At 40.3% G+C, this 57,671-nt stretch carries 37 protein-coding genes and 3 pseudogenes (1 of these 40 only partly in view); 11 read left to right on the top strand and 29 right to left on the bottom strand.

Features of this window, described 5'->3' with window-relative positions:
* Window positions 1-271: 271 nt before the first annotated feature.
* A complete protein-coding gene (locus tag L2735_RS02980; RefSeq protein WP_153912327.1) occupies window positions 272-451 on the top strand; it encodes a PA3496 family putative envelope integrity protein in 180 nt (59 codons plus the stop codon).
* A gap of 334 nt (window positions 452-785) precedes the next feature.
* Here L2735_RS02980 and L2735_RS02985 read toward each other — a convergent pair whose 3' ends face one another.
* Window positions 786-2,660: an alpha-amylase family glycosyl hydrolase gene (locus L2735_RS02985; protein ID WP_248983287.1), complete on the bottom strand. Its 1,875-nt coding sequence runs from the start codon at window positions 2,658-2,660 to the stop codon at window positions 786-788.
* 110 nt (window positions 2,661-2,770) lie between these two features.
* On the bottom strand, window positions 2,771-3,820 hold the full coding sequence (locus L2735_RS02990) for an aldo/keto reductase (RefSeq protein WP_248983288.1): 1,050 nt from the start codon (window positions 3,818-3,820) through the stop codon (window positions 2,771-2,773).
* 217 nt (window positions 3,821-4,037) lie between these two features.
* Between L2735_RS02990 and L2735_RS02995 the strand changes: the two genes are divergently transcribed.
* Entirely contained in the window at window positions 4,038-4,937 is a 900-nt protein-coding gene (locus tag L2735_RS02995) for a LysR family transcriptional regulator (RefSeq protein WP_248983289.1), read from the top strand.
* Window positions 4,938-5,163: 226 nt separating this feature from the next.
* On the top strand, window positions 5,164-7,245 hold the full coding sequence (locus L2735_RS03000; protein ID WP_248983290.1) for a M13 family metallopeptidase: 2,082 nt from the start codon (window positions 5,164-5,166) through the stop codon (window positions 7,243-7,245).
* 181 nt (window positions 7,246-7,426) lie between these two features.
* On the opposite strand, the gene acuI is transcribed toward L2735_RS03000, so the two are convergent.
* Both acuI and acuR read right to left on the bottom strand, forming a co-directional pair.
* Window positions 7,427-8,410, bottom strand: a complete 984-nt coding sequence (gene acuI, locus L2735_RS03005; protein WP_248983291.1) for an acrylyl-CoA reductase (NADPH) — start codon at window positions 8,408-8,410, stop codon at window positions 7,427-7,429.
* A 48-nt stretch (window positions 8,411-8,458) separates the two neighbouring features.
* Complete coding sequence (acuR, locus tag L2735_RS03010) at window positions 8,459-9,103, bottom strand: acrylate utilization transcriptional regulator AcuR (protein WP_248983432.1); 645 nt, start codon at window positions 9,101-9,103, stop codon at window positions 8,459-8,461.
* Between the two features lie 912 nt (window positions 9,104-10,015).
* Here acuR and L2735_RS03020 point away from each other — a divergent pair.
* A complete protein-coding gene (locus tag L2735_RS03020; protein ID WP_248983292.1) occupies window positions 10,016-11,341 on the top strand; it encodes a metal-dependent hydrolase family protein in 1,326 nt (441 codons plus the stop codon).
* A gap of 194 nt (window positions 11,342-11,535) precedes the next feature.
* Here the strand turns inward: L2735_RS03020 and L2735_RS03025 are convergent.
* The 3 genes and pseudogenes from L2735_RS03025 to L2735_RS03035 form a co-directional block, all read right to left on the bottom strand.
* Window positions 11,536-11,798: pseudogene (locus L2735_RS03025) on the bottom strand (IS3 family transposase); the annotation flags it as partial.
* 97 nt (window positions 11,799-11,895) lie between these two features.
* Window positions 11,896-12,555 (bottom strand): nitroreductase family protein, encoded by a 660-nt coding sequence (locus tag L2735_RS03030; protein WP_248983293.1) that lies wholly within the window; start codon window positions 12,553-12,555, stop codon window positions 11,896-11,898.
* A 578-nt stretch (window positions 12,556-13,133) separates the two neighbouring features.
* Window positions 13,134-14,309 carry a patatin-like phospholipase family protein gene (locus L2735_RS03035; protein WP_248983294.1) on the bottom strand — a complete coding sequence of 392 codons (1,176 nt, stop codon included), beginning with the start codon at window positions 14,307-14,309 and terminating at the stop codon, window positions 13,134-13,136.
* Between the two features lie 657 nt (window positions 14,310-14,966).
* Here L2735_RS03035 and L2735_RS03040 point away from each other — a divergent pair.
* The 5 genes from L2735_RS03040 (at window position 14,967) to L2735_RS03060 (ending at window position 25,446) form a co-directional block, all read left to right on the top strand.
* Window positions 14,967-16,631, top strand: coding sequence for a hypothetical protein (locus L2735_RS03040; protein ID WP_248983295.1), 1,665 nt, complete (start codon window positions 14,967-14,969; stop codon window positions 16,629-16,631).
* Window positions 16,632-16,873: 242 nt separating this feature from the next.
* Window positions 16,874-18,904: a carboxylesterase family protein gene (locus tag L2735_RS03045; RefSeq protein WP_248983296.1), complete on the top strand. Its 2,031-nt coding sequence runs from the start codon at window positions 16,874-16,876 to the stop codon at window positions 18,902-18,904.
* A gap of 128 nt (window positions 18,905-19,032) precedes the next feature.
* Window positions 19,033-20,502 (top strand): phospholipase D-like domain-containing protein, encoded by a 1,470-nt coding sequence (locus L2735_RS03050; RefSeq protein ID WP_248983297.1) that lies wholly within the window; start codon window positions 19,033-19,035, stop codon window positions 20,500-20,502.
* Between the two features lie 678 nt (window positions 20,503-21,180).
* Window positions 21,181-22,083, top strand: a complete 903-nt coding sequence (locus tag L2735_RS03055; RefSeq protein ID WP_248983298.1) for a LysR family transcriptional regulator — start codon at window positions 21,181-21,183, stop codon at window positions 22,081-22,083.
* An 852-nt stretch (window positions 22,084-22,935) separates the two neighbouring features.
* The gene (locus tag L2735_RS03060) at window positions 22,936-25,446 is read left to right on the top strand and encodes a bifunctional diguanylate cyclase/phosphodiesterase (protein WP_248983299.1); all 2,511 of its coding nucleotides are present in this window, start codon (window positions 22,936-22,938) and stop codon (window positions 25,444-25,446) included.
* Between the two features lie 66 nt (window positions 25,447-25,512).
* Here the strand turns inward: L2735_RS03060 and L2735_RS03065 are convergent, their stop codons facing one another.
* The 6 genes from L2735_RS03065 to L2735_RS03090 form a co-directional block, all read right to left on the bottom strand.
* Window positions 25,513-26,391 carry a DMT family transporter gene (locus L2735_RS03065; protein ID WP_248983300.1) on the bottom strand — a complete coding sequence of 293 codons (879 nt, stop codon included), beginning with the start codon at window positions 26,389-26,391 and terminating at the stop codon, window positions 25,513-25,515.
* A 227-nt stretch (window positions 26,392-26,618) separates the two neighbouring features.
* The gene (locus L2735_RS03070) at window positions 26,619-27,716 is read right to left on the bottom strand and encodes an alkene reductase (RefSeq protein WP_248983301.1); all 1,098 of its coding nucleotides are present in this window, start codon (window positions 27,714-27,716) and stop codon (window positions 26,619-26,621) included.
* Window positions 27,717-27,771: 55 nt separating this feature from the next.
* Window positions 27,772-28,149, bottom strand: coding sequence for a lactoylglutathione lyase (gene gloA, locus L2735_RS03075; protein WP_248983302.1), 378 nt, complete (start codon window positions 28,147-28,149; stop codon window positions 27,772-27,774).
* A gap of 442 nt (window positions 28,150-28,591) precedes the next feature.
* The gene (locus tag L2735_RS03080; RefSeq protein ID WP_248983303.1) at window positions 28,592-29,083 is read right to left on the bottom strand and encodes a phosphatase domain-containing protein; all 492 of its coding nucleotides are present in this window, start codon (window positions 29,081-29,083) and stop codon (window positions 28,592-28,594) included.
* Window positions 29,084-29,488: 405 nt separating this feature from the next.
* Window positions 29,489-31,255 carry a diguanylate cyclase gene (locus L2735_RS03085; RefSeq protein WP_248983304.1) on the bottom strand — a complete coding sequence of 589 codons (1,767 nt, stop codon included), beginning with the start codon at window positions 31,253-31,255 and terminating at the stop codon, window positions 29,489-29,491.
* Between the two features lie 201 nt (window positions 31,256-31,456).
* Window positions 31,457-33,640: an OsmC domain/YcaO domain-containing protein gene (locus tag L2735_RS03090; protein WP_248983305.1), complete on the bottom strand. Its 2,184-nt coding sequence runs from the start codon at window positions 33,638-33,640 to the stop codon at window positions 31,457-31,459.
* 191 nt (window positions 33,641-33,831) lie between these two features.
* Between L2735_RS03090 and L2735_RS20150 the strand changes: the two are divergent.
* A pseudogene (locus L2735_RS20150) lies at window positions 33,832-34,071 on the top strand (hypothetical protein).
* Window positions 34,072-34,104: 33 nt separating this feature from the next.
* On the opposite strand, the gene L2735_RS03100 reads toward L2735_RS20150, so the two are convergent.
* The 6 genes and pseudogenes from L2735_RS03100 to L2735_RS03125 all read right to left on the bottom strand — a co-directional run bounded on the left by L2735_RS03100 (window position 34,105) and on the right by L2735_RS03125 (window position 39,488).
* Entirely contained in the window at window positions 34,105-34,734 is a 630-nt protein-coding gene (locus L2735_RS03100) for a flavin reductase family protein (RefSeq protein ID WP_248983306.1), read from the bottom strand.
* Between the two features lie 67 nt (window positions 34,735-34,801).
* Window positions 34,802-36,394 (bottom strand): cryptochrome/photolyase family protein, encoded by a 1,593-nt coding sequence (locus L2735_RS03105; protein ID WP_248983307.1) that lies wholly within the window; start codon window positions 36,392-36,394, stop codon window positions 34,802-34,804.
* Window positions 36,387-36,509: pseudogene (locus tag L2735_RS03110) on the bottom strand (DUF2256 domain-containing protein); the annotation flags it as partial. The gene L2735_RS03105 and the pseudogene L2735_RS03110, both read right to left, overlap by 8 nt.
* 43 nt (window positions 36,510-36,552) lie before the next feature.
* Window positions 36,553-38,094 (bottom strand): DASH family cryptochrome, encoded by a 1,542-nt coding sequence (locus L2735_RS03115; RefSeq protein WP_283104526.1) that lies wholly within the window; start codon window positions 38,092-38,094, stop codon window positions 36,553-36,555.
* Window positions 38,095-38,166: 72 nt separating this feature from the next.
* Window positions 38,167-38,442 carry a hypothetical protein gene (locus L2735_RS03120; RefSeq protein ID WP_248983309.1) on the bottom strand — a complete coding sequence of 92 codons (276 nt, stop codon included), beginning with the start codon at window positions 38,440-38,442 and terminating at the stop codon, window positions 38,167-38,169.
* Window positions 38,443-38,987: 545 nt separating this feature from the next.
* A complete protein-coding gene (locus tag L2735_RS03125) occupies window positions 38,988-39,488 on the bottom strand; it encodes a VF530 family protein (RefSeq protein ID WP_248983310.1) in 501 nt (166 codons plus the stop codon).
* Between the two features lie 209 nt (window positions 39,489-39,697).
* Between L2735_RS03125 and L2735_RS03130 the strand changes: the two genes are divergently transcribed.
* Window positions 39,698-40,555 (top strand): PA4780 family RIO1-like protein kinase, encoded by an 858-nt coding sequence (locus L2735_RS03130; RefSeq protein ID WP_248983311.1) that lies wholly within the window; start codon window positions 39,698-39,700, stop codon window positions 40,553-40,555.
* Window positions 40,556-41,025: 470 nt separating this feature from the next.
* Here the strand turns inward: L2735_RS03130 and L2735_RS03135 are convergent, their stop codons facing one another.
* The 10 genes from L2735_RS03135 to L2735_RS03180 form a co-directional block, all read right to left on the bottom strand.
* On the bottom strand, window positions 41,026-42,636 hold the full coding sequence (locus tag L2735_RS03135) for an ABC-F family ATPase (RefSeq protein WP_248983434.1): 1,611 nt from the start codon (window positions 42,634-42,636) through the stop codon (window positions 41,026-41,028).
* 183 nt (window positions 42,637-42,819) lie between these two features.
* Window positions 42,820-43,674 (bottom strand): penicillin-insensitive murein endopeptidase, encoded by an 855-nt coding sequence (gene mepA, locus L2735_RS03140; RefSeq protein WP_248983312.1) that lies wholly within the window; start codon window positions 43,672-43,674, stop codon window positions 42,820-42,822.
* Between the two features lie 281 nt (window positions 43,675-43,955).
* Entirely contained in the window at window positions 43,956-44,486 is a 531-nt protein-coding gene (locus tag L2735_RS03145) for a (2Fe-2S)-binding protein (RefSeq protein ID WP_248983313.1), read from the bottom strand.
* Window positions 44,483-47,308, bottom strand: a complete 2,826-nt coding sequence (locus tag L2735_RS03150; protein ID WP_248983314.1) for a xanthine dehydrogenase family protein molybdopterin-binding subunit — start codon at window positions 47,306-47,308, stop codon at window positions 44,483-44,485. Before L2735_RS03150 ends, L2735_RS03145 begins: the two co-directional genes overlap by 4 nt.
* Window positions 47,309-47,935: 627 nt before the next feature.
* Window positions 47,936-48,352, bottom strand: a complete 417-nt coding sequence (locus L2735_RS03155; RefSeq protein WP_248983315.1) for a ribosome recycling factor family protein — start codon at window positions 48,350-48,352, stop codon at window positions 47,936-47,938.
* Between the two features lie 10 nt (window positions 48,353-48,362).
* Window positions 48,363-49,823, bottom strand: a complete 1,461-nt coding sequence (locus tag L2735_RS03160; protein WP_248983316.1) for a magnesium transporter — start codon at window positions 49,821-49,823, stop codon at window positions 48,363-48,365.
* A gap of 348 nt (window positions 49,824-50,171) precedes the next feature.
* Window positions 50,172-51,725, bottom strand: a complete 1,554-nt coding sequence (locus L2735_RS03165) for an ammonia-forming cytochrome c nitrite reductase subunit c552 (protein ID WP_248983317.1) — start codon at window positions 51,723-51,725, stop codon at window positions 50,172-50,174.
* A gap of 819 nt (window positions 51,726-52,544) precedes the next feature.
* Window positions 52,545-53,462: a LysR family transcriptional regulator gene (locus tag L2735_RS03170; protein ID WP_248983318.1), complete on the bottom strand. Its 918-nt coding sequence runs from the start codon at window positions 53,460-53,462 to the stop codon at window positions 52,545-52,547.
* A gap of 376 nt (window positions 53,463-53,838) precedes the next feature.
* Complete coding sequence (locus L2735_RS03175) at window positions 53,839-56,313, bottom strand: PKD domain-containing protein (protein WP_248983319.1); 2,475 nt, start codon at window positions 56,311-56,313, stop codon at window positions 53,839-53,841.
* Between the two features lie 373 nt (window positions 56,314-56,686).
* On the bottom strand, window positions 56,687-57,671 hold the 3' portion of the coding sequence (locus L2735_RS03180; RefSeq protein WP_248983320.1) for a glycosyltransferase. 278 nt of this gene lie beyond the right edge of the window; 985 of the gene's 1,263 nt are visible here — the last part of the coding sequence; its start codon lies off the right edge, out of view — the gene reads right to left on this strand; it ends in the stop codon at window positions 56,687-56,689.

Raw genomic sequence — 57,671 nt, forward strand, 5'->3', positions numbered from 1 at the left:
GATTTGCCCCTTATGCTATGTTCCTAAAAATATGACGCATATCTTGTTTTGAAACTTTAAAATAAAATTGTTATGCGGATCGCATTTTTAATTTTCAACTCCTGATAAATTCCGACTTAAGCACACACTAATATAGTGTTTATTTTTACCAATACTAAGTGCTTGTAGTTTGGTCTCTATGTTTGATATCGATAGTATTTCTTAAGCAAAATTAACGGCCTTCAAGGTATCGATAAAGCAAGAAATTACGACTCGGTAATGAGGATATTTTATGGCTGAAATTATTGATCTTGTTATTACGGACGCTGAAGTTGAAGCGTTTGAAAAACCTTCTAACCAAAAAGCAAAAGAAGACATCCAACACAGACGCGAGGTGAAAAGACGCCTTGAAGATTATCTTGAAGCGCAGCAACTTAAACGCGCAATGGGTGGTGATGATTTTTTTGCTTAGCTCTTAATATGAGCTCTTAACATGAGTTTCTAGCAAGTACTTGCTAACTATTTCCATCTACCATGCATAGGCGTTCATCTCCCACAACGCTTTCCATGCATCATTAAGCTCAGCAAGCTTGCCAACGCTGAGCTTAATGAATCATAAATGACTTCCCTGTAGCTAGCCCTTTAATATAGTTAGAGCTTTAATGTAGCTAGTCCTTTAATGTAGCTAGTCCTTTAATGTAGCTAGACCTATAATTTAGCTAGACTTATAAAGTACCACTGACATTAGCATCAACGCAGTGGCAAGGAGCTAACTGAAGGGGGGAGCTCCTAAAACGTTTCTAAGTTCAGGATACTGGAGTGATTTGATATACCCCGTAACTTAAACCTGGCAATGAAACAGATATCTGCGTGTCTGACACCTCGATGTTATTTGATTGAATACCTGCCTTTGTAACCACTACGGCAGCGGCACTTGACACTTTCATCGGTATCGAGATTTGAGCCGTTTGAGTACCTGAATTAAACACCATCAGCCACTCTTCGCCGGTTTCTCTATCAATGCGTGAAAAAGCAAACATCGCTGCATTTTCTGCTGTTGTGTCCGCTTGATAAAAGCGCGCCTGATACTCTCCTCGACGTAATACCCGATGACTTTTACGCAGTTCACTCAGTGCTGAAATGGTAATAAACAAAGGGTGAGAGGTGTCAAAGTTGTTATCCGCTGTAGTGGCGTCAGTGCCTATCAAGTCATTGTCGTTATAGCTTGGGACTTGGGAGGCAAACATGTCTTCTCGGGCGCGAATATCATTACCATCACCGGTAAAACCTTGCTCATCGCCGTAATACACCACAGGGATCCCGCGAGACAAAAACATAAACGCATGGGATAAAATACTGCGCTGTAATTTTTCAGCATCTGTTTGCGCTTCCTTTGCTGCATTGTCCGAGTTAGCGTCTGACTCATTGATAAAGTAACCAGCCCTACCCATGTCGTGATTGCTTAAAAAGGTCATCAATAAATCGGCTTGGCTGTCTTCATCCTGATATAAGCTATCTAGCTCAAATAGCGCTTTAGCCAACATAGGGCTTTGGCCTCGATAAAAAATATTGGCGGCAACATCCTGAAAAGCAAAATCCAATACCGATGGAAGTTTGCCCTCGGTAGTGAACACACTTAAGTGATGAGGGTTTGTGTCGTACACTTCGCCAAATACATGAAAGTTAGGTATGCCTTGCTGTTTCGCAAAATCGACGATTGCAGGGCTGAAGCTTTGCCAAAAAGATAAATCCACATGACGCACAGTGTCGATGCGAAAACCATCTGGTTTAAACTCAGCGATGAGCTTTTGATAAATCTCAATCATGCCGCTCAACACTTGTGGGTGCTGCGTATCTAAATCATCTAAGCCATTAAAATCACCATTCAGTGAACTTTCTCCCTCAAATGTGCTGTCACCTTGATTGTGATAATACTCAGGATCGTTCAACCACTGTGGAACTTTAACAGCTTCATCTTGGGTTAAAATAAATGGCGAATAACGCTCGCTTTCAGGTGTGTTTAACGGCATGTACTGACATCGAGTTAGGCCTTGTAGATAAAGGCCATTATCTTGATGGCACTCTTTGTAACGAATGATATCTGCGGTGTGGTTAGTAATAATATCAAAGAAGACTTTCATCCCACGTTGATGAGCCGCATCAATTAACTGCTTCAGCTCATCATTAGAACCAAAGTGCGGATCGATTTCGCTAAAGTCGACAATCCAGTATCCATGGTGAGCAATCCCGTCTTTCTGAATCGCTTGATTGCGCAGTAAAGGCGTCATCCAAATTGCAGTAATGCCAAGCTTTTGTAAATTATCTAACTTTTGCTCAATCCCCTTGATATCACCGCCATGAAAGCCACGTTCAGATGTCTTATCTAAACCGCCGTGAGATATCCCTGAAGCCGCGCCGTTATCATTGGCGATATTGCCATTATTAAAGCGGTCTGGCAGAACAAAATAGAAAATGTCATCTCGAATATCTCGGTGAAGATAATCCTGATATAGGGCTGTTTCGTCATTTATTCGAGGTGCAGTCACTTTAGCAGCTGGCACTTTAGTGGCTGGCTCATTACTGCCCTGTACTTTGCTGGCCGGCTCATTGGTTTGACAGCCAGATAGCATCAAACTGATGCCAATAAATACTGCAGATGTGGTTAATAATATGCGTTTCATAACACCTTCATATTCCATTAATTAAGATATTTACCTGAACTAGCCGACCATTGTTCCATCACAATTAAGTTCAATAACAATTAAGTTCAATTACGATTTTCCCAGTGAAACTAAGGCAACTCTTCACCTTTTGCGCTGACGTATAAGGCGTACCAATGCTCGCGGGCAAGTGTTAACCCTACAGCTTGCTTACAGGCTGCAATTCGTTGCAAGTTGGTCGTGCCAATCACTGGTTGCACCTTGGCAGGATGCTGCATTAACCACGCAAGAATAATCGCTTCTTTGCTAACACCATACTCACTCGCAAGCTGACTCACTAAGATGCTGGTTTGTTGTACTGCCAAAGCCTTATCATTCAACTCATAACCCGTATTTAAGTCGGCACTTGAATCTGAAACACCTGAATAAAGCCCCTGACATAAGCTGCCCCAAGACTGAACTTGAAGTTTTTGCAGCTGACAATACTCCAGCATTCCTGGGGTAAAATTAATGGCTGCGCCAGCTTGGTTGCCTGCATAAACGGTCTCATCTATCCAATCTTGTTTATGCAAACTCAGCTCAACTTGGTTAACGACCAATGGGGTATCAAGTGCTTGTTGAATGGCATTGATTTGGTGTTGTTGCATGTTAGAGACACCTAAAAAGCGCACTTTCCCCGCATCACGCAAGCGATGGTAAGTCTCGGCAATTTCATCTGCTTGCATTAAAGGATCGGGACGATGGAGCACCAATACATCGAGGTAGTCTGTTTGCAGCTGCTTTAAACTATTGTCGACACTGTGGTTTATCCATTGCGCTGATAAGTCATACCTTTTAGGGCCTATTTCATCTTGTAAACGAATACCGCATTTGGTTTGAATAAACATTTGCTCACGCAGCTTAGGTCTTGCAGCAAGCACTTGACCAAACACCTGTTCGGCTTTGCCAAAGGTATAAATATCGGCATGGTCAAAGTAATTAATCCCCTGAGCTAATGCCGCATCCACCACATCGTGGGCTTGAGCAAGTTCGATTGCGCTAATAGGATTACTATTCCAGCCTCCACCTAAGCCCATGCAGCCATAAACAAGCTCGCTAACACCATTTAGGTGTTCAGTTAAAGGCAATACTCTTGGGAATACTCTTGGGGGAATACCGACAGGCGCCATTGCAGGTTTCATAATCTAATACTTCACAGTTTCAATAAGGAGATAAGCCATAATCTCAATATTGCCTACCAATGAGGAACCCAATTAACCAAAATCATTGTTTGATATAGCTACCAATAAAATCATAAGAGCGCTTAACCAGAACAAATAATGAGGGACAATTCAATAAAGACAAGTTAACTTATTCACACTGCTGAACTAAAAATGGCGAATTAGGTAGGGAAAACGTGTGAGTCGAGAACACAAAAAATTTGAGCGGTTATTTCTGTTTAGCGAAGTGGCAAAACAACTGAGCTTTACTGAAGCTGCGGCAACCCTCGGAATATCCCGCGGTTACCTTTCTGAGCAAATACGCCAATTAGAAAAAGAGTTTGGTAGACCGCTGCTTATTCGCAGCACCCGCAGCGTGAAATTGACCCCTCAAGGGGAGCTTATTCTAACCAGCATGGGTCAGGTTAAGCAGTCTTTGTTGACACTTGATAGACAAATTCGTCACGACAATGACAATATTGCAGGCAGAATTCGAATTACTGCCCCAAGTCAGTTTACCCAGCGGTACCTTCTTAATATCTGCCGAGATTTTAAACACGAATATCCTGAGATTGAGTTTACCCTCGACAGTAGCTATACCACCCATGATTTAACTAAAAATGACTTTGATCTTGCGATTAGAGCCACTAAAACGCCGCCGCAAAATATGGTGGCTAAAAAGCTATTCTCTTATCAGCACGTATGCTGCGCATCGCCAGCCTATATTCAACAATACGGTTTACCTAACTCAATTGCAGACTTAAACCACCATCAGTGCTTAACAGCTGCAGAGGAAAGTGTTTGGCACATAGGCCATGAACCTACAAAAGTGAGTAGTCAGTTAAGTGTTAATGATAATCACATGCTTAAGGAGCTGGCCTTAGCGGGAGAGGGAATTATTCTGGTTCCGGAATATTTGGTGGACCGTGAACTTACATCAGGGCAATTAAGGCCGTTACTCCAGCAGGAGCAGACGTTATCATCAACCACTTATCTGGTTCATCCTCAGCTTATTCATCAATCAGCAAGACTTGCTTGCTTCATTGCTTATACTCTTGATTGGATTCAACACAATTTACCGCCTTCACAGCGAAAATAGCTGACAGTCACAGAATAAATTTACATTCGAATTAACTTTTTCTGCATATCCAAAGGCGTTTCAAGATTTGCTAACAATTATAAGATTGACATTTTCACTCATTCTTAGACTATGGTGGCGATATTCAATCTTGCTATTAGGCTGTATTGCTAAAGATTAATCAGATAAAAATATAAAATTATAAAAACAAAAATGAGCCTCATTTTTTGTAAGGAAGCAGACCACAATGAAAAAAACATTACTCGCAATTGCATTAGCCTCAACCTTTTTGAGTGCTTGTGGCAGTTCAGATGTCAAAGTTAACGACACCACTAAAGCTGAAGCACCAGCAGCAAAAGTCACATCAACCCATGCTGAGTTAGGCGATTTCGGCGTAGATTTAACCGCTCGAAATGAAGCCGTTAAACCTGGCGATGATTTCTTTATGTATGCCAGTGGCACTTGGTATGACAACTTTGAAATGCCAGCAGATAAAACCCGCTATGGCGCATTTACCGCTCTTGGTGAGCGCAGTGAAAAACAAGTTAAAGAAATCATTGATGACATTAGCAGTCGCAGCGACCTTAACGCTGAAGAGCAATTAATTGCCGACTTCTACCAGTCATATATGGACACCGACACCATCAATAAATTAGGTATCACACCAATTCAAGGTACGTTAGATACCATTACTGCTGTTAAAAGCACTGATGATTTAACCAAGGTATTTGGTAATGCTTGGCTCACTGATGCTGAGTCGCCAATTTCTGGTGGCATGTGGTTTAACCGTTTAGATCCAAACCAATATGAACTGTCTATTGGCGCTGGTGGATTAGGTTTACCTGATCGCTCGTACTACCTAGAAGACAGCGAACGTTTTGTTAAAATTCGCACAGCTTATGTCAGCCACATTGCTGAAATGCTGGCTTTTGCAGGCATCAAAGACGGCCAAGCTCGCGCTGAAGCTATTCTTGCGTTAGAAACTAAGATTGCAGAAGGTCAGTGGCCACGTGAAAAACGCCGTAATCGTGATTTAACCCTCAATCAGGTTAAACGCGCTGACTTAAACAATGAATACCCTAACTTCAACTGGGATTTATTCTTTGAACAATCAGGTTATCAAATCCCGCAACTTAACGTGTCTCAGCCTGAGCCAATCAAAGCCATGATTGAGCTAGTGAATAACGAGCCGCTGAATGTATGGCAAGATTACCTTACCTTCCATACCGTAAGTAATAACGCTGGCCTATTGTCAGAAGATATCTACAACGCAAGCTTTGCGTTTTACGGTAAAGAACTTAGCGGTCAAGAAGAACCTAAGCCTCGCTGGAAGCGCGCAGTAGCAGAAATGTCAGGTACCCAATCATTAGGGTTTGCTATTGGTAAAGTATATGTGGCGCGTTACTTCCCAGAGTCTTCAAAGCAGCAAATGGCGGATTTAGTTGAAAACCTACGCACAGCATTAGGCCAACGTATTGATGGTTTAGACTGGATGGGTGATGAAACCAAGGTGAATGCTCATGCTAAATTAGCCGCATTTACGCCTAAAATTGGTTACCCAGATGTGTGGCAAGAGTTTGATGGTTTAGCGCTAACGAACAAAGATTTATTAGGTAATATTCAAAACCTTCGCCAATACTTCCATGCTGACAGTGTGGCAAAAGAACTGAAGAAAACTGACCGTAACCGTTGGGGCATGACACCTCAATTTGTTAATGCCTACTACAACAGTTCATTTAACGAGATTGTGTTCCCAGCTGCGATTTTACAGCCTCCGTTTTTCGATCCTAATGCCGACCCAGCTGTAAACTATGGCGGAATTGGCGCGGTTATTGGCCATGAAATGGGCCATGGGTTTGACGATCAAGGCTCTAAGTCTGATGCTAACGGTATTCAACGTAACTGGTGGACTGATAGCGATCGCGCGGCATTTGAAGCTAAAGCTGACATGCTTGCAGCGCAATACAGTCAATATGAGCCTATCCCTGATAACTTCGTTAATGGCCGTAACAGTTTAGGCGAAAACATTGGTGATGTGGGTGGTTTAGCCATGGCATACCATGCATACCAGTTGAGCTTAAATGGTAAAGAAGCGCCAATCATTGATGGCCTAACAGGCGACCAACGTTTCTTCTTAGCTTGGGCACAAGTATGGAAAGAGAAACGTACAGAGCAAAGCATGTTGAGCCAGCTTCGCGCGGGTACTCACGCTCCAGGTCGTTACCGTGCGCTAGCGCCACGTAACCACGATGCTTGGTACAAAGCATTTGATGTGAAGCCAGGCGATAAGCTTTACTTACCTGAAGACCAACGTGTTCGCATTTGGTAATCGACTTCAGCTACCATTTCTAGCCAATTATAGAAATATTAGCTAACTAGAAAACTCAAAAAGCCAGTCAATCGACTGGCTTTTTATTTGTCAGGCTTTTATGAGAGTCGATATCACAATCCTATATGAAAAAAGTCGATATAAAAGCCGATATCGCATTTCTATATCAGTAATGGTTAAGCTACTTTGTAAGGTCAACCACAACGCGGCCACGTACTTTACCCGCAATCAAATCGTTTGCCGTGTTAATCACTTCATCTAAGCTGATATCAGCCGAGATTTCATCAAACATTTCCGGCTCAACAATATCTGCTAAGCGTTGCCATGCTTCAAGTCTATCAGCCAGAGGACGCATGACACTGTCGATACCCGCAAGGGTGACACCGCGCAAAATAAACGGCATCACAGATGATGGGAAATCCATGCCTTGCGCTAAACCACACGCCGCCACAGTGCCGCCATATTTTGTGCTGGCACAGATATTAGCTAGAGTATGGCTGCCGACAGAATCGATCGCGCCAGCCCAGCGCTCACGTGCTAATGGACGACCCGCTTCAGATAAAGTATTGCGGTCAATGATTTCGCTGGCACCTAATTTTTCAAGGTAAGCAGCTTGATCTGCTCGTCCCGTTGAAGCAACAACTTTGTAGCCAAGTTTAGCTAAAATAGCGATAGCAAAACTACCAACACCACCATTAGCACCAGTGACTAATACTTCGCCTTTATCCGGTGTTACGCCATTTTTTTCAAGGGCGATAACACATAACATTGCAGTATAACCTGCAGTACCAATGGCCATTGCTTGGCGTGGACTGAAGGCTTTAGGCAGTGGAATAAGCCACTCACTTTTCAAGCGTGCTTGCTCAGCTAGGCCGCCACAATGGACTTCCCCCACGCCAAAGCCATTAAGCAATACCTTGTCGCCAACTTGGAATTTGTCACTATCAGATTGTTCAACAATCCCGACTAGATCAATACCTGGCACCATTGGAAATTGCCTAACAACTGGCCCCTTACCTGTTATCGCCAACGCATCTTTGTAGTTCACTGTGCTATACAGCACCTTCACGCTAACATCGCCTTCAGGCAATACGCTCTCATCAATTGCTTTAACTTCTGCGCGATAACCTTGTTCATCTTTTTCAATCAGTAAGCCATTAAACATGGAGTCTCCTTAATATAGACCGAGTGTCTATAAATAATTAAAAATTTTTTATCGCGTTAATCCAGCGATAAAAAACTCGAGGTAATTCTGTAAAGGTTGTGTGCTTTGAACTAATTTGGCGCGGCTTACCGCTCCTTCCCAGCCAACCCAAAACTGTTCAGCGAGTAACTCACAATTTGCATTTTTTGCGATTTCACCTTGAGCTTTAGCTGCCTCAAGACAAATGGATAACCTATGTTGCCAATCTAAAAATATATCTATCAGTTGTTGTCTAAAACTGTCGGGCAATAAGTCCACTTCTTGGCCTAAATTCCCCACTAAACAGCCACGTTTAAACGCATATTTATCCATGCCTGCTTTAGCACTTTCAACAAATTGTCCTATTCGTGCTAACGGAGGGTTACTGTCATCGAGTAAATGTTTATCCAAATTGTACGCAAAATACGTGGCGTAGTTTTCAATGACTGCCTGACCAAATGCTTCTTTACTTGGAAAGTAATAATAGAAAGAGCCTTTCGGTACGCCGACTTTTTTCAGAATTTGATCAATGCCCGATGAAGCAAAACCATTCTCGGTTAATTGCTCAAGACCACTTCTGATCAATTCAGCTCGGGTATCTTGTGTACCTCTAGCCGCTTTAGGTGGCCTACCGCGTCGAGGTTTCGCGGTCTTCTTAACCGCGACTTCTGCCATTAATTCTGGCTCTCCTGACGCTAACTCTGAAGCAGTATCTGGCGCTATTGTTATTTTTGGTTCTGTCATAAATCAATTTTAGACCGATCGTCTATTAAATTACAAGTAACCGATGCGATCGTTCAACATAATTTGGGATTTTGCTCTCAATTTTTAGTATTAATATCTAACAGAAAGCAAATCGACTTACTCTCAATCAAAATTATCGCCTTGGTCATACTATGGGTTTACATGGTTTTTTAAGCTATCAATACTGATTTTTTCTGCCAAATTCAGGGCTCTTTTGTCGCAAGAATGTTGATGTATCAACTTGTGGGTTAGATCGTAAGTTATCCGTTTTCTTGGACTAATTGTCCATAAACTCTCAAGCTTACAATTAAAACTTAAAAGATGAATACAGCGGCGCGGATTCACCAATTCATAAATTGGAACAACGATTGGGGATACATAAGCTACTTATTTATTAATCATTTTGGGCTAATTAATAGAACACTAATGGGGTTTAAGCAAAGAGGTAAAACCAAACTATAATTAACAAAAACTTAATCTTGTCACATTTTTATGACAACATAACTAGGGCCTGTTGATATTTCAAGGTTGTTTTTGCAGCGAGTTGTTGGCCATTTATACAAGGCAGAGACTTTGTGGTGTAGTTATTCTACATAAAAAGTCGATAACGCAGTAAAAATCGCCAACAAACGCTGCCCAAAGGGATCGACTAAAAGCGTTTTACTCTTTGTTGGATGCAGCGTTGTGAATAAAAGCCGCTTAGATGACTAGGCATCAATCCATCCGCCTCAATTAAAACGCTTTTACTTCGAACAAAACTTAACCAGCAAAGATCAACAGGCCCTAATAGTTATTAGGACAAATAAAGCACTGTTGCATTGCTTATCTATAAGGGAATTTACTATGAAAAATCTGCGTTATCTTATTTACAGCACTCTTGCCATCAGTGCTTTCAGCTTCTGTGCAAATGCTGATAACCATACATTAATCACTAATGCGAATATTTTTGACGGTCAGTCTGATACCTTGATAGAAGGTAAAAGTGTTTTAATTACTGATGATAAAATTACAAAAATCGCCGCAAATATAACTGCTCCAGAGGGAGCGACAGTGATCAATGCCAACGGCAGGACCCTTACCCCGGGCTTGATTGCCGTACATGAACATCTTATTGGTCAAATGCCCTTTGGAGACATTTTTAACGAAGATACCCGTTACTCGGCATATGTTGCGACTCAAACAGCCAATACCTATTTAATGAATGGTTTCACGACCGTTCGTGATGTCGCAGGTAATACCTTCTCATTAAAAAAAGCCATTGATAGAGGTTATATAACAGGACCCCGTATTTTTCCTTCTGGTGCAATGATTTCACAAACGTCCGGCCATTCAGATCATCGCCACCACTCCGATGGATCAGCCCTATTAGACAGCGGCACCTGGGATCCCATGGTACGTAATGGCGACATGGTCGTGATTGATGGAGTACCTGAAATGCTTAAAGCAGTACGTGAACAGCTGCGCATGGGAGCAAGCCAAATTAAAATAGCGGTTGGTGGTGGAACTGGCTCCTACGCTGACCCATTAGATGTGGTGGAATTTACCCCAGCAGAAATTCAGGCTGCAACCCAAGCTGCGTCAGATTGGGGAACGTATGTATTGGCTCACGTATACAACAGCGATGGTATTCGCCGAGCTATTGATAACGGTGTTAAGGTGATTGAACATGCTAACCTGATTGATAAAGACACTTTCTTATACATGAAAAAGAAAGACATTTGGTTATCGCCTCAAGTCATCGTATTTACTTTTATTCCTAAAGGTTATACCGAAGATCAAGCCAATAAGCACCGACAAGCTTATGCAGGAATTGACAATATGTTTAAAATGGCAAAAGAAATTGGGTTTAAAAATATTGCCTTTGGCTCTGACATCATTACCGATCCAGCCACACTTGCCCGCATTAATGAAGAATTTAAATTCCGCGCCAAATGGTTTGAGCCTTATGAAATTATGCAACAAGCCACCTCAAACTCAGCCAAACTGCTATCACTTTCAGGTAAGCGTAGCCCTTATCCAGCAAAACTTGGCAGCATTGAAGAAGGTGCCTACGCTGATATTTTATTAATTGACGGCAACCCATTAAAAGACATTGAAGTAATGACAAAACCTAAAGAAAACTTTGACTTAATTATGAAAGGCGGTGAAGTGTTTAAGAACACTTTATAAATTTAATTAAGCACTGAGAAGGTTATCTTCTCAGTGTGTTTCTTTTGTAATACAGTTTCTTTCACCCAAATTACCTCAAAATTACCTCGCAAACGAAAGTAATCAGTAACCAAGTCGTATACAAAAGTGCCTTCAAATTAAACTATGATAATTAAGTAATAGATTTCGTAAGGTTCATCTTCAAGTTTCTTTCAGGACGTTTTATGTTTTTGAATTGGCGTTTGGGTAGCGTTAATCTTGTTAGACATGCTAATTATCAAAAGTTGAGTCCAGTCCATCTTACCGTGCATTATGCGCCAAGTAAGTTTCGTGGAACGAGCGTGAGTTCCAAAGGTTAATTGAGTTTGTTTATAAGCCATACCGGTTTTTCTACAGCTGCGACGACTTATAATTTACAGCCTAACGAATATTCTCGTTGAGTTCGTTTAATACAGGCGAGTATTGGTGTTGCCGTAATAAAGCCCTAAATGTGTAAACATATTCCACGACGGACAGATAAAAGCAAAAAAGCTCAAGCAATGGCTTGAGCTTTTTATTAATCAGCTTGGAACAGATTATAAAACCGTAATCACGTCCGCTTCTGGTAAGCGTGCTTTTGGTAGGCCGTGGTTGTAATCTTCACCACCTTTATGATAACCAATTGCTAATGCAAACTCACAAACATAACCATCAAGTTCGTCTTTGAAAATCTCACCTAACAATTCAGGGTCAACGCCTTCCATCGGTGTTGAATCAATACCCAAGCGCGCGAGTACATGTAATGTATTGCCAATAGCGATGTAAGTTTGCGCTTTAGTCCAGCTACCATTGAATCCATTTTCATCAGTATTCGCCTCTGCAAAACCGTATGCGCCATTGTACATGTTGTTGTACATTTCAGCGGGTAAATGACCTGATTCAACTTCAGCATCAACCACTTTTTTATAGTTAGCTTTGGTGTAATAAGGGTTATGGGCAAACAAAATAATGTGCGACGCTTCTAAAGCATGCGGCTGATTGAATTGATGCATGTTTGCAAACGAATCATGAAAGCGCTGTTTAGCTGCATCAGTTTCAAGCACAATAAACTTCCAAGGCTGAGAGTTAATTGAAGAAGCAGATAAACGCATTGCTTCTTTTAACACCGCCATATCATCAGCTGAAACACGTTTAGATGAATCATATTTTTTAACGGTGTAACGGCTGTTTAAATCTTTAATAATTTGGTGAGACATGATGAATTTCCTCAATAAGCGATGTCGATGTATGCATATTAGGACTTAATCTAAATGAGAAAAAGAGCAGATACCTCCAATCATTATGGATTAATAGCACCACAATTGTTTATCCATTTTCACTCCTTAAGTTCACTCACACCATCAAATATCATTTAGATAAATACCCAAACAACCTGAAGATGCTCGATTTCAGCAAGAATTTACACGCGTTTAGGCAAGGCATTGATTGCGGGTAATGGTTATTCCCTTTTCAAAATCAATAACGCAGCATAAACGCGTGTAAAACTTGCCCTCAGGGAGTTTCACCGTGTTCCCACTACGTTGTTGCGCTAATTTATAAGGTACCTACATTACCGCATTAACGCGCCTAGTATTGAAAACACGGTGAAGCTCTGAAACACGTATCTTCAAGTTGTTTGGGTATATGGATATTCAAAAAAAACCGGACAAGTGTCCGGTTAAGAGTGTGCATCCGTGCATTGGTTATAAAAAGAGCGTAAGCATTTGCTATTTGCTGACTCACAAAGTGCGAGTACAAATAGCCATAACCAATTTAATAGTTGATATTTAATCGGTTATGGCAATGATTGACCCCATGGTGAACCTGTCATGCCTTTTTTATAACCATATTCGTACAAAGCATTCATAAATTGTGTGTCAAACATGTCTTTTGAGCCGGGCTCCGCTTCAAAACTGTCTTCAACATAGGTGAATCCAACATCAAACTGCTTAACCTCACCTTGGTATAAAATTTGGTATAAATTGCCGACATTTTGCTGAATAGTTAAGCTTTTTAAACTGCGTACCAATAACGCCATACCACTGTCTTTTTGAGCCTCATAAGGCATTTTTAACATGCCGTTTCGAATGACGTGCACTTGCATTTTGTTTGATAAACCTAAAGCCGTTAAGATTTTTTGATAATCCTCACCTATTGGCTCAAAGAACATTTGTAGGGACATTCCGCCATCCACATGTAGTTCTTCATATTGCTGGCCTTTATAGTTCACCTTGATAAATTGTGGAGGGAATACACCAGGTATAGATGCACTAGCCGCTAAGACTTGATGGATTAACGCCTGCTTATTTTCCATTTTACTATTAGCAATGCTGCCAATATTCCAAATCGATAATTCTTCTGAGTCGAATTGTGTGGTACCGATAAATAGTCGCTTACCATCTCGATGCTGCTGAGCTATTTTTTCAATAAATTCATCGGTAAATACAGATTCAATAAACCCGTATAGACTCTCACCATTAGTGAATGCATCTTTAAGGACAGTATTAAGAAAGTTTCTTTTTCCCATTATCATTTTGTCGTTAATGCCCACCATCACGTCTTTTAGATGAGCAATTTCATCACCACCGACAAACACAAATGGCGCGATGAGAGAACCCGCACTGATCCCCGTCACAATGGTATATTCGTCTAAACTGCCGCTATCATTTAAACCATTGATCACTCCAGCACCAAAAGCACCTTTTGCACCGCCGCCAGATAACACCAATACATTAAGTTGGTCTCCCTCGACCTTTAATGGCGTCGTACCCGTTTCTTGCGAGTATAAGAACTGCGTATTATCCCCAGCCCAAAATCGAAATGGCTCATGGGTTTCTTCTGCAACCGTTGATACTGCGACATCTTGGTAGATTTCCTCAGTTACTCTTTTATCAAGAGTATGGGTTGAGCTGCATGCACTCAGCATGAATATAAACAGCATAGAAGCTGATACAGACTTTATGGGGATCATTGTTTATCTCTCTTAACTGATGAGTCATAGCAACAAACTAACCATCAAAATAATGGCTAAGTGCACTCGATTTTGCAGGAGTATAAGGTGAGGACGATTAATGTCTTAATCTCTTATGTAGGACTGAACCCATCAGATAGAACAATTCACCCAGAAACATCACTGATATTCCTATATTCCTATATTCCTATATTCCAATGTTCCAATACTTCAATACTTCAATACTCAGTTCTCAGTTCTCAGTTCTCAGTGCTTAATGCTTAATGCTTAATGCTTAATGCTTAATGCTTAATGCTTAATGCTTAATGCTTAATGCTTAATGCTTAATGCTCTGGCAATCATCAACCAGTTTCCTTTTATGTGTATCACTTATTAGCTGTCTGGAATCATGAGTGGATCTGCATTTATATAGGTTTGCACTGTTCAAAAAGTAAACAGAGGGTTTAGTCCTTCATAAGCGATTAACTAAGTTTAATCTTTCCCCCTAAAATGCATTCCAACAAGACATCTTCATCAATACCAAAAGCCTTTGCGCAGTATATAGCGCTCCATTTTAGGCGCGGTTTGCGTGAGGTTCACAGCTAAACAAACAGATTTAGTTGACATCAAGAATCACTAAATACCCATAGAATTGGGGTTTGGTTTATAAGGAATAATATGAACTTTCTTAGTAATTGGTTAACCCCCTTAACATCATCAGGTTTAACACTTGGTCTGACGTCACTCACCATGCTGTTTTCAGCCAATACATTTGCAGCCGAAGAGTTAGATCAATCAGCGATCAGCGGAAAAGCCATTTTTGCTAAATACGGAATTTCTGATGATTTGCCTAAATTAGGTCTAAGTTCATTGATGCAAGGTGAGCACCTTGTTGAACATGTCGAGCGCACCCTTACGGTTGGCGACGATGTTAGAACTTCATCTGTTTACTTAGTTCAGAATACTGATGAGAAAGGTAACATTGATCTTAGAATCAAATACGATCCTTCAAAAGTTGATGAAAATGATGATGTTATCAAAGAAATCGAGAAAAACACCAAAATCGAATATCGTCTGCGTAAGTATGCTCAAAGTTATGACCCAAGTTCTGTAGTCGCAACCGAGTTAGATAATGGTCAGGTAGAAGTGGCTTTTAACTATTCTCAGTACGGTCTGCCTCAAGACATCTCATACTTTCGTTTTATGCGAGTAAAGTTATTAGTTGAAAATGGTAAACCCTTAAAAATGGTTATTAAGAACAATAAACCGTTTACTTTAGGCGATTATCGCATGGAAGAATACCGTCAAACAGTTAGCTTTGCTGTTTTACCTAATGGCAGAACCGCCATTAAAAAGAAACAGATCACGATTGATGGTTTTAATAAAAAGCAGCAAGCCGTGAGTTTGCATACAAACGTTAGCCCAGTTGCCTATTATGACGGCAGTGTTGACGGAGAAATCCTGGATGAGAAACGTTTAGCCAAAGTTTCAGATCCTCGCTACATCGAAGAAAGCGTGAAATTAGACCGCGTATTTCCACTGATGTCAGATATGGTTCGCCAGCAAGGTATTGATGTGCCATTACCATTTGGTCTTTCAATGTCGTACCGCAATCAAGACATGAACTTTGGCTTTACTGACTTTGACATCATGGGCGCTAATTTAAATGACATTTTTGACCCATTACAATCTGTTGCTGAAGTGACAGCTGAAACAATGACCATCAGAGGGGATGTGAACATCCTTCCGTTTTGGAATATGTTTGGTTATTACGGCAAGTTGAACGTTGATGCAAAAGTCGATGCTGAATATACCGGCGCAATCGGGTTGGAACTTCAAGACCAGCTCAATAATAAGTTACCTGGTTTAGGTAATGCCTTTTGTACAGGCCTATCAGTACTTTGTGAGAAAGGTAACTTACATGTACCACTACACCTTGAGTATACCTTAAGAGGAGTCGGTACAACCTTGTCTGTTGGCTATAAACAGTTTTTTGCCTCTGTAACTGGTACATATACCCAAACCAAAATGGATGGCGCTTCAAAGTGGAGCGACGGCATTCTCACCGTACAACCAATGCTGGGTTATCAGTTAGCTGAATACCGTACACAATTTTTTATTGGTGCAGAATACCAAGCGCTTAACCCTAGTATGGACGGTACTATCGAAGGGGTTGAACTTGGTGGCGAAGAGTTTTTCTACAATGTTGGCGTTGACTTAGAAAAATGGGCTTATTTGGTAGGCTTTAACAAGCAATTTGGTAAGCATTACAACTTAACCTTTTTATACAACAAAGGTGAAACTCGCAATTCGATGACCTTGAATTTCGGCTACCGTTTCTAATTAATATCACAGATTTGCCAGTGAATATCCTTATCCACTGGCAAGTCATCATTAGGTGTGGGCTGAGTCCTTCAAAAGCGATTACGTAAGTTTGAGCCGAGCATTTAATATACACCTATACAAGAGTACACCTATACAAGAATACGCGCCCAATAAACTGAAAATACAAAATATCATGCCTCATTCAGGCAAGTTTATTGACGAGTGAATACGGGCTTTGCCCAACCAAACTGGATACCATTATGACTTTATTCAAACAATCATTAATTGCTGTCACGATTTCATTAACACTTGCGGCCTGTGGCGGTAGTGATGACTCAAAAGACAACCCTAAGCCTGAAGAGCCACCGGTATTACAGCCACTTCCTACTGAAACCGTCGATGTTGAAATCGGTGATAGCACTATTACTGCATTAAAAGAGTCTCACGTCATCACCCATGAAAATGGCGAGCAATCATTGTCAGCAGTTGAATCATTTAAAGGTATCGAGTTTGCGACAGCAGAGCGCTTTGAGCACAGTGTTGTCGCTGAACTTGACACTGAAGTTAATGCAACGGAATTTGGCTTTGCTTGCCCACAGCTTAAAACAACCAGCCAAACACAAAGTGAAGACTGCCTGAACCTTAATATTTGGCGTCCAGCGGATATAAACGCAGATGAAGTATTACCTGTTTACGTATTTATTCACGGTGGTGATTTTGAATACGGCGCTAACTCTGAGCCGTTAATTCATGGTGATACCGTTGTCGCTCAGGGCGCAGTTGAAGGTAATCCTTTTATTGCCGTTACCGTGAACTACCGCTTAGGACTGCTTGGTAGCTACTGGCAAGATGAAGGCGGCGAAGAGGGTAAAGGCGGTAACTATGGCCTTGGCGATCAGAAACGCGCTCTTGAATGGGTTAATCAAAACATTGATAAGTTTGGCGGTGATATCACTAACGTGACATTAATGGGTCAAGGCGCAGGTGCAATGTCTGTAGGCATACTTCAGCAAGAAGCATCACAAGAGCCTATCGCCGGTGAGTTCTTTACTCGTGCCATTATGCAAAGTAACCCATACGGGTTTGATTATCGCACTAATAGTCAGGCCAAAAGCTTTGCGTCCCAAATAGAGGACACTCAAGCAGAGATGCCAGAATTGAGTGAACTTGATATCGCCGATATGCCTGTTGAGCAGTTAATGAAACTGCAGGCTGAAGTTAACTCGCCATTAAATCGGGTGATGAATTGGCTGACAAGTAGCATTAACTTCTTAAGTTCGAGTACTCCCATGCCCAATTTAATGCCATTTGCGCCGTATATTGAGCAAACAAAGGACATTTGGGGTCGTGTTGATATTGAGGGCTATCATTTAGCAGAGCAACCAGCACTGAATCACTTTACTGTGCCAACAGTGGTTGGGGTAAACAGCGAAGAGTCTAATACCATTGCCATGCTACCAAAGTTAACGTTTTTAATTGCTGGTTTATTACCAGAGCCTGAAGAAGGTGAGGAAATAACGCCCGAAGCGATTATCGAATGGTTAAGCCATGAAGAAAATCAAGCACTAGCCAAGCAAAAATTAGCCAGTATGAGCGCTGATGAGATTAATGCACAAATTGAACTCGGTGATATTTTGCCAAGTACTGCTTATGAAGCAATTACTATGCTTTTCTTTGGTTTAGGCAATGGAGAATTAACTAGCGGAATACTTGGACTAGCTGACTATTACCCTAACCCAGAAGGTGAACTGAGTGGCGGTTTAGACAACATGGGGCAGTTCAAAATGATGCTCAATGACACCTTATTCAGTGGGCCTGCTCGTATTCAAGCTCGTGAAGCCCAGGCCGAGAATATTGAAGCAAGCTTTTATCACTTTGGATACCATGCCAGCTTTAACGTTTGGACCTATAACACTGAAGGCCAAGAAAGCAGTGTAGACATTGGTGATGTTATAAAATCAGTAAGTTGTATTTCTGGTGCTTGTAATGGTTCAGAGTTGCCATTTGTATTTAACAAAGCTTTGAAACTCGATGGCACAGCGGTTTCACAAAGCAGCAAAGACCAAGCCTTAATGGATAAAATGTCTCGTTTATGGTTCAGCGATGCACTTTTCGAAGACTACCAATATACCGCTGACAGTGACGCTGTTTTAGTTATCGATAACGATGGCAACATCTCTTCTACTCCAGATTGGGATAGCAGCACTCAGCAAGGTGTAGATCCAGCGCTTCGACAAGGCCGCTTAACCGGCTTAGAGAATCTAGATCTTATCGGAAGCTACTTGAAGTAACTTCTAGAAGGTAAAAGGCGAGTTTTCTCGCCTTTTACCTAAAACCGCCTCCCATAGTGATAATTGAATAACATTCAACACTGAGTATCGATAACCCACCTTCCCCAGCAATCATTCAGGTTAATAGTATGAATATGACACGGTATTACCGACAACTAACGCTGTGCTTTTCTATTTTATCAGCGCTATTTTTAACAGGTTGTGCGACACCTAATCCAATAGTAAATAAAGATTTTGAATCTGATTATCAAACGCAAACTTATCAAGCAGAAGCGTACCTTATTACCTCTGCACCAGAAGCTTTTGCAAGAAGAATTGCTTTAGTTAGACAAGCAAAACAATCAATTGATATGACATACTTCTCTTGGAATGGAGATACGCTTGGCTTAACCCTGTTAAATGAATTGAAGCAAGCTGCTGATCGTGGCGTACAAGTCAGATTAACCTTAGATGACTTATTGGTTTTTAATGATAAGTGGCTCGCGGATATTGATAACCTCAGCAATATTCAAATCCGTATTTTTAACCCTTTTAATTCCCGTAAAAGCGGTTGGGCAGGACGTGCAGCAGACTTTAGCTTACACCAACAAACCTTAGACCACCGTTTACATGAGAAGTACTTCAATGTCGATCATCAGCGGATGATTTTAGGTGGTCGTAATATTGGTGATGAGTACTTTGGTTACAGTAAAACAGCTAACTTTTATGATTTAGATGTGATGTTTTCGGGTGAGGTCATTAAGCCTTTTGCGGATAATTATGAACGATTATGGGCAAGTGAACACCTTGTTCCAGTATCAAGCCTTATTCATATTAAGCAATCTGATGGCATCAGCCATTTCACTAAAGCATTTAAAAAGGCAAAAAAACAGCACCCTGAAACCGTTGCGAATGTTGAGCAAACTCTTTCTAGCTTACCAACTGAAAAGTTCACCACTGTGATGGTATCGCCAGTGTTTGATTCGCTCAATAAGCTTGATGATCGCCTGCCTTACTTTAGATCAAGGTCTGAAGCGGTTCTTAAACAGGAAATCGCAGCAGCTAAGAATGTGACTATTTCAACGCCTTACATTATACCGACTCATGGAAAGTTTAATGTTATTAATCAGTTGACTCAGCAAGGTACCAATGTGCGATTAGTCACTAATTCATCTGCATCTAACGATTCAACCTTTTTACCAGCGTATTACGAAGAACATCGTAAGACTTTGCTAGACATGGGTGTGGACATTTATGAGTACAAAGACAGTGCCAGAAACGAAGATCATTACTACCATGGCGACACCTATTACCATAATAAAACAATGATTTTGGATGATAAAATATCCTATGTTGGGTCTTCTAATTTTGATCCACGATCAGATTTCTTAAACGTTGAATTTGGGTTATTCGTTCATAGTGAAGCGTTTGCCCAACAAATTAATGAATATTTATTTAAAGAAAAAAATAGCCTTTACTGGCATGTTACCCAGTCTGAAAACGGTGAAATACAATGGCAATCTGGCCAAGAAGTGCAACTATCAAGCCCTAATTATGGTAGCTGGCACCACTTACCTGATTGGATCTTTAAAAAGATGAATGGCGAGTCAGAGCTTTAACTTATAACTTAAGCGACTGAGTTTTGTTAATGACATTTGCTAATGATTTTTGTGAATGACCTTATTAATAAAACATTAACGACTTCTGCATGAATAAAGGCGATCAAAGCGATCGCCTTTTCTATTTCCCGCCAAAAATCATTGGATCAGTTACGCTACCTCTTAAGCTTATTAATCCAGATCCATAGCCAGTTTTATACTGAGTGATTTTAAAAAAGCCTTCGTCATTGCAGTGAATGGTTTTATTAAACCAAGTTAATTGTGCTAAACGCTCTATTATGACCAATGAGCTAAATAAACAAGTCTCTTTACAGCCAAGAGTTTGTCATTGGTTAAAATTCCTGATCTTCACGACTTTGAACAAACAACCCCTTCCTTTAAACTTCCTCTCTAAGTGTCTAGCTAAGTGTCTAGCTAAGTGTCTAGCTAAGTGTCTCCCAATTAACCAGCCTGTTAAACGTAAAAAAAGAGAACAAGCCCTAGAAAGGGTGAGACGGTTCAATAGGTATCTCATTATGGCATTGAAAAAAACATGAATACCTATATCAAAAAAAATCAATCAATCGGTTTGTGAGGACTGACTCATCATCTATAGTATGAGCCTTGCTTTTTCCTGAAGAAAGTCAGATAAGGTTCAAATACGACTCATTGAGAACCGTCAATTAATGGAGTAATAGAATGAATTTCAGCTTAGAGCAACTTCAAGCATTCGTGACCGTGTTCGAAGAAAAGTCCATGAGCAAAGCTGCCATCAAGCTTAATAAACACAGAACAACAGTTGGCCAAGTTATTGCCAACTTAGAAGATCAAGTGGCTGTGGTGTTATTTGATAGAGGTGCTCGCATTGTAGAGCCGACCCAAGAAGGTTTATTGCTGTATCACTATGCTAAACAAGCAATAGAACAAGTTAGAACCTTTGATAAGGTGGCATTTAGTTTATCCTATGGTGAATTAGACACTATCACCATTGCCTACAGCAGTTTTATTCCCCACGGAGCACTGTCGTTAATACGTGAGCATCTAAACGAAGATTTCCCTAATATGCGCATTACCTTCTTGGTGCGTACACAACAAGAAATCCGCTCCGGCATTGAAGATGAGTCTATTCATTTTGGCATTGTTAACATTTCAAATTCCAACGCCATTAGTAACTTAGATTATGCGCTTTTGGGAAATATGCCATTTACTCCCTATGCCAGTAAAGACAGCGAGTTAGCATCACTGCCTGATGAAGAAATCTATCCTATGCTCAAGTCCTCAAGGCAAATCATTCTAAAATCTTTCATGGATGAGAATATGAGCCAAAGTATTATTTTGTCACCAAGATACGATGTGGTGGATCAGCTGTCTTTGGCCATAAAACTGGTACAAAAAAACCAAGGATGGACTTTACTGCCTAAAAATAATGAAGAATCGGGCTACATTACTGAGCATTTAACTGAGCTCAACTGCCCAATTACTAGAAATGGGATTAGTGTGCCAATCGCCTTATGGAACTTAAAAACCAAACCGATTTTAGAGATAAAAAAGTCAATCAAAACTGCCATTAACAGCTACATTAACCTAATAAAACCCCAATAGCCCGCCCAACAAAGCACTAGCTAAGCACTAGCTAAGTATTAGCAATGCCTTAGCTAAGCATTAATAAAATTATCCATACTGGTCAGCGGTTTATTATGCTTTATTAACCGTTTGACCTTATTAACTCATCCCCTCTAAGGCTCCCCCCCCTTAAAGCAATTATCTCAGCTGTTCACTGCTTTGATGATAAAGCGCCAATAGCGATATATTTTGATTGGCTTTTATTCCATTAACATGCTCTAAGCTCAAGCAGGCAATGTACCATCACGCCTAATTTAATTTGAACCATTGAAAAAGTCCGTGAAACTTTAACATTGTTTGGCTCACGCGTTAGCGCTATGCCAGTGCAGCCAATGTAGGTGGTGTGACAATGCTGACAGTGCAGATAGTGTGAATGTGTGACTGTGTGACTGTGTGACTGTGCAGATAGTGTGACTGTGTGACTGTGTGACTGTTTGACTGTGCGACTGTGCGACTGTGCGACTGTGCGACTGTGCGACTGTGCGACTGTGCGACTGTGCAGATAGTGTGACAGTTCCACTAAAGGTAGCTGTGACTTCTTGCTCAGCCAATATTTTACAAACGAATTAAAAGTCACTCGATGAAGAACAGCCAAGCCTCTGTATCTTGTGCAGGAATTGCATATCAATTGCCATCTCTAATTGTATAATTAACATTCACTTTTCTGAGGTACATAACAAAATATCATGCTTCATCCCATGGCCGAATCTTCTAATCATCCAGCATTAAACACAGCTGTTATTCAATCATTCCCATAAAGATTTTTGAGCTATACTGAAGATATGCGAGTGTTATGCTGTATTAGAATGACAAGGATGTTCAAGGAAGAATATGCAAGAATGGAACGATCAAAAGCTCATTAATTTAATCAAATATGCACCAGCAGCGACTGTGTGTCTTTTTATGATTATTATTAATATTGTGATCATCAATGATAATCACGAAAAAGCTAATGAGAGTATTTTATCCCTTCGAGAAGATGTAATTTCTCAACAAAAACAGCAAATAAATCAACAGGTAGACCAAGTTGTACGCATCATTGAGTTCAGAAAAGAGTTAGTTCTTTCACAACTTAAACAACAATCAAAGTCGCGAGTAGATGAAGCTCACGCCATTGCCTCTAGTATATTCATCAACAACCCTAATAAACCCCATTCTGAAATCATTAACATGATCACCGACGCATTAAGGGCCATACGCTTTAATGACGGCAGAGGATATTTTTTCATTTTTGATATGGAAGGCAATAATATTCTTCATGGGTTAAAGCCCCACCTCGAAGGTACTTCAGTTTGGAACGCACAAGATTTACGAGGCACCTTTATTCTGAGGGAACACATTCATAAAATTCAGCAACAACAAGGGGAAGCTTTTTACCATTGGTGGTATCAAAAACCTGGTTACCCAGTAACACAAGAATTTGAAAAGGTGGGGTATGGTAAAGAATTTAAACCTTTAAACTGGTTTATCGGCACAGGCGAATACATTTCTGATGTTGAGAATGATGTTAAAGCCACACTGTTAAAATGGATTTCGGAGTATGATTACGGCGAACATCAAAGAATGTTTGTTATTGACACTAAAGGTCATTCACTAGCAAAACCTATTACACACAAGCAACATGATTTTATTGACCACCACGCACACACAAACCAGCAATTAGTGAAAACCATACTTGATAAAGTTACATCGAAAGGTAGTTTTATAGAATTTGGTTTATCTGGCTCAGGTGAAGAAATAAAACCACCCGTTGAAATCATTTACGCCCAGTTATTTAACTCATGGCAATGGATTATTGGTACCCACTTTAATACTTACGATTTTGAAGAGTACCTAAACCTTAAGCAAAAAGAGTTACTGCTTAACAACCATGAAAACTTCATGAAAGTACTTACCTTAAGTATTTTTTCCACTTTCCTTATGGTTGGTGGCTGTCTATTTGCTGGGAATTTGATTGCTAATAGATTCAGAAAGTTTAAATATCGCATTGAGAAAGACTTCAAGAAATTAAACAATTCAAAAGCGACCATGGAACACATGGCCATGCATGACTCATTAACAGGGTTACCCAATCGAGCCTGTTTTTTAAACCAGATCAAACAGGATATTAAATCCACCATAGGGCAAAGTAAAAAATTGGCAGTGGCATTGGTTGATATAGATGATTTTAAAAAAATTAACGATGTTTATGGCCACTCATCAGCTGATCAGTTACTCAAAGAAGTGAGTCGTAGGGTTGAACAGTCCATTGCGCCACAAGATACAGCCGCCCGCTTTGGTGGTGATGAATTTGGCTTCTGTTTCCCTGACATAGAAAACACTCAGCAAGTTCATCAGAAGGTATCTTTATTACAGGATATTTTTAATCGAGAATATACAATAAATGGCACTCAATATGCCATTAAAGGCAGCATCGGCATTAGCATGTATCCTTCAGACAGTCATAGCCCTGAAGGGTTAATTCGTAAGGCAGATATTGTACTTTATAAATCCAAAGCTGTATTAAACGGCCTGGTCACCTTCTTTAACTCTGAAATCGATGCTCAAGTAAGTTACGAATACAAACTAGAGGAACAACTCAGAAATGCATTAACCAACAACGAAATTAGTGTGCTGTATCAACCTCAAATCACAACCCGAAATGAGCAACTCCAAAGTGTTGAAGCACTTGCCCGATGGAACAATCCAAAGCTTGGTTCGGTATCCCCAGACGTTTTTATTGGTATTGCAGAAAAGACTGGCTTAATTATCGACTTAGGCTTGTTTATTTTCCGTAAGGCATGTGAAGATATTCTTGCGGCCTCGCCGAATGGAAAGGGGGCGATTAATGTTTCAATCAATATATCTCCACAACAATTAATGCAGATCAACTTCGCGGAATCCATAACCCAAATAGTTAATGAAGTAGGCATTGATATTCATCGAATAACCATAGAAGTGACAGAAAACCTTGTTCTACAAGACTTAAAAATGACCGCTATTATTTTAAATGAATTAAAAGCACTTAAGTTTGGCATTTCTCTTGATGACTTTGGCACAGGTTATTCTTCTTTAAGCTATTTAAATGAACTTCCCATCACTGAAATTAAAATCGACCGATGCTTTATTAATAATATTAATAGCAGTAATCAAAGTAACGCACTGGTTAAGGCAATTTTCGCTATTAGTGAGGCATACGACATTAGTGTTGTAGCAGAAGGGGTTGAAGAAAGAGAACAATTCTTAACCTTAAAGTCTTATCAATGCGACCTTATCCAGGGGTATTATTTTGATAAACCTTTAACGCTGACAGAACTACAACAAAAGTATTTCAATTTTAAGCTCGCATCTAATGATTCATGAACGAGTCAATTATTCGAGCTTCAGCAACTTGTAGCCCAATAACAACGCCCTCAATCGAGGGCGTTGTTATTTAGACGATAATTGAGTGACATCGGAAACCGGTCGTTTAGATAATTTAATATACATAAACAAAGATAAAAAGATGACGCTACCGCCAATGAGTTTCTGTGGTTCTAAGTTTTCACCGAGAACCGAAAAACTTAACATCATGGTCCAGATAGGTTCTAAAATCATGATCAGTGCTGCGGTTTCCATGTTAACGGAGTACTGACCTAAGGTTTGTAGTAAGTACCGCAGTGAAGTGGCTGCAATGGTTGAGACGACAAACCAAATAAGAATATTGCTACTTAGTTCAAATGGAGCTTGCACTGTCATAGCAACATAGATTGCGCTCACTAACCCCACAATAAACAGCTGTATACAAATAGAATCTAATGGTTTGATTTTTGCGCTGATGCGTTTATTCAATACAAAGTGCACAGAAAGTAATGCCGATGCTAACAAGAAATACCATTGACTCTCATCGATTTGCCAGCCATTGGTCAGCGTCAAAAGCATCATGCCAGTAATACTCATTGGCAAGGCAAACCAGAATGCACGATTGGGTTTAATTTTAAACAGTAACCAAGCTGTCATAGGAGCAATAATCATCGCAAGGCTCATGATAAATGCGCCTTCAGACAAACTTTGACTGATAGTGACCGCATGAACCCACACTAATAAAGCTAAGCCTAAAAAGACCCCTACTCCGCAAGCTAATAGAATCTGCTTGGCTCGAAGGCGCCATAAACTTTGATAGCAAAAAGGCAGTAAAACTAAACTTGCCAATATAAAGCGAGTCGCAATAAACATCTCACCTGGTACTTCCATTACCACGATTTTTGAGGCTATCCAGCCAAGGGCTGCCAACAGAGTGGCGATAAATAAATACAAGGCTCCGCGCATCGAGGTTCTCTTAACAGCTAACTGCGACTAAACATCAAGTTGAGGATTAATAGCAGAATTAACCCCAACACCGAAAAGCAAAATAGCAACCTCACTTAACATGAGATTGCTATTGTTCAATTAAAACGATTTTACAGTAAACCTTGAAAACTTACCTTGCCAGATACTTGATTTCTGGATATTGCTGATGACAATTTGGGAATTGCTTATGATAATTTAAGTATTGCTTATGACAAATAGTCACTATAATCAGTTAAGCCTTTTTCAGCGCCGCCAAACAGAGTTGCAGGATCGTGAGCAGCTAGCGGGTAACCATGCTTGATACGATTCGGTAAATCAGGATTGGCCACAAACGGACGACCAAAACCAATCATATCAGCGAGTCCAGCTTCGATAACCTGCTCTGCTTTATCCGCATCGTATTTACCCGCGTAAATAAGCACGCCTTTATAAGCTTCACGTACCGCCTCTTTAAAGCCTGCAGGAGTTTCAGGTGCATCTTCCCAATCCACTTCTGCAATGTGTAAGTACACAATATTGTGAGTATTCAATAACGCAGCAGCAGCGGTATAGGTTGCTACAGGTGTTGCATCCACAGTGCCATTAAGCGATGTGAATGGCGCTAAACGTACACCTACTTTATCAGCGCCAATAGCATCAACCATAGCTGCAACCACTTCGCTTAAAAAACGCAAACGGTTTTCAATCGAACCGCCGTACTCATCGGTGCGGTTATTGGCTTCAGAATCGATAAATTGGTTAATTAGGTAACCATTTGCCGCATGTAGTTCAATACCATCAAAACCTGCTTCAATCGCATTTAGCGCAGCTTGGCGATATTCAGCAATAACGGCTTCAATATCTGCTTTGGTCATTGCACGTGGTTCTACTACGTCAACAAAACCTGGCTCATCAGTGCCATTATCGATGAACACTTTAACGTTTTCAGCTTTCAAGGCAGATGATGAAATGGGTTGCTCGCCGCCAATATTATCTGGATGCGTGACTCGGCCTACATGCCATAACTGGGCGAATATGACCCCACCTTTTGCGTGAACCGCATCAGTGGTTTTCTTCCAACCCGCTATTTGTGCAGGAGAGTAAATACCCGGTGTCCATGCATAACCTTGACCCATTGCCGAGATTTGAGTGCCTTCAGCGACAATCAAACCTGCTTGTGCGCGCTGGGCATAATACTCAGCCATAATATCATTGGCGACATTGCCAGGTTGCGATGCACGTGAGCGGGTCATTGGTGGCATAACGATACGATTACTTAGGGCGTGTTCACCTAGTTGTATTGTGTTAAAAAGTGATTCTTTCATGGTGTTTCCTTAAAAAATAAAACGGGAAATAATGCAATAAATACGCGATCGATCATTAATCGAGTTGGATCAATTCAATCTGGTAATTGTCAGGATCAGTAATAAACGCAATATGAGTTTCGCCGCCTTTCACAGGCCCAGGCTCACGAGTCACCTTGCCGCCTAAACGGTTAATGTTTTCACAAGCCGCATAAATATCATCAACACCTAGTGCTAAATGGCCAAAAGCATTGCCCATTTCATATTGGTCAGTATCCCAATTGTGGGTTAACTCTATCGTTGTGCCACCTTGCTCATAGCCTACAAACACTAAGGTATAGCGGTACTCAGTATTTTCATGACGCTCTAATACACTCATGCCCAAGACTTTAGTGTAGAACTCAATAGATGCATCTAGATCAGCAACTCTGATCATTGTGTGTAAAAACTTCATAAAATACCCTCAAAGCTAACGTTATTACTGCTGTTATTACTGCTGCTATTACTAGCGAATAAGTGTATTTTACGACTTAACATTATAAAAATATAATCATTAAAAATTCTTATAATAATAATTTTTTGTTATAACGGTAAGTAAAAGAAGTCAATAACGAAGGTAGAAAACCATCCATATACGCAGGTTTAGCGTTTTATCTATTCACAGATTTACCGATTTATCGATTCACCAATTAACGGATGTTCTCATAGAAAAACAGCTGTATTAAACCCAATTTGAGATACTCGGTCAGCAGATTTTTAATTAAACGATGGATGCAAGTTTTTTCAACATAAATACCTTAAAAGTGGAGTTTAAATGTTCAAACTAACTTTTAGACCCAAATAAAAAAGCCAGAACAAAGTCGTTCTGGCGATTTAAATACATCTGAGCAAAAGAGCTATCTATAAGAATTGAAATACGCTAACTGCACTGGATTTTTGAGTGCTTTGGGGCGGATTTTTTGCACTTCACTAATCACCTTATCAGCCGGCCAACCATGGGCTAATAGCATCAATCCAATAACCAGACCCGTTCTACCAGTTCCGCCCTTACAGTGAACAGCAATGGTGCCTTTACTCGTAATGATCGATAAGATCGCCGCTTTATGCTCAGCCCAAGCAGCTTCGAAAATCTCATTTGGCGCAGCATCATCAAGAATAGGCAGTTGTACCCAAGTGATATCATTGTCAGCGCATACGCTCGGTAATGATCCAGCATTATTAGCTGCCATCTCTTTATCAAACATTAACGTCAGCAGCATATCAGTGCCAGCTTGTTTTAACGTGGCAACAGAGTCTGATAGTGATGCTTCTTTTGTGCCCGGACAAGGTGTAAAAATGAGCTTTGCCCCATTTTCTAGGGTTAACGCATCAAAAGGATGTAATGACATGAATGAATTCCTATTGAGATGGTGATTAATTTACTTAAAAATCACTCTAAAGTAATTTTTCTGTTGGTGATAGCTTACACAACAAAAGTTAACTTATTAAGAATGACTTCATCACTTGAGATTAATCTGTCATAACTCCACTTTTTATATTCGCTGAGAGTAAGTTGGCAAATATTAATAATATTCAATATTGCCTCCTTCTGACTTGAGTAAAAGCGAGCCAACATACTAAAGCGTTCAACGCCTGCAGCACATACTGACAACAAGTGTTGCTCATCATACTGAACATAAATTGAGACTGGGTGTCGTGATTACACGGTGGCGGTCTTGAATAGATATTGAATGGGTATTGAATTGATGAAGATGACTAGAATGAATAATCATTTCTATCAGTAAAGATAATAGTTAATTAGATTTATTTTTATTCGCTAACACAGTGACCGTTGAGCTTTGATTGGAAACATCGCTATCAAACTCTGATTCTTGTTCTTGATCTGACTCTGGCTCAAGCTCAAGTTCCGCTTTCAAAGACGCTGATTGTCTTATTTCGTTGTAATGTACAACTCGGTTTCTACCCGTATCTTTGGCTTTATAAAGTGCCACATCAGCAATTTTGACAAAGTTACTGCGATCCACTTGGCTATCAGGAAACGTTGAGACCCCGATTGAAACAGTCACCTTACCTAAGGATAAGCCTTTTAATTCTAAATGTAATTCGCTAATAAGTTTACAAATTTGTTGTGCGAGTATAGTGCCTGCATCAGCATCACATCCAAGTGCGATTACCGCCAATTCTTCACCACCTAAACGACATGCCACATCATTTTCTGCAATGGTGTTCATCAGCAAAGAGCTCACTTCTTTTAATACATAATCACCCGCATCATGGCCAAAATTGTCATTAAATCGCTTAAAATGATCGATATCTAGCATCAATAAAGAGACATAACCTTGCTTACTTTTAGCTGTAGTTAAGCTGGTATCTAGTACTTCCTCAAAGTGACGTCGATTATAAAGCCCTGTTAAGGGATCGCTTAGTGCTTGGGCACGCAATTTCTCTTGCAAACTTAAATTAGCTAACGCTAACCCTAAATGCTCGGCAACAGTAAAAGCGGAGCGCAAAGTTGTCATACTGACAATGGCATTTTTATCACCAAAATATAAATGCAGCATACCAATAGTATTGCCGTGAGCAGTTAATGGGATACACAATACCTGATCATCACCTGTTTCTCCCATATGAGCACAGGGTAAGCAATGGTAGTCATCATTTGCCAGATGATACTTACCCTTTCGTAACGCCCAGCATTCATGAGGTTCATATACAAGACTGCCAGGCCAAGGCTTACCCCAGTCGAGCTGAATTGATAATTGATTCCGAGAGGCCTTCATCATAGCGACACTGCCATTAATTTTACCCAAAATCCTCGGCACAATATCCTCAACCACTTTTTGGGTTTCCTGGATTGAGTTACATGCAGCCAGTAAGTTTGCTAATCGGTGAAGCAGTTCAATCTCAACGGTTCGAACTCTAATACGCTCATCTTGTTGGGCTTTTTCTTTATTAACTTGCTCAGCGATTCGATAATGGCTTAAAACGCTACTGCCTAAAAAAATCGTTGTCGTTATTGCAAATAACCATAATAGAATGATTAACAACTCAATCGACATTGCTTCTAATACCGTCATCGGCATTGAAATTCTCACAACGTACTGTTTATCACTTATTGCTATTACTCTAGCGACATAAATCATGTCCGTATTAAGAGTGTCACTATGTCGAACACTGGATCCAATTTTGCCTGCCAACGCCTGAATAAATTCTGGTCTATCGCTATGATTTTCCAAAACGGTTAGTTCTGATGCAGTAAGCGAAGAGTCGGCTAATACGTTACCCTCGGCATCGATTAATGTGATCCTTTTGCCACTTGCAACTTGTGGGTATTCATGGAGATATTGGTTTAGTTTATTTCTATTGGATATAAGAAAGATGGGCTGTTCTTTTTTCAATTGATAGGTAACATCAGAAACCAATGCATTTAAATCAGATATCATGGTTTTCGTCATCCAGTTGTTCACACTTGCATTAAAGAAATACAAACACCCTAACATTGATATTAATAACATTATTAAGGGCAAATACTGCCATTTCTTATTTACAAATGTGCTCATATGCTCTTCTCTGACTTATTCTATTTTTAGCAGCAAAATAAAACGGTAACCTTGTTGAAATAGTTAATAAAAATTAAAGCATAATTTCACCAATTTGCCAGTTACAGGTAATAAAAAACGGTTCCAACCAATGGTTGAAACCGTTTAATTCACTAACTAAAATTCAGTCTAGACCAGATACTGGCCCTAGCTAATAAAGCGCTATTTAGCGGCTAATTTACGCGCTTGATGCAGCTTTTTATAGCTTTCAATCAAGCGTAAATGCGGCTCAATGCCTTCAAGATTCATGCTGGTTTTGGTTAAACCATAAAAGCGCACGGTGCCATTGACGCTGCCTACTACATTGTTCATCACTTCTTCGCCGAACATACGGTTAAAGTTATGAATGTAATGCTCAAGCTGTAAATCTTCTTCTAATTCAATCTCTAATACTGCGTTAATCGCTTGATAGAACAAGCCACGTTCGACGGTATTATCATTAAACTGTAAGAAGTCACCGACTAATTCACTGGCTTCTTCATGGGCGCCTAATGCTAAGTAAATGAGAATTTTAAGCTCCATGATGGTCAGCTGACCCCACACGGTATTTTCATCGAATACAATACCGATCATGGTGCGGATATCAGTGTAGTTATCTTGCTGACTTTCATCTAAACGATTCACTAAATCCACTAATTCTTCATCAGATAGTGAGTGCAGATTTAAAATGTCTTCGCGGTAATCCAATGCTTTATTGGTGTTATCCCAAATCAAATCTTCTACTGGATACACTTCAGAAAAATCAGGTACTAACATACGACATGCCGACGCGCCCAGTTGATTAAACTCAGCGGTATAAACCTCTTTACCAAGAGCTTCTAAAATGCCGAATAAGCCATTAGCCTCTTCTTCTGACGTGCCAGAAAAATCCCATTCACGAAACTCGTAATCTGAGTTACTGCCAAAGAAGCGCCATGAAATCACCCCTGTTGAGTCAATAAAGTGCTCAACAAAGTTTTCAGGCTCGCTAACAGCCATGCTATTAAAAGTAGGCTTTGGTACGTCGTTTAAGCCTTCAAAGCTGCGACCTTGAAGTAACTCTGTAAGACTACGCTCTAGCGCTACTTCAAAACTTGGATGAGCGCCAAATGAAGCAAACACGCCGCCTGTTTTCGGGTTCATCAGGGTCACACACATCACTGGGAATTCACCACCTAGGGATGCATCTTTTACCACAACAGGGAAGCCCTGCGCTTCTAAGCCGTTAATGCCTGCTAAAATGCTTGGGTACTTCTCAAGCACTGACATTGGCACATCAGGTAAGATAATTTCTTGCTCAATGATTTGACGCTTAATCGCACGTTCAAAAATCTCTGATAAGCACTGCACTTGTGCTTCCTGCAGGTTATTACCTGCGCTCATGCCGTTACTTAAAAATAAGTTTTCGATTAAGTTAGATGGGAAGTAAACCGTTTCACCATCTGAATGTCGGGTGTAAGGAATCGTACAAATACCGCGCTCAATATTACCTGAGTTGGTATCAATTAAATGCGATCCACTTAGCTCGTCATCTGGATTGTAAATATCTAGCGTATACTCATCTAGCATGCCTGCAGGCAACGAGTCATCTTCTTCAAGCGCAAACCATTTCTCATTCGGGTAATGAACAAACTCGCTGTTGGCGATTTCATTACCAAAGAACTGATCGTTATAGAAAAAGTTATTATTAAGACGTTCAATAAACTCGCCTAATGCAGAACATAACGCACTTTCTTTAGTCGCGCCTTTACCATTGGTAAAACACATTGGTGAAGCCGCATCGCGGATATGTAATGACCACACGTTGGGTACAATATTGCGCCACGATGAAATTTCGATTTTCATCCCAAGGTCGGCAAGCATGCCGGTCATGTTTTTAATGGTTTCTTCAAGCGGTAAGTCTTTACCTAAAATAAAGGTGCTTTCATCGCTGTCAGCTTGTCCCATTAACATCGCATTGGCATCGCTTTCGAGGCTTTCAACGGTTTCAATTTTAAACTCTGGCTGAGTCTGCACCACTTTTTTAACCGTACAGCGGTCAATCGAGCGTAAGATCCCGGTACGATCTTTTTCAGAAATATCGTCTGGTAATTCCACTTGAATTTGAAAGATTTGATTGTAGCGATCTTCAGGATCAACAATATTGTTTTGCGACAAACGAATGTTGTCGGTTGAGATATCACGCGCCTTACAATAAACCTTGATAAAGTATGCAGCACATAACGCTGATGATGCTAAGAAATAATCAAACGGACTCGGCGCCGAACCATCACCTTTATAGCGAATAGGCTGATCTGCCGTTACAGTAAAGTCGTCAAACTTGGCTTCAAGCCTTAAGTTATCGAGAAAATTAACTTTGATTTCCATTGAATACACCCAGTGTCATGCACGGCCAAACGGCCTACTTATCGAATTAGGGTGAATTATCGGTGTTTTTGGTCAATTAGTCTTGGGTTAATTACAAATAATGCCGATTAATACTGACTCTAGGGCTTGTTGATCTTTGCTGGTTAAATTTTGTTTGAAATAAAAGAGTTTTAATTGAGGCGGATGGATTGATGCCTAGTCATCTAAGCACCACTTTATTCACAAAGAAGCATTCAACAAAGAGTAAAACGCTTTTAGTCGAACCCCTTGGGCAGCGTTTGTTGGCCATTTTTACTGCGTTATCGACTTTTTATGTAGAATAACTACACCACAAAGTCTCTGCCTTGTATAAATGGCCAACAATTCGCTGCAAAAACAACCTTGAAAGATCAACAAACCCTAGCCACAAGACCACCAAGTATTGGTTATAGGATCACAATGCCTTGCCCAAGTTCACCATTAGTTTAAGCCTTGGACTTAGCCTTAGCATAGGCAAGTCTCGAAAGTCGACCTGTTGAGTGATAACTGTCTAGACCCGATACTGCAACGCTATCAATTGCCTCAATATCAATAAAGCCGTCACTATTGATAATAGTTTCAGGTACTAGCACTTGGGTGATCTCGCCAATAACGAGAATAGTGCTGTTGAGCTTTATTGGAGTAATTTCTCGCACTGCTAGTGACATTTTAAGCAAACTCTCGCCAACAAATGGCGCTGAAATACCTTCAAGGTATTGAGGTGTTAATCCTACTTCGTCAAACTCTGACACCTCAGCGTCATAGCGTGCTGAAGTTTGGTGGGCTTGCTGATAAATATCTGAAGACACATGATTTATCGTATAAACACCTGTCTGTTTTATATTACTAAGCGTGTCTCTTGGCACTGTATCTGGGCGAATAATCATCCCCATCAGCGCTGGAGATGCACCTAAGTGAAACACAGAGCTGACCATCGACAGGTTAGTGATCCCGTTTTCATCTTGACTGCCAATAAGGTTTGCACTCTTAAACCCAGATAAACTATTAATAAAGTGGGCACGGTATCGCTGCTCAAATGCAGAAAAGTCGGCCGTTGAGAATTGTTTTAAAATCATCTTCTTCCTATGTCTGAATATCTAATCAACCTGAATTACAAGGTTGTTATAAAAGTGTTTTTCGAACTCAAATAGTATCTAAGTTATCCAGTAAGCTTTCAGCATGCTGTAAAATACGCGCTCTATCTGCCTCTGACTTTTTGAGCCAATTAGCGTATACCATTCGATGACGCGGATTAACGCTAAATGCTGCTCGATGTCTGTCCATGAAATGCCAGTACAATGAATTAAGCGGGCAGGCATCTTCGGTATCAATTGCTTTCACTTGGTAATGGCAATCATCACAATAGTCGCTCATTTTATTAATGTAATTACCGCTCGCAGCATAGGCTTTTGAGCCGACAATACCGCCATCAGCGAACTGGCTCATGCCTCTGGTGTTGGGCATTTCAACCCACTCGATTGCATCGATGTAAATTCCTAAATACCAGTCATCGACTTCATCAGGGTTAATCCCAGTAATAAGGCAAAAATTGCCCGTGACCATTAAGCGCTGAATATGATGCGCATAAGCATGATCAAGTGATTGTTTGACCGCATGATGTTGGCAGTTCATTTTGGTATTAGCATCCCAAAACCATTGAGGTAAAGCGCGTCTGGCCTCCAAATGATTGAGTTGGCTATATTCAGGCATATTGGCCCAATAAATCCCCCTAACAAATTCACGCCATCCCAAAATTTGCCTAACGAAGCCTTCAATTTGTGCTAAAGAAATGGGGTTATCACCATGCTGACTTTGATGGTAAAAACCAATCGCGGTATCAATGACTCGCTGTGGGCTGAGTATTTTACTGTTTAACGCAAACGATAGCCTACTGTGATACAAGCTCCATTGACGCTGTGCTAACAAGCTATCTGCTTTAGAAGTCATCGCATCTTGAAACGTACCAAAACGAACTAAACAGTGTCGGCAAAAGTGCTCTAGTAATTGAATCGATTGCTGGCGTGTTACTGGCCAAAATAAGCTAGATGACATCTCCCCAATTGTTTCAATGTGATGCCGCTTGAGCCGGTCGATAATCGCACTGACATCATTAGCAAAAACAAGCGGTTCAGGTATATCAGGCAAGTCATTTGATTTAAGCTTTTGACGATTATCAGCATCAAAGTTCCACTGACCTCCCGCAGGCTCCTTGCCTTCCATTAATAGGTTAAAACGCTTCCTCATTTTGCGATAAAAGTGTTCCATCCTATGCTTGGTTGATGCCTTAAAATCGTTATTTAATTCAGCATCAGATAGATAAAAATGTTCGGTTTCATAGGCCAGACTTTCAATAGCGTTACTTTCACAAAAACAACGCAGTTGCTCCCGTAAGCGATACTCGTCTGGCAACTGATATTCAAATTGCTTGATACCATATTGAACAATCAACTCATTGAGTAAATCCCCAAGATCTGAAAACAAAGCATCTGAATACAAAGCAGTGTCATCTAAGGTCAAGTGCAATACCTGATGCCCAGCTTGGCTAAGCGCTTGTGAAAATTGTTCCATTGCTGCAAAGAATGCACAGATTTTTTGCCCATGATGGCGAGTATAATTTGCCTCTTGCTTTAGCTCAGCGATGAGATACACAGTGTCAGGGTCTTTATCGGTAAACCAAGAATGTGACGCATTAAGCTGATCGCCAAGAATAAGCCGTAATCGTTTCGCTTTAATCATGTTTAATCCTATTACGATCGCCAGCACACCGCTTGGAGCAATACTTCACATTAACCCAGTCTTTGTGCCACTTTTTACGCCAGCTGAAAGGACGTAAACATACGGGACAAGTCTTATCGCTAAATGGCGTTCTGTTAGCCGAATGACCATGACAGGGTTTACTCATTAGGTAATTCACTGCTGTTTGACTGGCGCTGATCTAGCGTTCCCTTATTTGCTAGGGCATCATCAATAGGCCAGTCATCAATATTCACTGAGTCCAATAGTGGTTTATCAAGGCAGCAATCATTGGATGGCGAACACCAACGAGCAACAAAGTCACCGTTTGGATCGTATTGCTGAGTCTGTTTTTCAATGTTGAAGTGCCGACCTCCTCTTGGGTCTACTCCAACTCCGGCAATGTATTGCCAGTTTCCCCAATTTGAGGCGACATCATAATCAACTAATTGCTGCTCAAAATAAGCCGCGCCATAACGCCAATCGACGCCTAATTCATTCACTAAGCAACTGGCCACAATTTGCCTGCCTCGATTTGACATATACCCTGTTGCATTTAACTGCTTCATACAAGCATTAACCAATGGATATGGAGTGGCCCCTTGGCACCACTTTTGAAAACGTTCAGGGTAAAAAGCCGTTAACGGCGCACACTTTGCTAAGCCTTTAAAACTGAATAACCTTTTACCTAACTGCAGTGCTAACCAATGAAAATACTCTCGCCACAACAATTCGAAACCAATCCAATAAGTTGATTCGTTATCACCATGCTGTAACTCATATTTTTTAATAGCAGCCCAAACTTGCCTTGCAGACACATTGCCATTAGCTAAAAAAACACTGAATTTAGTCGAGTTTTCAAAACCATCTAAGGCATTACGGGTTTGCTTATAAGTTGACGGATTTGTTGAGGAAAAATAATCATTAATATGCTGAAGAGCTGATAATTCACCACCTTTAATTCGTTCACTATTAATGACATTAGCTGTTATAGACAGCTCTGTTGTAGGCAGTTCGGTTGAAGATAGTTCTATTGAAGGTAGCTCTGTTGAAGTGCCTAATGAGCTTGGCTCGATAAAAAACTCACTCACGATATGACATGGTCTTGGCAGATCCTCTGACCAAGACAGTGGTGATTCGTCAATAGATGAATCATATGAGTCAGGTGAGTGAGATGAAGAGAGCCAGGTTTGACGGGGTTCTGAAACTGGTAATTTAGACTTTTCAACTCTTCGCCTGAATTGCGAAAAACTACCTAATTCATCTGCTATGCCTTGTATTTGAGTCTGGCAAAATAAGCTATCACTCCATTCGCTAATCAGCTTGATGTGGCCTAACCTTTGGTGACATTGCCGCCAAATCTGTTGTTCATACCAACCTACAGAATTTGAATACCCTATCGCCTCGATATCATTACTGAATGCAAGATCGCAAATCACCTTAATAGGATCGCCATAACACACATGTAAAACATGACCATGCATTGCCAACTGTTCACGTAAGTCAGCAATAGATTGATTAATAAATGCTAGCCTGTGGTGGCCAAGACTGCGCTGCTGATAGTCTTTGGGTTGAAAGCTCGATGAGTCAAAAATATAAGCAAACGCAATTTCTCGACTTTGACCAATCAGTGCGCTCAAAGCCAAATTATCTTTTAGTCTTAAATCTTGAGTGAAAACGAATAAAGAACGATATCCAGACAAAACACACCTAAATCAGATTCAAATTTGTCATTGATACGCTAGGGAGTCAGAAAAAGTTTATTAATGGGGCCTTTAAGACCGAATGTCACTGTCATCTTGGGCGTGTTTAAGCTTTTCAGCCTCATCGTGTTCCTTCTCATGTTGCATGAGGAGTAATGTTAAATACATTTTGGTGGGTAAAGATAGCGCCATACCAAATGCAACACACATGGCACTTATAATAATGCCATGTAGTCCCATTTCATCAATTGTATCGCTAAATAGATGTAAATAAATACCAAGTAAAATAAGACAAAAGCCCAAAGTAACACTGACTTTAAGAAGATTGATGATTCCTTTTTTAGTCATTTTTAACCCATTGATATTAGTTTTGTTAAACTATAAAGCCTATCAATAAAGCATAGCTTGGATTCAGATTGTTAGAAAGCTAACAACTGGCCATTGAATACTTTCATTCTGTTTATCAATTTTTTCGCTAAATAAAGCCAAATGACATCATTTTTAGACGCCAAAACAAGGACTGTTCTTTAGTCAAAGAGTATAAGGTTAGTCAGAAAATATAAGGGCTGTTGATTTTTACTAGTGGAACCTCTTCGAGTTAAAAAGGTTTTAATCGAGATGAGTGAATGAATACCTACTCAACTAAGCAACTAAGCAACTAAGCAACTAAGCAACTAAGCAACTCTTTATTTAAAAGGATGCATTCAGTAAAGAGTAAAGGTTTTTAGCCGCTCCCTCTGGCCAGCGTTTGTTGGTCATTTTTACTGCGCTATCGGCTTTTGTGCAAAGTAACTGCATCACAAAGCCGGTGTCTTATCTTAAGATTCAAATAATTCACTGTAAAAATAACCTTTAAAGCTCAACAAGCTCTATATCAAAAGTACTTCAAATAACTACTTTCCCCAAGGATTACTTGGGTCTTGAGAAGGCGCTGGACGATTTTTATCACTGCGCTTGTTTTGAGCATAGTTATCCTGCACTCTTGGTTTGTCTTTTCCATATTGTTTCGGACGACTGTTGTTCTGCTTCATTTCTTCATAATCAGCGGTAGCTTTTTCGCGCATTTCAGCAATCAACTCAACGGTCAACTCTTGAGGTTTACGCGGCACAATACCGTCAGCAAAGCCACGCTCACGGGGTTTTAATTCAAACTGCGCCGCACTGCCTTTTGGCATACTTTTAAAACGGTATAGATAAAAGCTTTCAACCCGCTCTCGCGCCCATTCAGTTTTCTTTAAAAACTTAAGGCAGGACTCTAAACTAGGATTATTGTTAAAACACTCTAAACGCAGCGCCGCATAGAGAATCTTCCAATCATAAAAATCCACAAGCTCAGACACCATCGTTTCCGACTTTAATCCATGTAATGGGTTATTTTGTTGTAGTTCAATCATGAGAGATCCCAGTAACCGCATTGCGGTATCGATATTGCTAAAGTGCAAAGGACAAGAATAATAATCTAATGATAGCAAGCGACAGCCTAGCTTAGCTAGCACAAGCCTGTGTTTATCATAAAAAGCATTAAAGCACTCCAAACATGCTTTTACGTCTATTCTACCGATTGAGCATTCCATATAGAGGCTAATTACGGTATAACGGCGCAATGAAAATCCCGAAACGAATCCAACCTCTGGTTGAAGAAGGCTTAGTCGACGACGTCCTGCGCCAATTAATGAGTGGCAAGGAAGCCAGTGTTTACGTTGTGCGCTGTGGCGATGATATCCGCTGCGCCAAGATTTATAAAGATGTTGATAAGCGCAGCTTTAAACAAGCCGTACAATATCAAGAGGGACGAAAAGTCCGCAATAGTCGCCGCGCCAGAGCCATGGAAAAAGGCTCTAAATTTGGCCGAGACCAGCAAGAAGAAGCTTGGCAAAATGCCGAAGTCGATGCGCTATATAAATTAGCCGCTGCGGGCGTACGTGTTCCTGAGCCCTATGGCTGCTTTTCGGGTGTATTGCTCATGGAGTTAGTCACTGACAGTGATGGTGTTGTTGCACCTAGACTTAATGATGTTGTTTTCTCCAAAGAAGATGCCATTCGAGATCATGCCAGCATGATTGAATACGCAAAATTGATGCTGTGCGCAGGTTTAATCCACGGTGATTTATCTGAGTTTAACGTGCTTGTTGATGACAAAGGTCCAGTGATTATCGACTTACCGCAAGCGGTTGATGCTGCAGCCAACAATAACGCTGTGTGGATGTTTGCCCGTGATGTTAACAACATGACCAACTACTACAGTCAGTTCGCTCCTGAGCTTGCTAACACCCAATATGCCAAAGAAATGTGGGCATTATTTGAAGCGGGTGAGCTTACACCTGAATCAGTGCTCACTGGCGAATTTGCAGAAAGTGAACATATCGCTGATGTTGATTCAGTGCTTGAAGAAATCAACGCCGCCCGTGAAGAAGAGCAAGAAAGACTTCAGCGTATCGTTGATGCCAATGAAGAATTTTAATTAACACTTAAGTTGACCATATTCTATACCCAAACAACCTGAAGATGCTCGATTTCAGCAAGAATTTACACGCGTTTAGGTAAGGCATTGATTGCGGGTAATGGTTATTCCCTTTTCAAAATCAATAACGCAGCATAAACGCGTGTAAAACTTGCCCTCAGGGAGTTTCACCGTGTTCCCACTACGTTGTTGCGCTAATTTATAAGGTACCTACATTACCGCATTAACGCGCCTAGTATTGAAAACACGGTGAAGCTCTGAAACACGTATCTTCAAGTTGTTTGGGTATAACTGGGGAATTCTTCCCCTCGATATTGAAACTGTTATTTCATAATCATTCAGCACCTTAACAGTATCGGCCACTGATCTTTATTAGTGGCGCGAATTCACTAATTTACAAGCATAAAAAATGCCGCGAACCATGAGGTTTGCGGCATGTTAATATCAGCGAAAAAACTGATTAGCGATGCTTATTTACCTGCCAGTGCAGCCGCTTCAGCTTGACTAGCTAAGTACTCATCAAAAGTACCGTGGAAGCTCACTAATTGTTTATCCTTCACATCAATAATGTGGGTTGCCAAAGATGACACAAACTCACGGTCATGGCTGACAAAAATCAAAGTACCTTCAAACAATTTAAGCGCGTTATTTAACGCTTCAATCGCTTCCATATCCATGTGGTTGGTCGGTTCATCCATGACTAATACGTTAACATCTTGCATCATTAACTTGCCGTAGAGCAGACGGTTTTTCTCACCACCTGAACAATTACGGGCTTTCTTGTTAGCATCGTCTTCAGTAAATAACAAACGCCCTAACATGCCACGAACCATTAAGTCGTTATGTTTAGGAGTACGCCACTGTGACATCCAATCAAACAAAGATAAGTCGTTATCAAAGTCTTTGCTGCTGTCTTGCGGGCAGTAACCAATTGCGGCATTTTCAGACCACTTGATAGTACCGTGGTTGTTAGCTAACTCATTAACTAAACAACGCAGTAATGTGGTTTTACCCACACCGTTTTCGCCAATGACCGCAAGCTTAGCGCCCGCTTCTAAAATTAAATCGCCACCAGCAAACAAGCTTTCACCATCAAAACCATGGCCTAATTCTTCTAATACCAACGCTTGACGATGCATTTTCTTACTTTCGTCAAAACGCAGCGATGGTGTCATACGGCTTGATGACTTCACTTCATCTAAACTAATTTTATCAAGCTTTTTAGCACGTGAGCTTGCTTGTTTCGCTTTAGATGCATTGGCACCAAAACGGTTAACGAAGTCTTGCAGCTCTGCCATTTCAGCACTTTTCTTAGCGTTACCAGCTAAAAGCTGCTCTTGAATAAGACCTGAAGCTTCAAGGAAATATTCGTAGTTACCAAGATATACACGAAGTTCACCGTAATCGATATCAGCCATATGCGTACAAACTGAGTTCAAGAAGTGTCTATCATGTGAAATGATAATCATGGTGCATTTACGCTTGTTAAGCTCGCCTGCTAACCAAGAAATGGTATGGATATCCAAGTTGTTGGTTGGTTCATCAAGTAGCAAAATATCTGGATTTGAGAATAACGCCTGAGCCAGTAATACTCTTAATTTCCAGCCTGGTGCTACTTGCTGCATCAAACCAAAGTGGAAACTTTCTTCAATACCGGCTTCTAACAGGATTTCACCTGCACGAGACTCAGCACTGTAACCGTCCATTTCAGCAAATTCACTTTCAAGATCTGCGACTTTCATGCCGTCTTCTTCACTCATTTCTGGTAACGAGTAAATGCGATCACGCTCTTGTTTCACTTCCCACAGTTTTGCATCACCCATAATCACGGTATCAACAACACTGTATTGCTCGAATGCAAACTGATCTTGGCTCAAGGTACCGACTTTTAAACCCGGTGTAATTGAGACATTGCCTGAGCTTGGTGCTAATGCGCCACTGAGGATTTTCATGAAAGTGGATTTACCACAACCATTTGCGCCAATCAGACCATAACGGTTACCGTGACCAAATTTAGCAGAAATGTTTTCAAACAAAGGCTCAGCGCCAAACTGCATGGTGATGTTGTTTGTACTAATGATAACGGTAATCCTCGGGGTAAATAGTCGAATAAATGAGCTTTAAAAGCAGCGCGGCAGTATACAGATTATGCAGTTTATTAGATAGGGCAATGATCAGTTAAATATAAGGAGGTATAAATAAATTTGAACCTAAACACCGCTATGTAAGCAGTGCGACATCAAATTACATAGCTAAGTAGATAATTAAGGCGCGGCTACTGTTAATGGTTCACATTGCTGGGGCTTTTTCTTTAGTGGTTTGGGCTGCACTTTTTTGTTTTTATCTACAGCTTTTTTAGGTGCTGACTTTGCGGTATAAAATTGTTGCTTCCACCAAGCAATATCCTCACAGCCATGGCCAGGTTTAATCGCCTGTTGTGGTCTGCAATCACTATTATCTTCAGGGCAAGCTAGGCGAACATGCATATGAGCACTGTGCCCCCACCAAGGACGCACTTTTTGTAACCAAGTATCATCTTCACTTCGTTCATTACACAGTTGCTGCTTAATCGCGCCATTAACAAATATTCGTGCGACTTGCGGATCTTGAGCTGCAACTTTTATCATCAGTTTATGTTGTGGGCTCCAAGCAGCGGTATCGATTGCGAACTCTTGATTATCTACTACTGTCAGTGCGCGCGGCGATTTAAGTTCAGCTTTACTAAGCGGCTTCTCAGTGAGTTTCAACCAGATATCAACATCTAAACCAATTTGATGACTATTATGGCCATAATCAAACTGGCCACCACGGGGCATCGACATATCTCCCACTAAAATTTGCTCAATCCCTTCACTTTGCAATTGCTCGGCATATTGCTGCACAAAGTTGACCAAATTCGGATGACCATAATATCGATCTCGTTGCGGCCTAATCACTTGAAATCCTTTACCTGTTAACGGCAAAGCTTGTGCGCCAGATAAGCAGCCATTAGCATATTCCCCAATCGCTGCAGCCGCGCCCTCAAAAGGTGACTTTGCATGCTCCCAAGGGTTAAAACGGGCTTGTGTGATTGTGCTAGCTACGATCAGTATCACGCCTGCTACTAATGATAAGTTCACGATATTGGTTCTCTTGAATGAATAGTTAACAAGGAATACCAGCACAAGGTTTTGCGCTGGATTACTATTAATATAAAGTGTAGAAGGAAATCACAAAACCTTGAGCAAATGCACGAATAAAAACAGAGTGAAATAACTAGACTACTAAATCACTCTACCCTCAGGATTTAAGCATTGAAGAGCAAAAAGCGCGTTAAACAAAAGTTTAACGCGCTATATAAATGCTGGTGATATAGCATTTAGTTATTGTTCAAGTTATCGATTTAACTTATCGGCTAAAATTAAACAGTAAGACCTTTTGTCGCTAAAATTAACTTCTTAGCAGCTTTAAAATAACGCACATAACCTGTGCAACGACAGACGTGTTCCCCTAAGGTATCTTCTATCACTTGTTCCACATTATCTTTCGGTATGGGTTGTTTTTTAAGCTTTTCGATTAACGCCACAGTTTCGTTGGTAAACCCTGGCGCGCACCAACCACATTGAAAAGCAAAATTTTTGACGAATGCATCTTGCACTGGATGCAGCGCAATGATTTCACCCACATTGTTTTTAGTTGCATGGCCTTCGATGGTTCTAATTTTCAAATTATTGAAAAGCATGACATTAGAAATACAGGTTCGCCGTGTACTTGAGCTGCCATCTTCATTATCAACAATCACCACACAAGCATGGCAAATACCTTCTCCGCAGCCAAACTTGGTCCCTGTAAGATTTAAGTACTCATGTAAAAAATTGACCATTGGCATGCCTGGTTCAATTTCAAGTGGGCCATATTGCTTACCATTTATGGTTAAATTTAATGTGCTCATGCATTGGCCTCCAAAATATCTTTAGCTGTAATAGGTAGATGATAAAAACGCTTTTGAGTGGCTTGATATATGGCTTCGACAACAGCGGGAACAATAGGGATCATGACCACTTCAGCTAAACCTTTTGACACATCACTCCCCTCAATCGCTGGCATAAGGGTGTAATCTAGGTTCCAAACCCCATTATCTTTAGCAAAAGGCACCTTGTACCTGTCAATATTCCACTCGCCGTTTCCCGCTCCTGAGTTATCTGTTGGTAAGGCCTCATGCAATACATGACCAATTCCCATGGTCAGCCCCCCTTCGATTTGTCCTTCAACCAATTCAAGTACATGTACTTTACCTGGCTCTATCCAAGTATGAGTTCTCAGGATTTCGACTTCACCTGAACCTTTATGAACAGCAAGATCCACCATAGTTAAACAAGGCGTGTAATAGCGTACCATCGCGCTGTTGAGTTTCACTTCTGGGTAGTTAACGGTTTGCCTTTCTTGCACCACAAAGCCTTGTTTATTTTGTGACGTTTTTAACGTGCCATTGGCACCAATACCATATTCAAAAGCAATGGCATCTAACGGGTATTCTTTTGATTGTTGATTGATTTCAAATTTGGCAGTTGCCCACTCCCAGCGGTTAAAGCCATGGGTCATGACCCCAGTAATCATTCCTTGGGCGTGGGCTTTCTTACAAATGATAGATAGAGATAAAGCCTCTACACCTTCTGCATGCAAATGACCGTCTTGCCAGCTAACATCTTCAATAGAAATGCCGCTTGCCCCTTGTTTTTCCCATATCGCTTTAGCAGCCAAAAACAGGGATTCTTCAAATAATATTTTGGCAGCAAACTTTGTCGAATGACTTTGAAAAAAAGCAGATTGACTGGCAGATGATGCTGAAATAACCATTGGCGTCCATCGAGGATTTTTGGCCATTTTGTCTTGATGCTCTTGGCTCATCAAATACGGGCTCTGATCATCAAAAATCTCTAAAGCATCAAACACCTCTATTTGGGCAATATCCAAATTATCGGCAGCTTGACCTAAATACTCAGCGACTAAAGTGGCTTGCGAAGTATCAGTACCGGTTCCCATTTCAACAGAGAACACTTTAACCACCACCTTTCCATCTGGCGTGACACCAACATACGATGAAGGGGCATTAGAACCCGTGCCGTAATCTTTAGTGACAAACCCAAAACCTGTTCCCATAGATTTATCAGGATTGGCTTGATCAAACTTGGCTTTATTAGTTTTCCTGTTCTGCCAAATTTCATGTTTCTCAGCTAAGTCGAGCATCTCTTGATAGCGAATATTTTCTAACGGTAACGAGCCTTGCGTATTTTTATCGCCATTAACCATGGCATTGATGCGGCGAAGCTTGAAAGGATCAACTTTCATTTCATCAGCGGCTTCGTTAAACATCATTTCAAGTGAGGCCATTGACTGCAACGACCCATAACCACGCATAGAGCCTGCGGTAGGCAAATGAGACGGTAAGCAAGTCGCCACAATATCGTTTCTTGGGATGTAATAAATACCTTGAATAGCACTGGCACCTACCGCCGTCACCGATGATGAAAAGTTTTCTCGTCCGCCACCATCAAGGCTAATATCAGCCACTAAACCTTGTAATTTAAGGCTAGTTTTATCAAAAGCTAACTGATTTTGAAAATGGAAGGGATGACGTTTAAGACCAGATTGAAATTGTTCAAAACGATTATTAGCTAATCTGACGGGGGCATTGGCAAATATTGACGCTATCATGCCGTAATAAGGGAAAATAGTATGGTCCTTACCGCCAAATCCCCCACCAATATAGGGAGAGTGAACCACTAAATTCTGAATGGATTTTGTTAATGGGCTTTCGCTGAGTACTTTACCTGCTTGTAAGTAAAAGTCTTGAGGTGATTGAGTGGTAATAACAACATGCAGCGTTTGGCTTTTTTTGTCATAAAAACCATTATATGCTTCAGGCTCTAGCATCATGGGTTCAATTGACTGAGTTTTATACTCTTTTTTTAATGTAAACCAATCCTCGTTAGAGGCTATATCTTGCCTTAGTGTCTCGGCAAGATACATCCCCTGCTCACCAATATCACTGCTACCTTTTACTGGTTTGGGCCAGATAAGCTTTTGACCTTCATATTGTGGAAAAAACTGCCCTGAGTGGTAGGTGCTGTAGATATCTTCACCCTGACTTCCATTAGCAGACTCTTCACGAATAATACGCCAACCAGCATAAGGCGATTTAGACGCCGAGGTTAATGCCATTGTTTCAGGTGCGTATTTCACAAAGTGCTCATGAAATTGCAGCATCAGTTTTGCTTTTAAAAAGCGATCAAAATCATCAAACAATAAAATCGCAATTTCGTGACCTAAATAATCTGGGACATTACCTTTTTCAAGTAACATATTATCGCCATAAAATGGCGGTAATTTTAGGTCATTTTTTTGTAAATCGGCTGCGGTGATGATTTTATATGGCATTAACTCTTTAGGAATAACATCGAGATCTAAACCGAGATACACTTTATCGGCAATGTGCGCCCTAACAATAAATGCATGGTGTTGAGTGTCGGGCCAAGAAGGGATGTCTTTTGCGCGATAATCTCGTCCGTAGATTTTCTCGCCAGTGATTTTTTCAATAGCATCGAATCGAAACGCTGGTTTACCGTCTTGAAACCAAGTCTTTGCCAACGAAGGAGCAACTCCAGCTGCAACGGCACTATGTTGTTGTAGCAGCATAGGTGCACTGTAAACAGTTACACCACCAATCACGCACTTCTTCATGAAATCCCGTCGGGATAATTCCCATTGTTTCATACTTAAATTCTCCCAAAGTTAAATGTTGGAGCTGCACCGTTAATCGTCAAATTAAAATCATCCAAACTAAAATGCTGATAACCCCACTCATTTCAATCAAAAAGTTAAGATAATCAAACTCCATTCCATCAAGTATAGACAGCCATTTAGCATCTGATTAAAACCAATTGTTTTTTTTAACATTCACATTCAAAGATTCATTTAAACTATCATTTATCAGAACATTAGCCACTAATAAAATAGAATTAAATTCTAAAATCATGGTTTATATGTTCGCAGAAAATATCAATGATAGTACTTAGGCACAGTTAATTGAGGTGTCATTGATAGAGTTAATTGAAGGTTTACATAGCTGAAACTGCGCCCATGTGACTATTCCTTGAGTTTGAGTTTGAGTTTGGGTCTGGGTTTGAGCTTTAGCTAATGATTAAAGATAATATCAATCACAGAGCGTTACAACTTAGTCATAAGCCTAGCCAACTTACAGTTAAAAAATCGAGTTTTATAGGTTCATGTTGGAAGCGATTTTTTTGGAAGTGCTCTTGTTAAAAGTGCGCTTATTAAAAGTGCTATTGATAGAAACGACAAATTTAATCAAATATAGCAACTGTTAACAAATTAGCGTTATCAAAATTCAACTTCAAACCTAGCCGTTCTGGCTTGGGCTTCAGTGCATTGAGTCAACTGGATAAGCTCAGCTAAGGTAATGCTTGGTGTTTCGGTGATGAGGCGAATAAGCTTGGCTTCTAAAGGCTCTAGTTTATCGGCATGATCTAATAATGCGGTTTCAATTTTTTTGTTCAAATATCCGAAGGGCTCTCGGTTAGCAGGTTTAAGGTTAGTCGATTCAAGGCTAGTAGTTTTAAGTTGAGTATTGAAAGATTGAACCTTAATCGCCTCTCCCACCAAACTCCAATTTCTTGAACGTCGCACGCGTTTTAGCTCACAACCATGCTTGGTTGCGATAACCTTGGCTTGATTAGCTGCCTCCCTACCAATTCGATGAATTAAGGAAGGCAAATGAATAGTGATAAGTTCAGTCATTATTGAAGTGTTATATGTATAAAATACTAGCCAATCCTAGGAAAGTAAAAAAACCAACCACATCGGTTACTGTCGTTAAAATAACCGAGCCTGATAAAGCAGCATCTTGATTGAATTTTTGTAATATCATCGGGATCATAACTCCCGCAATGGCAGCAACAGCCATATTAATCAAAATAGCGCAGCCAATAATTATTCCCATTGTTGAATCACTAAACCACCAACCGGCAATTAACCCTATTACTGTCGCCCATAAGCATCCATTCAACGCACCTATGCTCAATTCATTGCGTAATAGCGACATGACATTACCTGCAGAAATTTGCCCCATTGCCATACCGCGTATCATTAAAGTAAGCGACTGACTGCCGGCAATCCCGCCCATTGAAGCAACAATAGGCATTAACACGGCTAACGCGACAACCTGAGATAAAACATCTTCGAATAATCCGATAGTTGCCGAAGCGAGAAAAGCGGTGAGTAAATTAATTCCCAGCCACACAGCGCGGCGGCGAGCCCCTTGCGCAATAGGGGCAAATAAATCATCACTTTCATCCATACCCGCTGTGGCCATTAATTGTGCTTCGTAATGTTCACGAACTAAAGCTGTTGCAGTTCGAAGAGTGATTCGACCAATTAATATTCCATGTTCATCTACAATCGGTAATTCAAGCTCTTTACTATGTTCGATGATCTCAGCAGCTTCAATTAATGAGAGTTTTGCTGAAATTGAGCGGCTTTCTAAAGCTATAATGTCAACAAGTAAACTGTCAGGCTCAGCTTTCATTAAATCAAAACGCTGAACGGTCCCTAAAAACCTATTGTTGTCATCAGTGATAAACACATCATTATTACAATCAAGCTCTATACGCCTGAAAAATCTCAGCCCTTGTGACACTGTCGCATTTGGGCCCAATACCACCATATGGTGATCGGCATAACGCCCTATTTCCGTATCATCATATTGATCGTAAAGCTCAAAATGTTGACGTTGTCGCTCTCCCATTTGCGCTAAAGCACGATCGGTTAAATGCTCTGGTAGCGAGTCACTCCAATCAATTAATGTTTCAGGTCTAATTTGAACAAACAAAGCATCAAGCTCAATATCAGCCATGGCATTTAAAATGCCTAAACGAGGATCTGCACGCATAAGGCTTAATACAGCGACACGCTCATCTGGATGAATTTGCTCCCAACGTTGAGTACGCTCATCTTGAGGTAACGACTCTAGCAATAACGCAATGGTACCCGCATCAGCATCGTTCAATATCTCATTGAACACCTCTGCTTGCTTGGCACCATCAGCTTCTGCTAACTGTGAGGCAACGATACTTACTTCGGTCTGAACTTGTAAGCAAGGACTAGTGTCTAAAGCAATATGTGACTCTTCATTCTGTGATTGATTAGCATCAGAATCAGATAATGAGCTTACTCTTGACGGATACCCCTTACTTTGATGATTGTCTTCCATAGCCCCAAACACTCCAAACCAATTTGGGCTGACTATATTGTTAATTTAATTGATTAGCAAACAGAATGTGATGCCGTTTTTGATTAAATACCGCTAACTTACCCACTATAAAATAAACACTTAAACAATATACTCCCCCAAGTGACACCAAGATTTAAATGTCATCATAAAATGAAAGAGCTTGCCAATATTACGCATACAACATTGGGCCTTTTCGCTATTTTATTACAAAAAATGCCAGTCAATTTTCATTGACTGGCATTGGCATAACAGTGTCACGATTTGAACGGTGATTTTGGAGAGTCTATATTCAAATCACACTGATTCTGTACAAACAAGTAATTGAAATTACTTAAGCTCTACAGGCCATTCTTTTTCAACACGCTTTTCTAGGAAGATTTCTTTAGATGCTTGCATCGCTTCTAAATCAAGACCAACTAGTGGTTGAACTTTAGCTTTAGTGTCGTACTTAGTTGCATCAAACTTGTAGTCTGGTGCATACTTTTTCAGTAACGCATCAGCTTCAGTAATGGCAGCATCTAAAATAGCGTTAGATTTTTCTAACAGACGAATTGCTTCAGCTGGGTTATGAGCATGAATACCGTGAGACGCCGTTGCGCTATCCCAGAACCATTGTGCGTTTCTTACTTTGGTTAGTAAGCTGTTCATTTCACCTGCTAGCGGTGTTTTGGTTTTCAATGCCGCAACATAGTTCGCTTGCGCTTCAGCAATACCTTTACCCGCTTCTAGACCTTCAATGCCATTAGCAGCCCAAATTGCTTGAGCTTTAAAGTGCACTTCAGTTAGACGAGGATCTGTACCGTCAGCTTCAAAACGTAGTTTGTTGATTTCAGCTTTACGCTCATCAAGGATTTCTTTGAAATCTTCAGCTTCGTGACAGCTTTGACAGTTATCAGGTAGTGCTTCAGCTTCAAACGTCACTTTATGGTTTGAGTACTCGCCGCCTTTTGCATTTTCAGCTTTTGGCATATGACAAGTGGTACAACCAAATTCTAGATGGCTATCCATTGCATGTTCAGTACGGTCTAACATGTTTTCAAATTCAGGATGCTGAGCTTTAATCATTGGCGCACCTGAAACGGCATTAGTCCAATCATTAAAGTTACGCTTATCGAAGTAAGCTAATTGAGCTTCTGCAGCAAAACCTTCATATAAACCGTCAGTCCCTTTGTAACCAACAAAATCTTTATAGTCAGTGTTTACGCCAGGTACCCAGTAATCCATTGGGTATTTCACTTTCTTACTGTCAGTACCGTCGAAGTAATATTCAACGTGACACTGAGCACAAGTCTGACTTGCCTGCATTGTGGCATCTTGCTTAGTAAAGTCTTTACCAATCGCTTTCATGGCGCGGTCAGTGTAAGGGCGACTTAATCGAATTTCTTCTTTACCTAATTCATGACAATCAGCACAGCCGATTGTGTTAGACATTTCATGGCCCCAAGTAGACCATGCGTTGTCAGAAAACTTGCCTTCGCCTACTTCATCATACATACGGGCAACATCAGGTGTTTTACATGACCAACAGCTTGCCGCCATTGCTTCGCCAACCATTTTACCGTCATGGCCTACCATAGGGTGACCTACACGTAATGTTTTAACGATATCGGTTAATGCGTAATGATGACCACGCGCACGGTTATAGTCTTTTGCAAAACCGTATCCCGCCCATGCACTTACCAAGTTAGGGTTACTTGCTAATAAATCATCGAGCTCGCCCGATGCTGGAGTACTGACTTCAGTTTCAGCCCAAGTTTTATATTGCTCAGGGAAGGTTTTTTGCCAGTTTTCGCTTTTATACAAATCGACATCACCAGCAACGCTATAACCAGTAAAAGCAGTAGTAAGCATAACTGCGACAGCTAGTTTTCTTAATTTCATCATCATTCCTCATTAGGATTTATTATTATCGACACTTAATAAATTTATAATGTCATCACTATCAAAAACACTTATTAAGTTAATTCATCAATTTCACATTTTAAAATGTCTACTAATGAAGTTTCCTTCAATCTTTTTAAATTGATAATTTTAATAAATTCGAAGCAATTATTATCACAATAATTAATAAGAGGTAGAGGCTTACATTATAAATGTGACAATGAACAAAACTAAGCTAAATACTTGTCTTACATCAAAAATAGTCCAATAAAAGAGATACCCCTTTAGGGGTAAGTAATTGAATTTTTTTAGAGACTATATTGATAGAAAGGCCGATTTTCATGCTAATCAATCTTCAGAAAGAAAACTTACAATTTAAACGAATAACAATAAAACCAATTCAAACAAATAGTTGTAACGCAAAAATTTATTATAAAAAACTTATTATAAAAGCTTAATCTGGTAACAACTGGTTACGATGGAGTTCACGAATGAATACAGAAACAAAACATACGTCAACTTTAACTAAGAGAATTTCAATCTGTTAATTTACATTATAGCTTTACCTAACCGGTGAAAATTAATCAAACCTTAATTAAAAGTTAATTTATCAACCGTGCTATTTACACAAATGAACATCATAAAAAAAGAAGCAAACAATAAATTAAAACTTTAGGTAAAGGTTATTTAATAAAACATATATTAAGCATTACTTTATTATCATAATGGATTTAAAAATATGGTGCAGCAAACGTCACAATATTTAAAAATAAAAACCTAATACTACACCCAAGGCAGAAACCATCTATTAACTAAAAGTTATATCAAACCTTTAGTATTTAATTGATTAAGGATCTCTTCAGCTTTCTCTCTAAACATATCCCTGAGTAAACGTACTATTGGCGTAATTGATTGACGACTTGGACAAACAAGCCATAACTCAGTTGGATTGGGGTTGTAACCTGGCATAACATTGACAACATTGCCTGCTATTAAATCATTAGACATATCAAGACATGACTTTATCGCAATCCCCTTACCTGCAACACACCAGCGTCTGACTAGATCACCATCATTTGAAGCTCGGTTGCCTTTAAGCTTTATTTTATGTTCTTGCTTACCATCATTAAGTACCCACTCATCTTGTAAAATGTCCTGCAATTGGTACAACAAACCGTTTCGATTCATCAAGGTTTCAGGATTTTTTGGCATTCCATGAGCCGCAACATAGTCAGGGCTAGCACAAACGATTCTTGGCACATCACAGATTTTAAAGCCATACATGCTGGCATCCTTAGGAGAGCCGTAACGCAGCGCCATATCGACAGAATCTCGGTAAAAATCAATTTGACTGTCACTGATGCTGCTACGCAGAGTTACATTTGGGTATTGATCTAAAAAGTCATCAAGCCAAGGCGTGATCAGATTTCTGCCTAAATCAGATGACAGAGCAATGCGTATTTCACCATCAATAATGCCTGAGTCTTCACGCATATTTAGCTTGGCTTGCTCGAGCATTTTTAATGCTTGTTCACATTGAGGAAGGTAGCGCTCGCCTGCTGTAGATAAGCGCAAATGACGGGTGGTTCTGACAAAGAGCTCAGCACCTAATGATGCTTCAACACGCTTAACAGCAGCACTCGCAGTCGCCGTACGCATATCTAAATTGGTCGCCGCTGCAGTAATACTGCGAAATTCAGCGACTTTTAAAATCACGACTAGATCTTCAAGGAGCATAATTTGACCATGATGATGAGAAAGTGATTCTCATCATATCCAGTAATGATTAATGCACCAAATCTTATTATCAATTTATATTTGATAATAATCTAAAATGTAAGTGCTTTTTATTTAATGAACTAACAGCCAGTCACTCAACCATATGAGCCGTATTTGAAGAATATTGTTCGCTAACATCAAGATAAGTAAAACGAGTAATTAGCTAGATTAATAAACTCTGTCCTAAGGTTTTAATACCATTTTAAACAAAACAACGTCGTGTTGCTTCGACCTTCCGTTATAAAGAACTGGGCAAAAAGAGTGAAACAGCATGCCTTGCATGTAAAAAAGGCAGCTAAATTTCTTAGCTGCCTTGGGTTAATCCTGATTTAAATTACTGCTTAGCCCGTTCCCAAGGTCTGCTAGTGGTCGGATTTAACACTTTGTGAACTGAATTAGTCGATTGAGTTTGAGCTTTAGTCTCAAAAATTGACTTGTAAGCCATTTCTGCAACATCCACCATAGCGACTTGAGCAGTCTTATTGAAATATTCCATTTCAATTAATTCGTACATATTCCATCGTGGATAAATCCAGGTTTCAAATTCACCATCAACTGAATCACGCGCTCTATCAACTTCTTGAACATAGATCCGTTTACCTAAAATACCATCTGTTTCCTTTAATAATGTCCACTCACGATGCCTACATTCTTGATTTTCGGATTGATCACACGGACTGAGAGGAATGATGAATTTCATTTTTCCATCTTCATCAAACTTAACAGGCATCGCCTGAACAAAGTAGTCAACTAAATTAGGCGGGAGTTGATTATATGGAGAATATACCCGACTACCTATTTTATCATTAAAGACCTGGAATCCTGACATGACTCCACCCCATTCATGACATTCTTCTTCTGTGTAGTCACTCCAACAATAATTTAGATTGTCGTCAGTCCAGGCATCAGCTTGCCAAGCATTAACAGTAGTTTGATAGTAATGTTCTGTGCCAGTATAAGCGGAATCTTCATCAAATTTGACGTTCATATCTAGTTCGGTTGCATAACCGAAATCAACGGTTAACAGTTCAGCATTTGCATCAGAAACTTCTGCAACTACGCTGTAATCACCATTGTCGTCACCTGTCATAGTGTACTGATGCTTATAATCTGAGTAATCTACATTTAACTGACCATTAGTGACAGACCACTTAAAATTATCCCCTGTATCGAGGCTTTCACCAACGCCGCCAGCTAAAAAGTTAAGTCTTTCAAAATCCATAGGCGTGTAAGTGTTGCTATCACCTTCACCTCTATAAACATTAAATCCCCACTGACCAAGCATTTCAGACTCAGTAAACTTTGAGTCAATCTGTGAAGCTTTGTTTAGCATTAAATCAGCTGACCAATTCTGTTCGATAACTTTACCTTCATAGACAAAATCACCCTGCTCAATAGGGGATATTGTCATCACATCGATATAATTTGCACGAAAAGTATCAATTGAAGAACCAGAGACTAATTTAGTAAATATTGCATTTTTGGGTGCCACGCTATATTCGAATTGATCTATGCCAATATCTGCAAACTGTTGTTTTTCTTCTTCAGTAAATAAGTCGCTATACCATATATATTCATTGTAAACATGTGCGTTTTCTTCACGGTATTCAGTAAAGTCTAATTCAATCGTATTATCTTTAACTGACCAATTAAATTTGTGATGTTCATAAACATTGATATGGCTACCAGCCATAGTAGTGCTATCAAATTCGTAACGTGTACCACCTCTAGCGACAAAACCTTTAGCTACCGCATACGTCTGATAATAAACACTTTCGATATCATCAATATCGATGCCTTGTGAATAGTCAGGATTTGAAACAATATTTTCAACTTCCTGCTCAATGGCACCAGGCTCAATGGTTTCGATTTCACTAACGAGTGCATTGTATAATTCTGGGTCGCTTAAGCTTGCAACTAAGTCAACATCATCAGCAAGTTCAATATCATCATTTTCCAACACAATATTAATAACCGCTGCAGCTTCAATAACCAGATCAGGATTAATTAAACGCTCTAATTCAGCGATATCTTTAGCATTTTCAGGTAACGTGCCTTCATTTGCCGCAACTAATAGACCGTACATTGCTGTACTTAAGGCTGTGATAGAAACATTAGTTGAATTTGCTACCGTTTCGGTTTCAGTTGCAAACTGAGCAACACTATTGGCTTTCACTTTCATTGGAGCTGCTGAAGCTTGTTCAAGTAATGACAAAGAAGCGACTGAAGGAAGCATATTAAACAGCTTTAGATCATCACCCGCTGTAAGAGTGACGGTTTTATTGACATCAACATCATCATCGACAGCGAGTTCAATGTGGTAATTACCAAATGTATCACTTTGCGCCGTGGCTGTTTCGTTGCCTACGCTTGCTGTAATAGTAGACTCAGCAAAACCTGCCCCAACAACCGTACCACTGATTTGATAGAGAGTTTCCACACGCTTAATCGTTAATTCGTATAAATAGGTTGTTGATTCACCATCGTTATCGGTTGCTGTGACATTAAAACTCAGTGGGGTATCAAGACTCACTGATGGAACAGTAAAGGTGACAGTATCACTATCCATCCCCGTTAAAGTAAGTTCTGGGCCTGTAACTTGTTCCCAATTGATAGAAGCGATAGAGCCATCAGAATCATTTACTGCAACTGATAATGATGCATCGGCTTTTTCAGTTACTTGAAATACATCTGCTGCAATTGTAGGGGCCTGATTAGGTACTTCAGGGGTAGGGCTATCATCAGAACTACCGCAGCCAGCTATCAGGGAACAGGAAACTAACGCGGACAATAACGACTTATCAAACATATTTACATCCTTTTAAATTAACAACCTAAATAATTCACAACCACCATACAGCACTAACTTTATGCATTAAAAGCATAAAAATGTGACAATTGTTTGCATACTGAGCGGTTATTGAGGAAGTCGTATATAAAGTGACAATATGGGAAATGGGCGTCGTCGCCTTAAGTATTAATTTCTACAAATTACATAAAAGCTCACAATTAAGAATTTATCCGGTAGCTATTGGACATGTATATTCTAATGACACTGTTGATTTTTATTAGTAAAGCTAAAACAAATTTCTGTCCAAAAATGGGTTTAACCATAATTACCTGTCGACTTATGAACGCCCTAGGAACCTCCTACCCATCAATATCATATTTCGGCTTAGGCACTAAATTAACACTCCATGTTTCTTTAACCACTCAATCGCATTCTCTGTGCCGTTTTCTTGAGACAATAGACTTGAGACTTGCATAGCTTGATGCTGCATTTGTTTATCAGTCACCATTTGCAAAATTCCCTCAGCGAGATTATCAACCGTTAGGTGCTTTTGCTTAATCGGTTTTGGTCCTAAACCCTGTTTATGAACTTGCGCTCCCCAAAAAGGTTGGTCTGCAAAGAAAGGACATATTAGCGTTGGCTTGCCGGCCATTAACCCTGCCGCTGTTGTCCCTGCGCCGCCATGGTGAACCACTGCGGCAACTTGCGGAAATAACCAATTGTGGGGCACATTGTCGATAACTAACACCTGACTTGGAACTTCAGCAAGTTTAAGGCCGCCCCAACCGGTGACAATGATAGCTCTTACTTTTGCTTTAATAACGGCATCAATCACCAATCGAGCGGTTTTGGCTGGATCTTTACCTGACATACTGCCAAAGCCTATATAAACAGGCGGTTTACCATCAGCTAGAAAGTCAGAAAGTGTCTTATCAGGCTCGAAATCACTCTGTTTTGGGAGAGGCCAATAACCAGTTAACACCGTGGTTTGTGGCCAATCCTGTGGGCGAGTTACTATGTGCTTACTAAAGGCATGTAATACAAGAATGGCTTTACCTGTATTCATTGAAAGCACACCTGCTTTGTCGCTCAATTTAGGCAAGTTTAGAAGTGACATTCGAAGGATATTAAGTTGTTTCAGATAGGGTTTAAAACCTAAATTCGCTAATCGATAACTTAAGCGATTTATGACGCCACTAATATTGGGTAAACCTATTAGAGGAAAGTCACTGGTTTTAACTAACATGGGCTGTAGTAATGCCATGACAGCGGGAGCATTAAACTTCTCAGCAATAGAAGGAGCAACGATACACTTAGGATGGTAAATAACGAGCTCAGGCTGCACTTTAATTCCAGCGTTAATGCTGTCAGCCATC

The sequence above is a fragment of the Shewanella olleyana genome, from assembly GCF_023283825.1.
GTDB lineage: Bacteria > Pseudomonadota > Gammaproteobacteria > Enterobacterales > Shewanellaceae > Shewanella > Shewanella olleyana.

Excerpts from the sequence above, each read along its gene's own strand:
- L2735_RS03035 (WP_248983294.1), bottom strand. The coding sequence starts at position 14,309 with ATGATCCCCATAAAGTCTGTATCAGCTTCTATGCTGTTTATATTCATG.
- acuR (WP_248983432.1), bottom strand. The coding sequence starts at position 9,103 with ATGGCAGAAGTCGCGGTTAAGAAGACCGCGAAACCTCGACGCGGTAGG.
- L2735_RS03065 (WP_248983300.1), bottom strand. The coding sequence starts at position 26,391 with ATGCGCGGAGCCTTGTATTTATTTATCGCCACTCTGTTGGCAGCCCTT.
- L2735_RS03070 (WP_248983301.1), bottom strand. The coding sequence starts at position 27,716 with ATGAAAGAATCACTTTTTAACACAATACAACTAGGTGAACACGCCCTA.
- L2735_RS03120 (WP_248983309.1), bottom strand. The coding sequence starts at position 38,442 with ATGACTAAAAAAGGAATCATCAATCTTCTTAAAGTCAGTGTTACTTTG.
- L2735_RS03050 (WP_248983297.1), top strand. The coding sequence starts at position 19,033 with ATGAATATGACACGGTATTACCGACAACTAACGCTGTGCTTTTCTATT.
- L2735_RS02985 (WP_248983287.1), bottom strand. The coding sequence starts at position 2,660 with ATGAAACGCATATTATTAACCACATCTGCAGTATTTATTGGCATCAGT.
- L2735_RS03105 (WP_248983307.1), bottom strand. The coding sequence starts at position 36,394 with ATGATTAAAGCGAAACGATTACGGCTTATTCTTGGCGATCAGCTTAAT.
- L2735_RS03170 (WP_248983318.1), bottom strand. The coding sequence starts at position 53,462 with ATGCTCCTTGAAGATCTAGTCGTGATTTTAAAAGTCGCTGAATTTCGC.
- L2735_RS03055 (WP_248983298.1), top strand. The coding sequence starts at position 21,181 with ATGAATTTCAGCTTAGAGCAACTTCAAGCATTCGTGACCGTGTTCGAA.
- L2735_RS03155 (WP_248983315.1), bottom strand. The coding sequence starts at position 48,352 with ATGACTGAACTTATCACTATTCATTTGCCTTCCTTAATTCATCGAATT.
- gloA (WP_248983302.1), bottom strand. The coding sequence starts at position 28,149 with ATGAAGTTTTTACACACAATGATCAGAGTTGCTGATCTAGATGCATCT.
- L2735_RS03030 (WP_248983293.1), bottom strand. The coding sequence starts at position 12,555 with ATGTCTCACCAAATTATTAAAGATTTAAACAGCCGTTACACCGTTAAA.
- L2735_RS03045 (WP_248983296.1), top strand. The coding sequence starts at position 16,874 with ATGACTTTATTCAAACAATCATTAATTGCTGTCACGATTTCATTAACA.
- acuI (WP_248983291.1), bottom strand. The coding sequence starts at position 8,410 with ATGTTTAATGGCTTACTGATTGAAAAAGATGAACAAGGTTATCGCGCA.
- L2735_RS03060 (WP_248983299.1), top strand. The coding sequence starts at position 22,936 with ATGCAAGAATGGAACGATCAAAAGCTCATTAATTTAATCAAATATGCA.
- L2735_RS03100 (WP_248983306.1), bottom strand. The coding sequence starts at position 34,734 with ATGATTTTAAAACAATTCTCAACGGCCGACTTTTCTGCATTTGAGCAG.
- L2735_RS03080 (WP_248983303.1), bottom strand. The coding sequence starts at position 29,083 with ATGTCATTACATCCTTTTGATGCGTTAACCCTAGAAAATGGGGCAAAG.
- L2735_RS03150 (WP_248983314.1), bottom strand. The coding sequence starts at position 47,308 with ATGAAACAATGGGAATTATCCCGACGGGATTTCATGAAGAAGTGCGTG.
- L2735_RS03130 (WP_248983311.1), top strand. The coding sequence starts at position 39,698 with ATGAAAATCCCGAAACGAATCCAACCTCTGGTTGAAGAAGGCTTAGTC.
- L2735_RS03000 (WP_248983290.1), top strand. The coding sequence starts at position 5,164 with ATGAAAAAAACATTACTCGCAATTGCATTAGCCTCAACCTTTTTGAGT.
- L2735_RS03090 (WP_248983305.1), bottom strand. The coding sequence starts at position 33,640 with ATGGAAATCAAAGTTAATTTTCTCGATAACTTAAGGCTTGAAGCCAAG.
- L2735_RS03175 (WP_248983319.1), bottom strand. The coding sequence starts at position 56,313 with ATGTTTGATAAGTCGTTATTGTCCGCGTTAGTTTCCTGTTCCCTGATA.
- L2735_RS03085 (WP_248983304.1), bottom strand. The coding sequence starts at position 31,255 with ATGAGCACATTTGTAAATAAGAAATGGCAGTATTTGCCCTTAATAATG.
- L2735_RS03160 (WP_248983316.1), bottom strand. The coding sequence starts at position 49,823 with ATGGAAGACAATCATCAAAGTAAGGGGTATCCGTCAAGAGTAAGCTCA.
- L2735_RS02980 (WP_153912327.1), top strand. The coding sequence starts at position 272 with ATGGCTGAAATTATTGATCTTGTTATTACGGACGCTGAAGTTGAAGCG.
- L2735_RS03020 (WP_248983292.1), top strand. The coding sequence starts at position 10,016 with ATGAAAAATCTGCGTTATCTTATTTACAGCACTCTTGCCATCAGTGCT.
- L2735_RS02990 (WP_248983288.1), bottom strand. The coding sequence starts at position 3,820 with ATGAAACCTGCAATGGCGCCTGTCGGTATTCCCCCAAGAGTATTCCCA.
- L2735_RS03040 (WP_248983295.1), top strand. The coding sequence starts at position 14,967 with ATGAACTTTCTTAGTAATTGGTTAACCCCCTTAACATCATCAGGTTTA.
- L2735_RS03145 (WP_248983313.1), bottom strand. The coding sequence starts at position 44,486 with ATGAGCACATTAAATTTAACCATAAATGGTAAGCAATATGGCCCACTT.
- L2735_RS03125 (WP_248983310.1), bottom strand. The coding sequence starts at position 39,488 with ATGATTGAACTACAACAAAATAACCCATTACATGGATTAAAGTCGGAA.
- L2735_RS03165 (WP_248983317.1), bottom strand. The coding sequence starts at position 51,725 with ATGAAATTAAGAAAACTAGCTGTCGCAGTTATGCTTACTACTGCTTTT.